The sequence below is a fragment of the Kitasatospora sp. NPDC004240 genome (genome assembly GCF_053603215.1).
In genome coordinates this window covers 1-57671 of sequence record NZ_JBSGFD010000032.1, presented here as the reverse complement: position 1 = coordinate 57671, position 57671 = coordinate 1, and the positions used below count along the sequence as shown (strand labels likewise).

Here is a 57671-nt window from a genome sequence, read left to right as displayed (position 1 = left end):
CGCAAGCTTGTTGAGAAGCGGACCCTGCCCCTACGGTGGTCCGCGCCGTGGTGCTCGGGAAGACCGGTGACGCCCCCTCAGGGGCCGATTCCGGAGCGGCCCTCGCCACTGTGAACGGGAAGTGCCCCTGCCGGGTCCGCGCCAGCGGGCAGTCACGGGTGCCGTACGGCACCGGGAAGGCGAGGCAGGGGCACGCTCGGCGCTGCCCGGACACGGTCGGCGCCGTCCACCCAGAGCCAGGAGACCGGCCACGGCGTGCACGACTCCCCCGACCTCAGCCGGGGGTGCCCCCATCGAGGAGCTGGAGAGGCCAACCCGTCATGACCCTCACCGACGAAAAGCCGTCATCGACCGTGCCACCACGCTGGCAGCGCCAGGACACCATCCGCACCGCCGGGCTGCTCGGCGTCATCGTCGCCATGCACGTCGTCGCCTTCGGCACGCTGTTCCTGCTGGTCGCCCCGAACGACTACACCGTCGGCACCCAGGTGTTCGGCGTCGGCCTCGGCGTCACCGCCTACACCCTGGGCATGCGGCACGCCTTCGACGCCGACCACATCGCCGCCATCGACAACACCACCCGCAAACTGATGGCCGACGGCCAGCGACCCATCTCGGTCGGCTTCTGGTTCGCCCTCGGCCACTCCAGCATCGTGATGGCGATGGCCGCCCTCGTCGCGGCCGGCGCCCAGTTCGCGGGCACCCTGGTCGACGAGGAGTCCAGCGTCCACGGCGTACTCGGCGTGATCGGCACCAGCGTCTCCGGCACCTTCCTCTACCTGATCGCCGCCCTCAACCTCTTCGCCCTGGCCGGCATCTACAAGGTGTACAAGGCCATGCGGGCCGGGCAGTTCGACGAGAAGCAGCTGGAGAAGCACCTCGACGAGCGCGGCTTCATGAACCGCATCCTCGGCCGGCTCACCAAGGCCATCACCCGGCCCGGCCAGATGTACCCGCTCGGGGTGCTGTTCGGCCTCGGCTTCGACACCGCCACCGAGGTCGCCCTCATGGTGATGGCCGGCTCCGGCGCCGCCTCCGGCCTGCCCTGGTACGCGATCCTCTGCCTGCCGCTGCTCTTCGCCTGCGGCATGAGCCTGTTCGACACCCTCGACGGCACCTTCATGAACTTCGCCTACCACTGGGCGTTCTCCAACCCGGTCCGCAAGGTCTACTACAACCTCACCATCACCGGCCTGTCCATCGCCGTCGCCTTCCTCATCGGCACCATCGAGCTGGTCGGCGTGCTCCACGAGAAGCTCGACCTCACCGACCCGGTCAGCACCTGGATCGCCGACATCAGCCTCGACAACGTCGGCTACGTCATCGTCGGCCTGTTCGTCGTCGTCTGGGCCTGCGCCCTCGCCTACTGGCGCCTCAGCAACGTCGAACAGCGCTGGAACGCCCGCGTCGAACCGACGAACTGAGCAGCACTCCGAACGTCATGCCCTCCGGGCCGCCACCACGCGGCGGCTCGGAGGGCATGACGTCTTCGGGGCCGCGAGAGAGAACCGGGCCGGCCGGCAGCCCCCACAGCGGGCTGCCCACCACCGCAACGCGAGCTTTATTGCACAATAGTTGCAGTTACTAGCCACAAGCAATAAGGAGCCCTGCCATGGTGGGATCGCCGGTGGTGCTGGGGATCGAGTCGTCCTGCGACGAGACCGGCGCCGGTCTGGTCCACAACGGGAGGCTGCTCGGCCAGGCCGTGGCGTCCTCCATGGACGAACACGCCCGCTACGGCGGCGTGGTGCCCGAGATCGCCGCCCGCGCGCACGTCCACGCGATGGCCCCCGTCGTCCGTGAGGCCCTCGACCGGGCCGGGCTGACCCTCGCCGACGTCGGCGCCGTCGCCGTCACCGCCGGACCCGGGCTGTCCGGCGCCCTCCAGGTCGGGGTCGCCGCCGCCAAGAGCTATGCCTTCTCGCTCGGCGTCCCCCTCTACGGCGTCCACCACCTCGCCGGCCACGTCGCCGCCGCCACCCTCGACGGCGAACCCCTGCCCAACCCCTGCGTCGTGCTCATCGTCTCCGGCGGCCACACCTCGCTGCTGCTCGTCCGCGACCTCGCCCGCGACCCGATCCTCCACCTCGGCGACACCCTCGACGACGCCGCCGGCGAATGCTTCGACAAGGTCGCCCGCATCCTCCACCTGCCCTACCCCGGCGGCCCCGCCATCGACCGCGCCGCCCGCGACGGCGACCCGAACGCCGTCCGCCTCCCCCGCCCCCTCAGCGGACCCAACGACCCCCCGTACGCCTTCTCCTTCTCCGGCCTCAAGACCGCCGCCGCCCGCTGGGTCGAGGCCCAACGCGCCGCCGGCACCGAGCCGCACGTCCCCGACGCCGCCGCGGCCCTCCAGGAGGCCATCGCCGACACCCTCACCCGCAAGGCCGTCCGCGCCTGCGTCGACCACGGCATCGGCACCCTCGTCGTGGTCGGCGGCGTCGCCGCCAACTCCCGCATCCGCGCCCTCACCGAACAACGCTGCGCCGCCGCCGGCATCACCCTGCGCGTCCCACCCCTGCGCCTGTGCACCGACAACGGCGCCATGATCGCCGCCATCGGCGACCTGCTGGTCCGGTCCGGCGCCGCACCCGCCCCCGCGGACCTCTCGATCGACCCCTCCGCGCCCCTGGAGTACGCGGCCCTCACCCCGCGCGCCACGGCCCGCGTCGCATGACCACCACCGAGGTGCGCCGCGTCGGCCGCACCGAGCTGCTCGGCGTGCGGGCGGAGATCCGCTCCGTGTACGCGCAGGCCTTCGGCCGACCGCCGTGGAACGAACCCGCGCACAAGGCCGACGACTACCTCGCCCGGCTGGACCGGGACAGCGGCCGACCCGGATTCACCGCGGCCGCCGCCTACCGCACCGACGGTCGCCTCGTCGGATTCGCCACCGCCTGGACCACGCCGGACCCCTTCCCCTCCGACCGTTGTTACGCCCTCGCCAGCGGCGGCCTCGGCGGGCGGCTGACACGCGAGCTGCTGTGCGGCGCGCGCGAGATCGACGAACTGGTGGTCCACCCCGAGCACGCCCGCCGGGGAGCGGGGGGCGCGCTGCTGGGGGCGGTGACCACGGACGCGCCCGGCGGCCGGTGCTGGTTGCTCACCGCGGCTGCCGCCGGCGGACCGATGGACTTCTACCTGCGGCACGGATGGAGTCCGGTCACCAGCCCCGCGCCGCATCCCGGCGGGGTGGTCGTCATGCTCGGCCCCCACCACCCCGGAACACCCGTGCCGGCGCAGCGGGGAGCGTCGGCGGGGGCCGCGCGATGACAGATAGGCGCCCACGGCCCCGCCGAGGGCTGCTCGCCCTCGTGAACAGGGCGACCGCCCTCCCGCCGCCGAGTGCCGTGCCCGGCGGCCGCGGACCGGCCGGTACACGCGCCGGGCCCCGGGAGAGCGAGATCTCCGAGGTGGGCCGCCGCTACCCGCGCTGACCGCGAGTCCGTCTCTCCACCATTACGCCGGCCCTCTCCCACGTCCTGGAGCCACCCGTGCAGACCGCCGAGATACACCGCCGCTTCCTCGACCATTTCGCCGCCCGCGGCCACACCGTCGTCCCGTCCGCACCACTGCCGACCCCTGACCCGACCCTGCTCTTCGTCAACGCCGGCATGGTGCCCTTCAAGCCCTATCTGACCGGCGAGGCCGAGGCGCCCTGGCCACGGGCCGCCAGCGTGCAGAAGTGCGTCCGCACCCTCGACATCGACGAGGTCGGCAGGACCACCCGGCACGGCTCGTTCTTCCAGATGAACGGCAACTTCTCCTTCGGCGACTACTTCAAGGAGAAGGCGATAGCCCACGCCTGGGAACTGTCCACCTCCTCGCAGGCCGACGGCGGCTTCGGGCTCGACCCCGACCGCATCTGGGTGACCGTCCACCACACCGACGCCGAGGCCGCGGCGATCTGGCGCAGGGTCAGCGGACTGCCGTCCGAGCGGATCGTCGAGCGCGGCGACGAGGACAACTTCTGGTCGATGGGCGTTCCCGGGCCGTGCGGCCCGTGCTCCGAGCTGTACTACGACCGCGGCCCGGCGCTCGGCCGCGAAGGCGGCCCCGCCGTCGACGAGGACCGGTACATGGAGTTCTGGAACCTCGTCTTCATGCAGTACGAGCGCGGCGAGGGCACCGGCAGGACCGGCTACCCGATCCTCGGTGAACTCCCGCGCCGCAACATCGACACCGGCATGGGTCTGGAACGCATGGCCACCCTGCTCCAGGGGGTCGACAACCTCTACGAGATCGACCAGACCCGGCCCGTCCTGACGCGCGCCGCCGACCTGTCCGGCGTCCGCTACGGCGCCGACCCGACGGCGGACGTGCGGCTGCGGGTGGTCGCCGACCACGTCCGTACGGCCCTCATGCTGCTCGCCGACGGCACCGCCCCCGGCAACGAGGGCCGCGGCTACGTCCTGCGCCGCATCCTGCGCCGCGCGGTGCGGTCGATGCGCCTGCTCGGACACCAGGACCCCGCGCTCACCGAGCTGCTGCCCGTCGCCCGGGACTGCATGGCCGACGCCTACCCGGAGGTCGCCGCGGACTACGCGCGCATCGCCGACCTCGCGTACGGGGAGGAGGACGCCTTCCGCTCCACCCTGCGCCAGGGCACCACCGTGCTGGACACCGCGATCCGACGGGCCAAGGAGGCCGCCGCGCCCGCCCTCGACAGCGCTGACGTCTTCCGTCTCCACGACACCTACGGATTCCCGGTCGACCTGACCCTGGAGATCGCCGCCGAACAGGGTGTGAGCGTCGACCGGGACGGCTTCACCGCACTGATGGACGCCCAGCGCGAGCGCGCCCGCCAGGACACCCGTGCCAACAAGGCCCACCACGCCGACACCACCGCGTACCGCGCGCTGCTCGCCGACCACGGGCCCACCGACTGGCAGGCCTGGGACACCCTCACCACCGAGTCCACCGTCCTCGCCCTCTTCGACGCCCACGGCGGGACCGTGCCCTCCCTGAGCGCGGGCTCGGTGGGTACCGCCGTGCTGGACCGCACCCCGTTCTACGCCGAATCCGGCGGTCAGGCCCCGGACGCGGGACGCCTGACCACCCACGACGGCACCACGCTGGAGGTCATCGACGTCCAGCGGCCCGTGCCCGGCCTCGTCGCCCACCAGGTCCGCGTCCTCGGCGGCGAACTGGTCACCGGCACGCCGGTGCACGCGGAGGTCGACGCCGGCTGGCGGCTCGGCGCCCGCCAGGCCCACTCCGGCACCCACGTCCTGCACGCCGCCCTGCGTCAGGTCCTCGGCCCGACCGCCCTGCAGTCCGGCTCCTACAACCGCCCCGGCTACCTGCGCCTCGACTTCCCCTGGCGCGGCCCGCTCTCCGCCGCCACCCGCGGCGAGGTCGAGGAGGCCGCCAACCGCGCCCTGCGCGACGACCTCCCCGTCAGCGCGGGCTGGATGCCCCTGGACCGGGCCAAGGAGCTCGGCGCGCTCGCCCTGTTCGGCGAGACCTACGGCGAGCAGGTCCGCGTGGTCGAGATCGGCGGTGCCTGGTCCCGTGAGCTCTGCGGTGGCACCCACGTGGCCCACGCCTCCCAGATCGGCGTCCTCGCCCTCACCGCCGAGTCCTCCGTCGGCGCCGGCCTGCGCCGCATCGAGGCCGCCGTCGGCCTGGACGGCTTCGGTTACCTCGCCCGCGAACGCGACCTCGCCGCGCGCATCGCCGAGCAACTCCAGGCCCCCCGTGCCGAACTGCCCGACCGCATCGCCGTCCTGCTGGACCGTCTGAAGACCGCCGACCAGCAGGCCGAACGACTGCGCCGCGACGCCATCACCCAGCGCGCCGCACAGGCCGCACCCGCCGCCCGGGACATCGGCGGCGTGCTCGTGGCCCGGCTCGGGCAGGGCGGGGAACCGGCCGACGCCAGGCTGCTGGCCCGGACCGTACGCGACCTGCTGCCCGGCGAGCGGCCCGGTGTGGTGACGGTCACCGGCACCGGCGCCAAGGGCGGCCAGCTCATCGTGGCGCTCAACCCGGCCGCACGCGAGACGGGCCTGTCGGCCGCCGGCCTGCTGCGCGAGCTGCTGGGCGGCCGCGGCGGTGGCAACGCGGACACCGCCCAGGGCGGCGGCCTGCCGGAGGCCGAGCTGGAACGCGCTCTGGAAGCCCTGCCGAACCTCCTCGCCGGGCGCTAGCCGCGCCCGCGGATGCCCCGGAACCTCCGCCACCCGCCGACGGGTCCGGAGGTCCGGGGCCTCCGCACCCCCGACCCGACTCCTCGAAAGGCCCCTGCCATGACCTCACCCTCCCGCGCGGACAGCCCTGCGGACCGACGGGTCCGCGTGCTCGGCCACCCCGTCGACTCCTACCCGCGGACCGCGCCCGAGGCCGACCGTGGCCGGGTCCTGCGGATCACCGAGGTCGGCGAGGACATCCTGCACCGCCCCTGCCGGCCCGCGACCGAGTTCGGCACCGCCGAGCTCTCCCGGCTGATCGAGGACATGTTCCTCACCATGTACGTGGCCCGGGGCGTCGGACTCGCCGCCAACCAGGTCGACGTCGACCTGCGTCTCTTCGTCTACGACTGCCCCGACGACGACGGCGTCCGGCACGTCGGCCACATCCTCAACCCCGTGCTCGACGAAATCCCGGGCCCCCGCCGCCTGGTCGACACGAGCGAGGGCTGCCTCTCCGTACCGGGCCCGCGACGCGAACTCGGCCGTGCCGACCGCGCCGTCGTGCGCGGCTTCGACCAGGACGGGAACCCGCTGGTGATCGAGGGCACCGGCTACTTCGCCCGCTGCCTCCAGCACGAGACCGACCACCTCGACGGCATGCTCTACATCGACCGCCTGCCCGGCCGGGTCCGCCGGGCCGTGCTCGCCGAGACCGCCGAGCGGCGTGCGGAGGTCCACGCCCAGCGCCGAGCCCGTGCCGAGGCGATGGGTGCTCCGCTCCTCGCACCATGACGAGGGTGTGGGCCGGACCCGCGCGAGCCCGCGCCCGTCACGGGGAGTGAGTGCGGTTCGGGGCCTCGGCCCCGGTCCTGTTCCGGTGCGACGTGGCGCCCGACCGACCGACCGTCAGGTCAGCATCGAGGTGTCCGGCGGGCGCGGCAGGGCAGGGCGGCTCGAATGTCCGCGATGAGTTGGGGCAGGCCGCGTCCCGGGCCCAACTGGCCCCCCCAGCCGTTCGATCTGGTCGGCGGGGACGCTCGCCAGCACGCGTTGGGCCTCGCCCGGCAGCTGCCGGTTCCTGTCAAGGTCGAGCTTCATTCTGGCGACGTGCGCCTGTGCTCCGCCCAGCCGGCGGCGTGCTGATTCCAGTCCGGCGTACTGTTCCGGAGTCAGGATGACGACGTTCACACCGTTCAGCGTCGTCGTCCGGGGCTTCGCGTTCTTGGGCACGATAATTGACCTTTCGTCGGTTCAGGAGCGCGCCTGCCCGGTGGGCTGCGCGGCGGTGTGCGGCCCCACCGTGGTGTCGGGACCGTACGAAGCCTCGAAGCGCACAGCGGGTTCGAAGTTGGCGCGCCGGGCCGCTCGGCGGAAGACGGTCAGGACGGCCGGCCCGACGATGAGGACGGCGGTGAAGGTGGTGACGGCCCGACCGGTGTCCCAGCCCAGCGAGGTGGCCAGGTCGAAGAGCAGGTAGCGGTGCCACTGCTCGGTGAACGGCAGGCCGGGGAGGTAGGCGATCGAGCTGTTCGGGTCGGTCGAGAACGGCCAGAAGGACAGGTTGAGCAGGAAGCCGAACAGGTAGCCGGAAAAGGCCCCGTACACGGCCAGCATCGGCACCTCCAGGCGGGGCCGGGCCTTCGGCAGCAGCCCGGCGAGCATGCCGACGAAGGCGCAGCCGAACATCTGGTAGGGCATCCAGGGGCCGACGCCGCCGGTGAGCAGGGCGGAGGCGAACAGGGAGGTGCAGCCGAGGGTGAAGCCGAAGCCGGGGCCGAAGACGCGGCCGGCCAGGACGAGGGTGAAGAAGACCGTCTCCACTCCGGCCGTCCCGGCGCCGAGAGGTCTGAGCCCGGCGTTGACGGCCGACAGGACGCCGAGCATGGCGAGGGCCTTGGCGTCGATGCCGCCGGCCGAGATCTCGGCGATGACGACGGCGAGCACCAGGACGAGCAGCGCGCCGAAGATGAGCGGCGGGGCGTAGGAGGAGCCGAACTTCCCGGGGGCGACGACGAACGGCCAGGTGAAGGCGACCAGGCCGATGAAGGCGGAGAGAGCGATCACGACGCGGGCCCGGCCGGGGATCCGGACGGCGGTCACCGGGCGGCCTCCGCCGGTTCGAGGGCCTCGGTAACCTGCCGGGTGGTCAGGTAGGCCAGCGGAGCGAGGATCTTGGCGGTCTGGGGCGCGAACGTGGGTGAGGCGACGATGACCTCGGCCGTGGGACCGTCGGCGACGATCTCGCCCTCGGCCATCACCACGACCCGGTCGGCGGTGGAGGCGACGAACTCGACGTCGTGGGTGGAGACCACGACGGTCCGGCCTTCGGCGGCGAGGGCGTCCACGATGCCGGTGAGCGCCTCCTTCGCGTGGTAGTCGAGCCCTCGGGTGGGCTCGTCCAGCAACACCACACGCGGCGCGGTGGCGAGTTGGATCGCCAGGACGAGCGCCAGCTTCTGCCCTTCGGACAGGTCCCGGGGGTGGGTGTCGTCCGGGATCCCCGGGGCCAGGCGGTCGAGGATCTGCCGCGCGGTCGGCCCGTCGTCCCGGGCGGACTCCAGGTCGCTCTGGGCGAGTTCCTGTGCGACCGTCTCCAGGTACAGCAGGTCGGTGGGGGTCTGCGGGACGAGCCCGACCAACTGCCGGGCGCGAGCGACGGGAAGGCGCTTGGGGTCCTTGCCCGGCCCGCCATCCGCGCCGGTGACCTTCACGCTGCCGCCCTGGCGGGGCCCGGAGCCCTGCAACGCCCACAGGAGCGAGGACTTGCCGGAACCGTTGCGCCCCATTAGCGCGGTCACCTCGCCGGCGCGCAACGAGAGGTCGGCCTCCCGGACGGCGGCCACCGGACCGTATCGGACGACGACACCCCTCGCCTCCAGCACCGGCTCCCCCGCCGCGGCTGCCCGGCGCGGCGGGGGAACCGGCACACCTGTGAGCCGCTCACGCAGCGGCGCGGCCGCGCGGCGGGCATCGCGGACGGACAGCGGCAGCGGTCGCCAGCCGGCCAGCCGGCCGAGGCCGACGACGGGCGGCGCGATCGCGGTGTCCCGGAAGACCTCCGCCGGGGGGCCGTGCACGACGGTGCCGTCACCGGGCAGGTAGGCGACCCGGTCGGCGTACTGGACGACGCGCTCCAGGCGGTGTTCGGCCAGCAGGACGGTGACGCCGAGGTCGTGCACCAGCCGGGTGATCGCGGCCAGGACCTCCTCGGCGGCGGTCGGGTCGAGCGCGGAGGTCGGCTCGTCCAGGACCAGGACGCGCGGGTGGGCGGTGAGGACGGAGCCGATGGCGACGCGCTGCTGCTGGCCGCCGGAGAGCTCGTACAGGGCGCGGTGGCGCAGGTCCGCCAGGCCGAGCAGGTCCAGGGTCTCCTCGACGCGCTTGCGCATGACCTCCGGCGGGATCGCCAACTGCTCCATGACGTAGGCCAGTTCCTCCTCCACCGTGTCGGTGGTGAACCCGGCCAGCGGGTCCTGGCCGACCACGCCGACCACGTCGGAGAGCTCGCGCGGCGGGTGGTGGGCGGTGTCGCGGCCGTCCACGCTGACCCTGCCGCGCAGGGTGCCGCCGGTGAAGTGCGGCACGAGGCCGTTGACGGCGCCGAGCAGGGTGGACTTTCCGACGCCGGTGCGGCCGACCACCAGGCAGAGCTCGCCCTCCGGGATGTGCAGGTCGACGTCGCGCAGGACGGGCGTGGTCTCGCCGTCGTACACCACGCTGACCCGGTCGAATCGGATCACGTGCTCACCTCGGAGGTCGTGCGGTCGGTCGTGGCGCCGCCGGTGCGCGCGGTCGGGCGCGGTCTGGGCACGGAGGCGGGTTGGGGCGTGCGGCCCGGGGGCGGGGAGACGATCCCGGCGGCGCCCGCCAGCAGCAGGGCGAGTACCGGGACGAGTGGCAGCGCCGGCCAGGCCAGCGGGTGGAGGGAGGGGTTGAGATCGGTGGCGTCGTAGCCGACGGTGGCGCACAGCAGTACGGCGGCGGTCACGCCGCACCCGGCGACGCCCCACTCGGCGGCCCGCCAGCGGTCCGGCCGGTAGGTGGTACGCCGTACCCGCCGTCCGCCGAGCAGCAGGCCCGCCACGCAGAGGACCGCACCCGTGAGGAAGGCCGGGAGCCCGAGTGCGGCGGGGGCCGTACCGTCGAGCAGGCCGTACACCCCGGCGCACAGGCCGCACATGCCGAGCAGCATCAGCGCGCCGGTGAGCCGGCGGGAGCGGCGCGAGGCGGTGCCGGAGCGGCCGTAGCCGCGCGAGTCCATCGCGGCGGCCAGGTGCAGTGAACGTTCCAGTGCGTCCTCCAGGACCGGCACCACGATGCTCCGCATCGCACGGACGCCCTTGCGCCGCCCTGCGCGCAACCGCCGCGCCCGGGCGACACGTTGGACGCTCTGCACCAGCTGCGGCGCGACACTGAGCGACACCGTGACGGCGACGCCCAGCTCGTACAGCGCCCCCGGCAGCACCCGCAGGGCCCGCTTGGGGTTGGCCAGGGTGTTGGCGGCGCCGATGCAGCAGATCAGGCAGGCCAGTCGCAGTCCGTCGAAGGCCGCCGAGAGCACGGCCTCCAGCGAGACCGGGCCGCCGATCTCGATGCCCGCGTACCAGGCGGGGGTGGGGATGTGCGGCAGCGAGAGGAGCAGGTGGTCGCCGGGGGTGATGCCGGTGGCGAAGACGCACCGGAAGACCACCCTGATCGCCACCACCGTCAGCGCCAGCCACAGGTAGTAGGCGAACCCGCGGGCCCATGGGGCCTCGGTGCGCCGGGCGGTGACCACGTAGCCGAGAACGGCGAGGACGAGCAGGAGCAGCAGCGGGTTGGTGGTGCGGCTGGCCGCCGTCGCCAGGGCCAGCGCCCAGGCCCACCAGGCCAGCGGGTGCAGGTCACGTGGGCTGCGCCGGCCTCCCGGGCCGCGTCCGGGGCGGGCGAGGTGCTTGTCGATCATGATCACCCGATCACTCGGCCTGCCGGCGGCGCCGGCGCCCGGTGACCACGGTGGCCACACCGAGCACCACGACGAGGACGGCTCCGACCACGGCGGGCAGCATCGACCCGGAGTCGTGCGGGGCGTCGGCGGCCGGGGCCGCGTCCACCACCACCGGTCCGGCGGCGTTCGCGGGTGACGGGCTCCCGGTGACGGTCGGCGCCGCAGTGGCGGTGTCGCCGGCGGGCGGGGTGTCGGTCGGCTGGGCAACGGGCGCCTCGACCGGGGTCGCCGGTACTCCGGCATCCGCCGGCTGCGGGGCGGGCGGTGCGCCGGCCTCGGCCGCCGGGCTCGCCGGGGTCGTGCCACCGCCCGTTCCGGCGCCCGAGGGCGGGCGCTTCGTGCCACCGGCCGGTCCGCCGGTGGTGCCGCCTGCCCCGCCGGTGCCACCACCACCGCCACCGTTGGTGGCACCTCCGGCTGCTCCCCCTGCGGCCGGAGGCGGGGGCTGGGGCGGGTCCGGGGTGACGGCCGGTCCTCCCGGGGTGGTGTTGCGTGCCCGAACGCTGTCCGGCGAGACGGTCGGGCGTCCCTCGGTGCCCTCGATGTCGGTGCCACCGAAGACCCACAGGTCGACGCTGCCGGGCTTCGGCCGGTAGCTCATCGCGCCGAGTTGGCTGTAGGACCAGTCGTTCTGGCCCGGGTCCGCGTGCCAGTACGACCAGTAGGCCGTGGCCGGGGGCGTCAGGACGCACTTGTCCTGGTCCGGGGTGGGGAACTGCTTTCCGCCCTGGAAGCCGCTGTAGCCGATCCGGCAGACGAAGGCCGGACCGTCGTGCCCGGTCCCGGTGGTCTTCCAGCCGCCCTGGTTGAGCAGGGCGTACCCGGTGGTCGGGGTGGTCCCGCAGGAGCGCAGCAGCGGGCCTCCCCACCGGCTGAAGTCCACGGCGAGCACCACGCCGGAGGTCGTGGTGCACTGTTCGATCGGCAGTGCCGTCGCGGCGGCCGGGGCCGTCCCCGCCCCGACACCGCCGACGGCGAGGACGAAGGTCAGGGCGGCGGCCGCGAACAGCCGGCCCGGTCGCCGGCTCACCGGTGACGTCCCGGGGCGGAGGCCGTGCGGCGGCGGGCGGCGAGGACGCCCGCGGCGCCGAGCGCGGTCAGCAGCCCCGCGGCCCCCGTCAGTACCGGCGCCTCGGTGCCGGTCCCGGCCAGGCTGCCCGCGCGGTCGGACGCACCACCGGCGGAGGCACCCGCTCCGCGGACCGGGTCGGCGCCCGAGCCCGGGCCGGCCGCCGGGGTGTCGGACGGCCGGACGGCCGAGCCCTCGCCGGGAGAGGGGACCGCGGTGGAGGTGGCTGAACCGCTCGCCGTCGGAGTGCTCGTACTCGTGCTCGTACTCGTGCTCGTACTCGTGGCCGTCGCCGTGACGGTGGCGGACGGCGTCCCGGTCGGGGTCGGCGTGCCCGTGGGCGTCGGTGTGCCGGTCGGGGTCGGTGTCCCCGTGGGGGTCGGTGTCCCCGTGGGTGTACCGGTCGGGGTCGGTGTGCCGGCGAGGTTCCGGTACAGCGTGCCGAAGGAGATGCCGGTGGCACCGCCCAGCACCTGTGTCGATGCCCGGACGTCCGACCCCTGCTGCCCGGCGGACGCCACGTTGAAGCCGCCGTCGCCGTTCTGCTGGCCGGCGAGGAAGTCGAGCGCCTTGGCGATCTGCTCGCCGTGGGCGGCCTTGCGCAGCGTCATGCCCTGGACGGCGAGGGCCGTCGAATTGGTCGAGTGGCCGGCCGCACCGGGGAATCCGCCGTCGGGAAGCTGCTGGGCGGCGAGCCAGCCGAGTCCCTTGTCGACCGCCCGGCCGGCCTCGTCCCCGGGGACGAGCGCAAGGGCCATGACGGCCATCGCCGTGCTGTCCACGTCGGAGTCGCCGGTGGCGGGGATCAGGCTCGGCCAGGAGCCGTCGGCGCGCTGGAGGCTCTTCAGGTGGCCGATCGGGGCGGCGGCGTTGGCCACGTCGCCGGCCCGCAGCTGGGCCATGACGCCGAGCGCCTGGGAGAACACCGAGGTGGCGTAGGTGTAGTTGCCGGGCGCCGCGCAGCCGGTGTCCGGATCGGCCTTGGCGCAGACCATCGCGGCGAGGGCGGCGATCAGGTCGTGGCCGCCGAAGGCGCGCGGGTCGCGTCCGACCACCTCGGCGAGCAGCGCCTCCTTGCCGATCGAGCCGCCGCCGGCGTACTCCGTGCCGATGCCGGTCCAGTCGTTCACCGTACGCTCGTTGGGGTCCTTGCCCTGGTGGTCGAGGAAGTCGACGATCCCGCGCAGTGCGGGGTCGTCGGTGCCGGTGGCGGCGAGCGCGAAGGCGCCGTCGATGGTCAGGCCGAAGTCGGCGAAGGCCGGGAAGGCCTCGTAGTAGTGGCCGTCGACCAGGTGCGCCGGATCCGTCAGGTAGCGGCTGCCCTTGGCCAGGTCCGGGGTGCTCCCCGCGACCGGGTCGGCCAGTGCGGCGCCCGGATGTCCGAGCAGGACCGTGCCGCACGCGGCGACCACGACGGTCCCGGTGACCAGCAGGGACGCTCTGCCCCTGCTCCTTCGGCGTGGACGACTGCTGCTGGCCCTCATCGGCGAACCCCCTGGTCGGTCGACGCGGGGACAAACGACGCAGTCGACGGCCGCCCGGGTGCGGGCGCCGTCCTGACCGCGTCGTAGTCCGCGACGACGCAAGTGCTCCGTGAACAGACCCCCGGCTCAGGCATTCCGGCTCATCCATCCCTGGGGATGGATCCACGGTTGCGGGTCAGCGCCGGATTCGGACCGGCTTCCCCTGAGCGCCGAGGGTGAAAAACCAGCTCATCAGACCACAGGGTCGAAACGACAGTCAACGGACCGTCAGATCGATCACACGGCTCGCCGACCTGAGCACCCGGGCGTCCCGTCCGGCGCCGGTGGGTCCTCGTACGGCATGCCCCCGATGCCCCGGCCTCCCCTCACGGCGGCCGGGGCATCGGGGGGACGTACGGCTGTCGGCGTACGGCGGTCAGGGAGCCGTGATGCCCGGCTGGGTGCCCGCACCGAAGGACCAGCCCTCGACGTCACCGGGCGCCGGGTTGTAGCTGCCCGCACCCAGCGTGCTGTACGACCAGGGGCCGCCGTGCTGGGCGTGCCAGTACGACCAGTAGGCGGTCCCGGTCGGGTTGGTGCAGGTCGTCGGCAGCGCCTTGATCTTGCACACGAAGCCCGGGAAACGCGGGTGGAAGGCGTACGGGAAGCCGGCGCCGCCGAGCGCGGCGAGTCCGCTGGCCGGGTCGCCGGGGGCGCAGCCGGTCTCGATGCCGCCGCCGAGGGCGGTGAAGTCGACCACGACGGTGACGCCGGTGGTGCCGTCGCAGGCGACGGCGCTCGCCTCCGGCGCCCGGACGGTACCGGCGCCGAGCAGCGCGGCCGTGAGGGCGGCGACGGCGGCGAGCGCGCCGAGGGTGCGCCGGGCGGGGGGCCTGGTCATCGGTGTGCTCCTCACGGGGTCAGGCGGCCGGGCAGGCCAGGACGGGGGCGGTGGGGCGGGCGCCGTGCGCGGTCAGCTCGGCCAGACCCTTGCCGGAGAGCCCCAGCACGGCCTGGGCGGTGGCGCGCGGGGCGGTGGCGGCGTTGAACCCGTTCGCGTCGTAGGCCACGGCGCCGCGCACGGCCGGGTCGGCCGAGCAGCCCTGCTGGAACTTCACCAGCCGGCTCCAGCCCTTCAGGCCCGCCCCGTACCGGCCGCCGGACAGCAGTGCCTCGGTCGCGAGGCCGGTGCTGTTGGCGTTGGAGGCCGCGGCGCCGGCCGCCGCGAAGCCGCCGTCGGCCCCCTGGTGGGCGGTGAGCCAGCCGAGTCCGGCCTGGGCCTTGGCCGTGCGGCCGGTCGCGGCCAGCGCCTGGACCGCCAGCGCGGTGGCGTCCGGGTCACTGGTGCAGGCGGCCTGGCCGAACGCCACCGGGTAGCCGCCGTCGGCGCACTGGCTGTTCGCCAGGAAGTCGACGGCCGCCGCCGGTGCGCCGCCGGGCGTGCGCTTCAGGGCGATCAGCGCGAGTGACTGCCCGAACGCGTTGCTGTAGTCGCCCCACTGCGAGCGGTCGGAGAACCGGCCGTCGGCGGCCAGCAGCGAGCGCAGCCGGGCCGGGAGGTCCACACCGCCGAAGGCCGCCGGGTTCTCGCCGCGGACCTCGACCGCCAGCAGCAGCTTGGCGGTGGCGCCCGCGTACGCCTCGGTGGTTCCGTCGCCGAGGTAGCCGGAGAGGATCTCGGGCCTGGCGAGCCAGGCGGTGGCGCGGGCCGCCGCCTGGTCGGCGGTGCCGGAGGCGGCGAAGGCGAGCACGGCGTCGATGGTGAGGCCCTGGTCGGGGTAGGCGGTGCCGTCGAAGACGGACTCGAAGTGGTCGCCGCCGACCAACTGTCCGGCGAGCCAGCCCGCCGCGGCGGCGTCGGGCCGGTAGGTCGTGCCCGTCCCCGCGCCCTGCTCCTGGGCGGCGGCGACGGTCGAGGCGGGCAGGACGGCGCCGAGGACGAGCGCGGGTATCGCGAGGAGGCCGAGGGTCCGGTGGCGGACGGGCATGGGCTGCCTTTCCGGGCCTGGGCGCGCGGGGTCCACCTGGCAACGGGCAGCCGTCGGGAACTCCGGCCCGCAGACCACGACGGGAGGAGGGGTTGGCACACCTCCGCCGACGGGTACTCGGGCTCGCCGCCGACGCGGGGTCGGAGGCCTACCGTTGCGGGTCAGCGCCGGATTCGAACCGGACTTCCCCCGCGGGCGGAGTCACAACATGACGATCCATCATGGCGAGACGGGAAAGACCCGGTCAAGGGATCGTGCGTCACATCACGACGCCCGGATCCACCGTACTTCGCTGACGGGCTCGTTCGAGGCACCGCGGAGTCCACCTCACCTCGGACGACTCCGGAACGGCCTTCGGTATGCCACCTGTCGGCCGGGTACGGGGTGCGAGCGAGAGGCGACGGCCTCCCCCCATGGCCTGCCTACCGGTGTGCCTCACGGAACTTCTCCTTCGCGAGGTCGCCGGCCCTGGGCGGGCGAAGGAGCGGAAGGGCGTCATCGCCCCAGGTCAGTGACCCCCCTCCGGGCTCAGGGAGTTCCGTCCGCAGTGGACACCCGCGGACCGGCCCGAGCCGGAGAGCGTGCCCACACTGTCCGGCGTCAGCCGCGCCCGGCGGTGGAGGCGCGGATCCGCAGCGCCCAGTCGTGCCGACGCACCGCTCCGGGCTGCGCCGTGCCCGACAGCAGGTCGCTCAGCAGGGCCGCGCACGCGCGCCCGTACTCCGCGGCGCGCAGGTCGACCCCCGTCACCTGCGGGTACGAGCCGCGGGCCGCGGCGCCGTCGACGCACCGCCACCTGGCAGCGCGCTGGTCGGCGCCCTCCCTGGTCCCGCACCTCCCCGACCGGGGCTTCGCCGACCTCTCCGACCTCACGGACCGCACCTCGTCCTCAACAACCCCGGGAACATCCGGCTGCTGACCCCCTGAGGAGCCACCACCATGGCGCTGGAACGCCTCGTCCACGACGTCAAGGCCCTGCGGACGGCCTGGGAGAACGAACCCCTCCACACCCGGGGCCTCGACGACTTCGACGACGTCTTCTCCCCCGACCTGGCCGAGCGGCTCATCGTCGACCACGGGCTGCGCATCCCCTACCTGCGGCTGCTGCGCGACGGCGCGTACGTACCGGCCGGCCGCTTCACCCACCGCACCGGCACCGGGGCCGGCCAGGCCGACGGCGTCGCCGACCCCCACACCGTCGCCGAGCACATCGCGGCGCGCTACGCCGAACTGCCCGGACCCGCGCCCCGCGGCCGGCTCGCCGGCGCGCCCCCGCCGCATCCGGGGCACCCTCCGGCGCCGGAAGCCGATCGGCGAGATCGGGCAGTAGAGCGACCAGGGCGCCCACCGAGCGCGGCAGCGCCTGCGCCCGCTGCACCAACCGCGGCCGGCCGCGCGCAGGGCATCGGCCACCGGCCCGAACGGCAGCGGCTCGCGCAGCGGATGACACCTTCGATCCCGGCCTCCCCCTCGACGATCACCACTGCCGGACGGGTGCCGAGCAGGCCCGCCACGTGCGCCAGCTCCGCATCCCTCCCCCACGAACGCGAACCCCGCGCCGCTGCCGGCCCCCGGCGCCCGACCGCCATCCGAGGAACCTCCTGTGCGGAAAGGCAGCACCACCCGCGGCACCGCACTCTCTTCTCACCGTAGGCCCGCCAGGAGGAGCGCGTCAGATGGTCCGCATAAGAAGTGATCTCGTGTGGTGACTCTGGGGAGGCATAGGACGGCTGCGGCGATGCCAGCGAAAGCGGCGAAGTGGTCGGTCCCGCGCTCGTAGCGGCGGTGGAGTCGACGGAAGCCGCCGAGCCAGGCGGAAACACGGCGGCAACCGGGCCCACGCGCACCCCGAGGCAGGCCACCCCACGAGCGGCGCGCCGTTCGACGCGGCGGACGCGTCATTGCCTCAGCACGCGCTCAGCGACGCCCGTGCGAACAGGGCCGAGGTGCCGAAGAGAAGGGCGCCTCCGAGTCTCATCGGTGTTCCTCGTGCCGGTCCCGAGCGGGAGTGATGTGTCGCGTGGGCGTCGCCTCTCTGATTCAATCACGGAGACACAGGATGAATGTAACGCGGACGTCCGGGTGACTGTCCAGGCCCCTGAGGCTCATTTCTTGAAAAATCCAGTTCAGGACGAAAGTTGGGAACGTCGACCGCTCAGCCTTACAAGCAGACATCCCATCAATCGAGGGTCTATGTGAGGTCTGCCCTCCGGACCCCGCCGACCTTCCCGCCCACCCGCCGGGGTCCGGGTGGGATCGGGACCGGACGTCCGGATCGCCGAGCCGCCGCGTGATCCACCGGTCCCGCAAGGTCGTGGAGCGGGCGCCGTCCGGTGTCTTGACAGCCGGATGCGCCCGCCCCAAGACTCTCAGCAGCGCTGAGCGGTTGCGCGACCATGCACGGGGTGACGCCTCGGCAACGTCCGCCGATCGCCGTCGGCGGCCGCATCGGGAGGGGCTGGGCACAGCCGCACTCCATGCGCCCTGCGAGCGACCGCCGGCCCGCACGTCGAGTGCGAGCCGACCTCTCCACCCCTCCCCTCCCCCTGACCCTCCATTCCAGAGGTACGCGACGATGCCACCACCTCCCTCCGGAGCGCTCGCGGTGTTCACCGCACCGCGCGCCCGCCGGCGGCCCCCGCCCCGAGGGCCGAGTACCACTCACGCAGCCCGAACTCCCGCACTCCCGGCCGGATCCCGGGCCGACGGAGCGGCATGGACAGCCTCGACCAGCGGTGAAGGATGATGCCCGCCGGGACGAGCGGCCGCCATCACGCGCCGATCGTCTCCGGCGGGCCGGCTTCTGAGCCGAGCACGACAGCCTACGGCGCCCTCGTGGCGGCGGGCGCTCGTCGGCCCTGCCGCCGCCGTCGACTCACGGGGACGTGCGTTCCCGCAGGTCCGGGGCCGCGGTGGCCCGGTCGACCACCGCGGGGTCGAGGGTGTGCTCGATGACCATGACGGCGGCTCCGATGACGCCGGCGCGGTCGCCGAGTTCACGCCCGCGGATGGCAAGGTGCTGGGTGGCCAGCGGGAGGGAGCGGCTGTAGACGACCTCGCGGACTCCGGCGAGCAGGTGTTCTCCCGCGTCCGAGATGTCGCCGCCGATGACGATCACCCCGGGGTTGAAGAAGTTCACCAGCGCCGCCAGGACCTCGCCCAGGTCCCGTCCGGCCTGGCGGATCAGCTGGATCGCCCTCGGGTTGCCGGCGCGCACCAGCGTGACCACGGCCCGGCTGTCGTCGGCGTCCGCGCCCTCGGCCCGCAGACGGGCGGCCAGGGCCGCGCCGCCGGCGACGGCCTCGAGGCAGCCGATGTTGCCGCAGCGGCAGAGCTGGTCGGCGGCGGAGGCGACCCGGATGTGGCCGATGTCGCCGGCCGCGCCCTGGGCTCCCCGGTGGAGGCGGTGCTCGGTGATGATGCCACTGCCGATCCCGGTGCCGACCTTCACGAAGAGCAGGTGCTCGACCTCGGGGCTGGCGGCCCAGTGCTCGCCGAGCGCCATGATGTTGACGTCGTTGTCGACGAGGACGGGTGCGCCGAGCCGGGGCTCCAGCCATCCGGGGACGTCGAAGCCGTCCCACCCGGGCATGATCGGCGGGTTGACGGGCCGTCCGGTGGTGTGCGCAACCGGTCCGGGCAGTCCGATGCCGACTCCGCAGACGTTGCCGAGGGTGAGCCCGGCCTCGGTCAGCAGATCCAGGAACTCCTCGACCAGCCAGCCCAGGACGTGCTCCGGCCCCAGGGTGATCGGCATGTCCTGGCCCCGCTCGGCCAGGACCCGGGTGGCCAGGTCGGTGATGGCGATCCTCGCGTGGGTGGCCCCGAGGTCGGCGGCGAGCACGATCCTCGCGCCGGCGTTGAAGGCGAATGCCACCGCGGGCCTGCCGCCCGAGGAGATGGCGTCGCCGGTCGGGATGATCCACCGCTGGTCGAGAAGGGCACCGAGTCGCTGGGACACCGTCGACCGGGCGAGGCCGGTGAGCTGCATCAGCTCGGTGCGCGTCCGAGCGTGGCCGTCGCGCAGGATCGCCAGAAGTGCGCCCGCGCCTGCCGCTTCGATGGTCAACTCCGTGTCTCCTCAAGGTCGCTGTCGTCCGTGCCTTAGTGACTTAGTGTCAGCTGACTAATCATAAGTCTCATCGCACTTTTGCTTGACGCTCATCAGAAGCCAACTCTACGATCTGAAACATGCTCGACATAAGACGACAATCGTCGAAAGTCAGGGTGGGGATCGTCGGAACAGGCTTCATCGGCCGGATCCACGCCCGAGCCGTCCGACAAGCCGGCGCCCGGTTAGTGGGAATCGCCGGAGTGACCCTCGACAGCGCCCTCGAAGGCGCCCAGGGGCTGGGCGCCGAGAAGGCCTTCGGATCGGCCGAGGAACTGATCGGGTCCGGCCTCATCGACGTCCTGCACGTGTGCACCCCCAACCACCTGCACGCCCCGATCGCGCTCCGGGCCCTGGACGCCGGACTCGCCGTGATCTGCGAGAAGCCTCTGGCCACCAGCGCACCCACCGCCGCGGCGATGGCCGAACGCGCCCGGGAGACCGGGATGGTGGCCACCGTCCCCTTCGTCTACCGGTTCCACCCGATGGTCCGCGAGGCCAGGGCGCGCCTGGCCGGCCTCGGCCGGATCAGCCTCATCCAGGGCAGCTACCTGCAGGACTGGCTGCTGAAGTCCACCGACGACAACTGGCGGGTCGACCCCGCACAGGGCGGCCCCGGCCGCACGATCGGCGACATCGGCTCCCACTGGTTCGACCTCGCCGAGTTCGTGACGGGGGACCGGATCACCAGGATCTGCGCCCAGACCTCCGTGGTCGTCACCGACCGGGTCACCAACGGACAGGTCCTCACCGAGGACCTCGCCACCGTCCAGTTCGCCACCGCGGGCGGCGCACTCGGCTCACTCGCCGTCAGCCAGGTCGCCCCCGGCCGCAAGAACCGCCTCTTCCTGGAGATCTCCGCCGCCTCCGGCAGCCTCGCCTTCGACCAGGAGAACCCCGAACACCTCTGGCTCGGGGCGCGCGGCACCTCCCACGCCCTGGTCCGCGACCCGATGACGCTCTCCGAGCCCGCCAAGCGGTACTCGCCGCTGCCGGCCGGACACCCCCAGGGCTTCCACGACTGCTTCGACGCCCTCGTCGCCGACACCTACGCCGCCGTCGGCGGCGAGCACCGCGAGGGCCTGCCCACCTTCGAGGACGGCGCGCGCGCCGCCCACCTCACCGACGCCGCCCTGCGCTCGGTACGGGAAGGCGGCTGGGTCACATGCTGAGGATGACCGGCATCGGCAAGAGCTTCCCCGGCGCCCGGGTGCTGTCCGCGGTCGACCTCGACGTCGCCGCCGGTGAGGTGCACGCCCTCATCGGCGAGAACGGCGCCGGCAAGTCCACCCTCATGAAGATCCTCGCCGGCGTGCACACCCCCGACGAGGGCACCATCGAACTCGACGGCCGGACGGTGACGTTCAAGCACCCGTTGGACGCCCGGCGCGCCGGCGTCTCCATCATCTACCAGGAGCTCACCCTCCTGCCCGAACGGACCGTCGCCGAGAACGTCTTCCTCGGCCGGGAGCCCGTCCGCCGCGGCCTGGTCGACCGCGCCGCCATGGAACGGGCCACCGACGCCCTGCTCGACGAACTCGGCGAGACCTCCTTCGGCCCGCGCGACCTGGTGCGCGGCCTCTCGGTGGCCCGGCAGCAGGTCGTCGAGATCGCCAAGGCGCTCTCCGTGGACGCCCGGATCATCGTCATGGACGAACCGACCGCCGCCCTCGCCGAACACGAGGTGGAACTCCTGTACCGGCTGGTCCGCCGTCTCAGCGGACGTGGTATCGCCGTCCTCTACATCTCCCACCGCCTGCGCGAGATCTTCGACCTCGCCGACCGCGTCACCGTCCTCAAGGACGGCGCCAAGGTCACCACCCGCCCGATCGGCGAGCTCACCACCGCCGAGCTCGTCCGCCTGATGGTCGGCCGCGAACTGACGGACTACTACCCGCCACGTGCCACCCGCCCGGCCGGCGACGTCCTGGTCTCGGTGCGCGGCGGTGGCAACACCAGACTGGACGGCATCGACCTGGAACTGCGCGCCGGGGAGATCGTGGGCCTCGCCGGGCTGCAGGGCGCGGGCCGCACCGAACTCGCCAAGGCCCTGTTCGGCGCCGAGCCGTTCAGTCGCGGCGAGATGACCCCCCGGCGCCCCGCCTCCGTCCAGGAGGGCATCGCCGCGGGCATCGGCCTCGTCACCGAGGACCGCAAGGGCGAGGGCATCGTGCAGCACCAGTCCGTACGCGACAACGCCCTCCTGGTCGCCCGCACCCGCAAGGCCTGCACCCTGAAGGGCCGCACCGGCAAGGCCCGCACCGGCAGGACCGTCCTGGACCTGCTGGAACGGGTCCGCCTGGCACCCCCGCGGCCCGACCAGGAGATCCGCCACCTCTCGGGTGGCAACCAGCAGAAGGTCGTCCTCGCCAAGTGGCTGACGGTCGCGCCGAAGGTCCTGCTGTTCGACGAGCCCACCCGGGGCGTCGACGTCGGGGCGAAGGCCGCCATCCACGAGCTCGTCCGGGAACTCGCCGAGGACGGCATGGCCGTCCTGATGATCTCCTCCGAGCTCCCCGAACTCATCGGCATGAGTGACCGCATCGTCGTCCTGCGGGACGGGCGCATCGCCGGCCACCTGCCCGCAGGCTCCTCGGAGGAAGCCGTGATGCACCTGGCGGCCGGCTCATGACCCAGCAGCTCCAGGCCCCGCCGGCGAGGAGAACCGCCTTCCGCGCCCTCACCACCGACAACCCCGCACGGCCGGTCTTCCTCGCCCTGGGCGCCCTGCTCCTGCTCGGCTGGATCCTCTTCACCGTCGACGGCGGCCAGTTCTTCAGCCAGGCCAACATCGTCGGCATCCAGCAGCGCTCCGCCGTCCTCGGCATCGTCGCCGTCGGCCAGACCCTGGCGATCCTCGCCGGCTCCCTGGACCTCTCCGTCGCCTACCTCATCAGCCTCTGCTCCCTCGTCGCCGCCGAGACGATGGCCGAGTACGGAGTCCTCCCGGCGATCGGCGCCACCCTCGGCGTCAGCGCCCTGACCGGCCTGGTCAACGGGCTCGTCATCACCAGGCTGAAGGTGCACGCCTTCATCGCCACCCTCGGCGTCGCCCTCATCATCAAGGGCGTCCTGGAGAACCGCTGGGACGGACCTGCCGGTGAGGCCCCCGAATCCTTCCAGCACCTCGGCTACGACCGCGTCGGCCCGGTCCCCGTCTCCGCCCTGCTGTGGCTCGCCATCGCCGCCACCGCCTGGATCCTGCTGCGCCGCACCACCCTCGGCCACCGGATCCACGCCGTCGGCGGCGGCCCCGAGCTCGCCCGCCTCTCGGGGGTGCGCACCGACCGTGTCATCGTCGCCACCCATGTCCTCTGCTCACTGACCGCCGGCGCCGCCGGCCTGCTGCTCGCCGCCCGGCTCGGCGCAGGCGCGCCCACCGTCGGCACCGACGGCGGCTACGACCTGGAGTCGATCGCCGCCGTCGTCCTCGGCGGGACCGTCCTCGCCGGCGGCAAGGGAGGCGTCACGGGCACCGTCGGGGGAGTCCTGCTGCTGGCCGTCCTCGACAGCGTCTTCAACCAGCTCGAAATCAACTCCTTCGCCAAGGACGTGGTACGAGGCGTCGTCCTCGTCGCGGCCCTGGCGGTCTACGCCCGCCGGAGGCGTGCACGATGAGACGCAACCTGCCCATCTTCGGCGTCCTGGCCGTCCTGCTCGTCCTGATCGCCGTCGCCAACCCCTACTTCCTCGAACCCAACGGCTTCCTGGCCTTCGTCAAGCGGGCGGCCCCGCTGGCGATCCTCGCCGCCGGCCAGTACTTCGTGATCGTCTCCGGCGAGTTCGACCTCTCCGTCGGCTCGCTGGTCACCGCCGAGGTCGTCATCGCCGCCCGGCTGATCGACGGCGAGCCCGGCAACACCTGGCCGGTGATCGCGCTGCTGCTCACATTCGCCGCCCTGGTCGGGGTGGTCAACGGGCTGGTGACCACACTGCTGCGGGTGCCCTCGTTCATCGTCACCCTCGGCATGCTGCTGGTCCTCTCCGGCGCGGTCTTCCTGTGGACGGACGGCGCCCCGCGCGGCGCTCTGACCCAGCAGTTCCGCCAGTTCGGGCGCGGCACCCTCGGGCCGGTGCCGTGGTCGGTGATCGTCCTCGCCGCCGCGGTGGCCGCCGCCGTCGCCCTGATGCGCGCCGACTTCGGACGCACCCTGCTGGCCACCGGCGACAACCCGCTCGCCGCCGCCCTGTCCGGCGTCCGCGTCCACCGTGTCAGGACCACCGCCTTCGTGCTGTCCGCCCTGTCCGCCGCGGTCTGCGCCATCCTGCTCGGCGGGTTCGCCGGTGTCTCGGCGAAGGTCGGCGAGGGCCTGGAGTTCCAGGCGATCACCGCCGTCGTCCTCGGCGGCGTCGCCCTCGGCGGGGGCCGAGGCTCGGTCGTCGCGGCCATCGCCGGCGCCTTCACCCTGCAGGCCCTGTTCACCCTGCTCAACCTGTACGGCATCTCCGGGGCACTGGAGTTCACCGTCCAGGGCGTGATCCTCATCGCCGCGGTCGCCCTGGGATCGCTCCGGATCCCCCGGCCCGCCCTCCTCCGCCGCACCACCACCTCCACCACCTGAGAGACCATCATGCTGCCCTCCCACAGACGCGTCCTCGCCGCCACCGCACTGGCCACCCTGCTCCCGCTGACCGCCGCCTGCTCCTCCGACACCCCGACGGGCCCGGCCAAGGCCGGTTCCTCCACCGGCGCCAAGAAGACCGGCGACCAGTCCAAGTTCTTCGTCCAGGCCGACTACGAGGCCCAGTTGGCCATGCGCACCAAGCAGCCGACCGGCCCCGCCGACAAGCCGTGGGAGCAGGCCATCGACCCCCAGCCGGTCGACACCGCCCAGTACCGGAAGGCCGGCCGGTACCACCTCTGCTTCTCCAACGCGGCGACCAACAACCCCTGGCGGCAGGTCGGGTGGAAGACCATGCAGGCCGAGGCCGCGCTGCACCCCGAGATCAAGACCTTCACCGTCCTGGACGCCGAGGGCAAGGACGAGAAGCAGATCTCCGACATCGCCGAGCTCCAGGCCAAGGGCTGCGACGCGCTCATCGTCTCGCCCAACACCACCGCCACGCTCACCCCCGCCGTCAAGGGCGCCTGCGCCAAGATCCCGGTCATCGTCTTCGACCGAGGCGTGCAGACCGACTGCCCGGTCACCTTCATCAAGCCGATCGGCGGGTACGCCTTCGGCGCGGACGCCGCCGAGTTCCTCACCCAGAAGGTCAAGCCCGGAGGCAAGATCCTGGCGCTGCGGATCCTGCCCGGCGTGGACGTCCTGGAGACGCGCTGGTCCGCCGCCAAGGCCGCCTTCGACGCCAGCAAGCTCGACGTCGTGGGCGTGGAGTTCACCGACGGCGACGCCGCCAAGACCAAGAGCATCGTCACCAACTACATCCAGCGCCACGGCAAGCTCGACGGCGTCTGGCTGGACGCCGGCGCCACGTCCGTCGCGGCCGTCGAGGCCTTCGAGGACGCGGGCCTGCCCGTCCCGCCGATCAACGGCGAGGACCAGCAGGACTTCCTGCAGAAGTGGAAGGACGCCAGGCTCACGGCGATCGCCCCGACCTACCCGACCTACCAGTGGCGCACCCCCGTCATCGCCGCCCTGAAGGTGCTGGGCGGCGAGAGCGTGCCGAAGAACTGGAACCTCCCGCAGCCGACCATCACCGAGGCCAACCTCTCCACCTACCTCAGGCCCGGCATGCCTCCGCTGCACTACGCCCTGTGCGGATGCGAGACCATGCCCGGCTTCCCGCAGACCTGGGGCGGCAGGTAGATGCGCGCGATCGGCGTCAACACCTGGGTGTGGGACTCGCCGTCGACCGACGACTCGCTGGCCCTGCTCGTCCCGCGGATCGCCGACTGGGGCTTCGACACCATCGAGCTCCCGGTCGAGCAGCGGGGTGACTGGTCCGCGGACCGCACCGCCGGACTCCTGCATCACCACGACCTCGCCGCCTCGGTCGTGCTGGTCATGCCACCCGGCCGGGAACTCGTCGCCGCCCCGCCCGAGACCGTCCGCGATACCCAGGACTACCTGCGGCACTGTGTCGACGTCGCGGTCACCGTCGGCTCCCCGACCGTCAGCGGCCCCGCCTACGCCTCCGTGGGACGCACCTGGAAGCTCGACGCGCGGGAGCGGCGCTCCGTCCTCGCCGAACTCCGGGAGAACCTGCGCCCCGTCATCGCGTACGCGGCAGAGCACGGCGTACGCCTCGCCGTCGAACCCCTCAACCGGTACGAGACAAGCCTGATCAACACCGTGGAACAGGCCCTCGACGCCCTCCCCGAGGAGTGCGGCCTCGCACTCGACACCTACCACCTCAACATCGAGGAAAGGAGCCCCGCCCAGGCGATCCGGGACGCCGGATCGCGGATCGCCCTCATCCAGGTGTGCGGCACGGACCGCGGCGCCCCCGGCCCCGATCACTTCGACTGGCCCGGCTTCGCCGAGGCGGTCGAGGACGCCGGCTACGGCGGTCCGTGGGTCATCGAGTCCTTCACCCCGGACAACACCACCATCGCGACCGCGGCCTCGATCTGGCGGCCCTTGGCAGCCGGTCAGGACGTCCTCGCGACCGACGGGCTCGCGTTCCTGCGCACCCTGTGACCCCTCTCCGTCACTTTCATCCCCCACAAGGAGAAACCGTCATGTCACGACCATGGGTGAAGCGCGCCCTCGCCGCGCTCACCGCACCCCTGCTCGGCCTGACCGCGCTGCAGGGTGCACCCGCCCACGCGGACACGGCCCCCGCCGCCACCGGCGTCAAGGTCCTCCTCTTCACCAAGACGGCGGCCGGCGCCTATCGGCACGCCTCGATAACCGCAGCCGTCCAGGCCCTCACCGAACTCGGGGCCGAGAACGGCATCCAGGTGGAGCAGAGCGCCGACGCGAACGTCTTCAACACCACCACCCTGAACCAGTACGCCGCCGTGGTGATGGTGCAGACCTCGGGCATGGTCTGGGACACCGACGCCCAGCGTGCCGCCGCCCAGGCGTACGTGCGCAGCGGCCACGGGATCATGGCACTGCACAACGCCACGGACATGAACATCGACACGGCGTTCCCCTGGTGGGACCAGGTCCTCATGGGCGGCGCCCACATGACGGCGCACTCCAGCAACGTGAAAGGCACGGCCAAGGTCGCGGACCACGTTCACCCCTCGACCAAGGGGCTGCCCGACCGCTGGGTGCGGACCGAGGAGTGGTACAACTTCGACAAGAACGCGCGCGGGAACGTGCACGTCCTGGTCACGGCCGACGAGACCACCTACAACGCCGGGTCCGCGAAGATGGGCGCCGACCACCCGATCTCCTGGTGCCGCAACGCGGAGGGCGGCAAGGTCTGGGCCACCGCCATGGGTCACGCCGTCGAGGCCTACGCCGAGCCGCTGTTCCGGCAGCACCTGCTCGGCGGCCTCAAGTGGGCCGCCGGCACCGCGCCGGGCGACTGCGGCGGCACGGTCGCCGAACGCTTCCAGAAGGTCACCCTCGACGGCGCGCCCGACCAGCCCATGCAGCTCGACGTGGCGGCCGACGGCAAGGTCTACTACATCTCGCGCTCCGGCGTGGTCAACGTCATCCACACCCATGACGACGTGCCCGAGACCCATGTCGCGGCCCGGCTCGACGTGTACGACGGGGGCGAGGACGGCGGGATCGGCCTGGCCCTCGACCCGGGCTTCGCCACCAACCGGTGGATCTACATCAACCACTCGCCGGCCGGCAGCGCCGAGATCAACCGGGTCACCCGGTTCACGGTCAAGAGCGACGACACGCTCGACATGGCCAGCGCCAAGACCGTGATCGAGGTGCCGGCCTACCGGGAGACGGCCGAGCCCGGCCACACCGGCGGCGGCCTCTCCTTCGGCCCCGGCGGCAACCTCTACATCGGTGTCGGCGACGACACCAACCCGTTCAACTCCAGCGGCTTCGCGCCGATCGACGAGCAGCCGGGTCGCCAGAAGTACGACGCCCAGCGCACCTCCGCCAACACCAACGACCTTCGGGGCAAGATCCTTCGCGTGCACCCCGAGTCCTCGGGCGGCTACACCATCCCCGCGGGCAACATGTTCGCGCCCGGCACCGCCAAGACCCGGCCCGAGATCTACGCCATGGGCTTCCGCAACCCCTTCCGGTTCTCCGTCGACCCGGAGACCGGCTGGATCTCCGCCGCCGACTACGGGCCCGACGCGCACGAGCCGAAGGCGGACCGCGGTCCCGAGGGGATCGTCGAGTGGAACCTGATCAAGGAGCCCGGCTTCTACGGCTGGCCGTACTGCATGGGTAACAACAGCCCCTTCAACGACTACAACTTCGCCACCAAGACCTCCGGCGCGAAGTTCAACTGCTCGGCGCTCGTGAACGACTCGCCGAACAACACCGGCCTCACCAATCTACCGGCCGCCAAGCCCGCCACGGTCTGGTACAACTACCACCCCTCCGCGGAGTTCCCCGAGTTGGACGGCGAGGGCGGCGGCGGTCCGATGGGTGGCCCCTTCTACCACTACAACGCGGCCAGCACCTCCGAGCGCAAGTTCCCCGAGTACTACGACAAGACGCCCTTCCTCTACGAGTGGGCTCGCAACTACGTGAAGGAGTTCCGCCTCGACTCCAAGGGCGAGCTCCTGAAGATCAGCCCCTTCGTCGCCGAGCTCGGCCTGCGGTCCCCGATCGACATGAAGTTCGGCCCGGACGGCGCGATGTACATCGCCGAATGGGGCGAGGGCTACGGGCACGCCAACACCGACGACGGCATCTACCGGATCGACTACGTCGCCGGCAACCGCTCCCCGCTGGCCAAGGCGGGCGCCGACGTCGACTCAGGACAGGCCCCGCTGAAGGTCACCTTCTCCTCCGCCGGCTCCTCCGATCCCGACGGCGACACGATCACCTACCAGTGGGACTTCGGCGACGGCACGACGGGCACCGGCCCGAGCCCCGTGCACACCTACACCGCCAACGGCACCTACACGTCCCGGCTGACGGTCTCCGACCCCGGCGGCAAGACGGGTTCGGCGAACGTGCCGATCACGGTCGGCAACACCCGGCCCAAGGTCACCTTCACCGCCCCGGCCGACGGCCGCGTCCTCGACTTCGGTGACACCCTCACCTACCAGATCACCGTGACCGACCCCGAGGACGGCACCGTCGACTGCTCCAAGGTCGTGGTGACGGCCGCGCTCGGCCACGACCGCCACAGCCACGACACCGGTCAGTACACCGGCTGCACCGGAACCATCGTCACCAGTGCCTCGGGACACGACGCCACCGCCAACACCTACATCGTGCTGTCGGCCGACTACACCGACAGCGGCGGCCTGAAGGGCAGCACGAACGTCACCCTCCAGCCCCGTCACAAGCAGGCCGAGTACTTCACCGCCCAGTCCGGTGTGCGGGTGATCGAACAGAGCGGCGCCGAGAACGGCAAGCGCATCGGAGGCATCTCGGACAACGACTGGATCTCCTTCAAGCCCCTGAACCTGTCCGGGGTCGAATCGGTCAGCTTCCGGGCCTCCGCCCCCACCGCCACGGGCGGGTCCATCGAACTGCGGGCCGACTCGCCGACCGGCGCGCTGATCGCCACCAGCCCAGTACCGGCCACGGGAGCCTGGGACACCTACGTCGACCTCGCCCCCGTCCCGGTCACCGACCCCGGCGGCACCCACACGGTGTACGCGGTCTTCAAGGCACCGACGCAGAACTCCTTCGACGTGGACGCGTTCACCTTCAACTCCGCCCCGCGGAGCGACCGCACCTACACCGTGACGAGCGCGCACAGCGGCAAGCGGATGGACGTGCGGGCCCGGTCGACCGCCGACGCGGCGCCCGTCATCCAGTACAAGGCCACCGGCAACGACAACCAGTTCTGGAAGCTCACCGACGCCGGTGGTGGAGCCTTCTCCCTCACCGTGCAGCACAGCGGCAAGTGCCTGGGCCTGCCGTCCCAGAGCGCGACCAACGTCGAGCAGCGGACCTGTGCGGGCGGTGCGGCAGACCAGAAGTGGCGGCTCGAACGAGCCGCGGCCGGCACCTACCGGGTCGTCTCCGTCGCCACCGGGAAGTGCCTGGACATTCCCGGGGCGTCGACCGCGGACGACGTCCGACTGAGCCAGGCGACCTGCAGCGGCACCGCGATCAGCCAGCGATGGAGGTTCGGCCAGGTCGGCTGAGCCCCTCCCGACACCCGGTGCCCGTCCGGACCTGACCCGGGCGGGCACCGGGCCCCACCGCCGGGACACCCGCATCCCCTGCGCACCTCCCTTCCCACCCGCTCCACGTCCGAGGTTCTGCGTCATGACACGTCCGATCACCCTCTTCACCGGGCAGTGGGCCGACCTGCCGTTCGAGGAGGTCTGCCGACTGGCCGCCCGATGGGGCTACGACGGCCTGGAGATCGCCTGCTGGGGCGACCACTTCGAGGTCGACCGCGCCCTGGCGGACCCCTCCTACGTCCGGCGGAGGCGAGAAGTCCTCGACCGACACGGACTGTCCGTGTGGGCGATCTCCAACCACCTCGTCGGCCAAGCCATCTGCGACCACCCCATCGACGAGCGGCACCGAGCCATCCTCCCGGCGCGCCTGTGGTCCGACGACCCGGAGACCGTGCGTCGCAACGCCGCCCGCGAGATGACGGACACCGCCAGGGCCGCGGCACTGCTCGGCGTCGACACCGTCGTCGGGTTCACCGGCTCCGCGATCTGGCACACCGTCGCGATGTTCCCGCCCGCCACCGCCGGGATGATCGAGGCCGGCTACCGCGACTTCGCCGACCGCTGGAACCCGATCCTCGACGTCTTCGAGGACCAGGGCATCCGCTTCGCGCTGGAGGTCCACCCGAGCGAGATCGCCTACGACTACTGGACCACCCGCCGCACCCTCGAAGCCATCGGCCACCGCGCCTCGTTCGGCCTGAACTGGGACCCCTCCCACATGGTCTGGCAGGACCTCGACCCCGCGGACTTCATCCTCGAATTCGCCGACCGGATCTACCACGTGGACTGCAAGGACACCCGCGTCCGGGTCCGCGACGGCCGCCGCGGCCGGCTCTCCTCCCACCTGCCCTGGGGCGACCCCCGGCGCGGCTGGGACTTCGTCTCCACCGGCCGCGGGGACGTGCCCTGGGAGGACTGCTTCCGGGCGCTGAACACCATCGGGTACGAGGGCCCGGTCTCCATCGAGTGGGAGGACGCCGGGATGGACCGGCTGGACGGCGCCGCCGAAGCGGTCGGGTTCATCCGCCGCCTCGCCGCGACCAGGCCCCCCGCCGCGTCCTTCGACGCCGCGTTCGCCGCCCCCGCCACGGAGGAAGGGACCCGTCATGAGTGACCCCCGCGCATCCGGACCCGGGCGGACCGGCGTCTGGTTCGTCGGCGCCCGGGGCTCGGTGGCCACCACCGCCGTCGTCGGCGCCGCGGCGGTCGCGGCGGGACTGGTGCCGCCCACCGGCATGGTGGCCGAACTGGAACCCTTCGCGGACGCCGGACTGCCCGCGGTCGACCGGCTGGTCTTCGGCGGCCACGACGTGACCGGGACCCCGCTGCCCGAGCGGGCCGGGCAACTCGCCGCCGGAGGCGTGTTCCCGGCAACGCTCCTGCCAGCCGTGGAAGCGGCGCTACGGGCTGCCGACCGTGAGATCCGGCCCGGCGCCCGGACGGCTCCGGACCGGTCCCAGCGGGAGACGGCCACGGCCCTCACCGAGGACATCGCCGTGTTCCGCGACCGCCACGGTCTCGACCAGGTTGTGGTGGTCAACCTCTCCTCCACCGAGCCCCCGGTGGCTCCCCACCCCGCCCACGGCAGCCTCGCCGGCCTGGAGGAGGCCCTGACGCACACCTCCCCGGTCCTGCCCGCCAGCTCGCTGTACGCCTACGCGGCCCTGCGGGCGGACTGCGCCTTCGCGGAGTTCACGCCGTCCCCGGGCATCCGCCTGCCCGCGCTGCGCGAACTCGCCGAGCGGCGGGGACTTCCGTACGCGGGCAGCGACGGCAAGACCGGCGAGACCCTGGTCCGCACGGCACTGGGACCGATGTTCGCCCACCGCGGGCTGCGGGTGAGGTCCTGGTCGGGCACGAACCTGCTCGGCGGGGGCGACGGCGCGACCCTCGCCGACCCCGAGGCGGCCCGCAGCAAGAACACCTCCAAGCGCAGCGGTGTGACCGCCCTCCTCGGCGACCGGGTGGAGGGCCTCACCCACATCGACTACGTGCCGAGCATGGGCGAACTGAAGACGGCGTGGGACCACATCGCGTTCGAAGGGTTCCTCGGCGCCCCCATGACCCTCCAGTTCACCTGGCAGGGCGTCGACTCGGCGCTCGCCGCCCCTCTCGTCCTGGACCTGGCCCGCTTCCTCGCCCGGGCACGCGAGCACGGCGCCGCCGGACCGCAGGAACAGCTCGGCTTCTTCTTCAAGGACCCGCTCCTGGCGGACGGCTCACACGGCGAGCACCGCCTGGTCGCCCAGTTCGAGGCGCTGCGGGCCTGGTACACCGGAGACGCACGGTGACCGGCACGGACACCGCGGCCGCGGCCCGCACCGACGGGCGCGGCCCGGGCGCCGCAGCCAAGGCCCGAGCCGTCCTGGAACTGGTACGGGCCCCGGCCGCGCTCACCGTCCTCGGCGACACCCTCGCCGGCGCCGCCGCGAGCGGACAGCCGGTCACCGCGCGGCGGACGGCACGCCTCGCGGCCGCCTCCGCCTGCCTGTACTGGGCCGGAATGGCACTCAACGACTATGCGGACCGGCACCTCGACGCCGAGGAACGCCCCGCCCGCCCCCTGCCCTCCGGCCGGATCGGCCCCCGCACCGCCCTCGCCACCGCCACCGCACTCACCGCCGCGGGCCTGACCGCGGCGGCCACCGCAGGCCGGGACACCCTGGCGGTCGCCGTACCGCTCGCGGCCACCGTCTGGGCCTACGACCTGGCCCTGAAGGACACGCCGTACGGGCCCGCCGCGATGGCCGCCGCCCGGGGCCTGGACGTCCTCATGGGCGCGGGAGCCCTGCGCACCCGGGAGGCCCTGGCACCGGCGGCCCTCGTCGCGGGCCACACCTACGCGGTCACCGCGGTGAGCCGCAGGGAGACCCTGGGCGCCGGTGCCGCACTGCCGGCCGGCGCGCTCGCGGCCACCGGCGCGGTCGGCCTGATCGCCGCCGCCCTGACCCCGCCGACCGCGACCCGCGCCCACCGGGCCGCCACGACCGTCCTGCTCGGCGGGTACGTCTGCGCGGCGGGCTCCGCCCAACTGGCCGCGACCGTCCGCCCCGACGCCACCCACCTGAGGCGCGCGGTGGTCGCCGGCATCCACGCCATGATCCCGCTCCAGGCGGCGCTGACCGCGCGCGGCGGCTCCCCGCGCGCCGCGCTCCCACTGCTGGCCGCCTACCCCCTGGCCAGGAGCCTGTCCCGGAAGGTGTCCCCGACATGACCGCGCTGCGCTTCGGCTACGGCACCAACGGGCTCGGCGACCACCGCCTCGACGAAGCGCTGGAGGTGATCGCCGGCCTGGGGTACAGCGGAGTCGCGCTCACCCTGGACCGCGGCCACCTGGACCCGTACGCACCTGGTCTGGGCCGCCGGATCGCCAGGACCCGCCGCAGGCTCACCACCCTCGGCCTCGCCGTGGTGGTGGAGACCGGCGCCCGCTACCTCCTCGACCCCTGGCGCAAGCACGCCCCCACCCTGATCGACCGTGAGCCGGAGGGCCGCGCACGCAGGCTCGGCCTCCTGCGGCGGGCCGTCGGGATCGCCGCCGACCTGGAGGCCGAGGCGGTCTCCTTCTGGAGCGGCGCCCCCGAGCCCGGCATGGACCACGACCAGGCCTTCCGGCTCCTCCAGGAAGGCTGCGCCACGCTCATGAGGACCGCCGAACAGGCGGGCGTCCGGCTCGGATTCGAACCGGAGCCGGGGATGCTGGTGGCGGACCTGGACGGCTACGAGCGCCTGCGCGGGGCGCTCGGCGACTCCGACGTCCTCGGGCTGACCCTCGACATCGGGCACTGCCGGTGCCTGGAACCCCTCCCGCCGGCCGAGTGCGTGCGGCGGGCGGCGCCCTGGCTGGTGAACGTCCAGATCGAGGACATGCGCCGGGGCGTTCACGAGCACCTGGAGTTCGGCCGGGGCGAGATCGACTTCCCGCCTGTCCTGGCCGCGCTGACCGAGGTCGGATACCGCGGCCTGGTCTCCGTCGAGCTGCCGCGCCACGGCCACAGCGGCCCGGCGACCGCCGCCCGCTCGCTCGACGCCCTGCGCACCGCCTCGGCGCACCCCTGGACGGCCGACGCGGTCGAGCGCGTGCGCGCCGATCCACGCCGCCTCACGACGCTGTTCCCCCTCGCGGCCCGCCACACGAGTGCCGACGCCGGGCCGGCCGTACGTGCCCAGCTCCTGGGGGCGGTGCCCAGCGGGCCGGAGCGGAACGCGGCCCTGGAGCGGCTCTACCGGCAGGGCGACACCGCCGAACGGCTCGCGGTGCTGCGCGCCCTCGCGCTCCTCGACCAGGACGGCGGCGTCGGCCCCGCCGCGCTGCCGCTGATCGCCGACGCCCTGCGCACCCACGACGCCCGCCTGGTGACCGCCGCCGTCGGCCCGTACGCGGCCCGGTACCTCGACCAGTCCGCGTGGCGCCAGGCCGTCCTGAAATGCGTCTTCACGGGCATCCCGCTGGACACGGTCGCGGGTCTGGCCCGCCGCACCGACCCCGAACTCGTCCGGATGTTCCGGGCCTTCGCCGCCGAACGCACCGCCGCCGGCCGGCCCGTCCCCGACGACCTGCTGACCCGGCTCGACCTCCACGACCAGGGAGAGCGCCACGACCAGGAAGAGCGCCATGCGCATCTTTGACCCCCACATCCACATGACCTCGCGCACCACGGACGACTACCGGGCCATGCACGCCGCCGGCGTCCGCGCCCTCGTCGAGCCCGCCTTCTGGCTCGGCCAGCCGCGCACCTCCCCCGCCAGCTTCCGCGACTACTTCGACGCCCTGCTGGGCTGGGAGCCGTACCGCGCCGCCCAGTACGGCATCCGGCACTTCTGCGCGATCGCGCTCAACCCGAAGGAGGCCAACGACCCCCGCTGTCTGCCGGTCCTCGACGACCTGCCCGGCTACCTGGTGAAGGACAACGTCGTCGCCGTCGGCGAGATCGGCTTCGACTCGATGACCGACGCCGAGGAGCACGCCTTCACCGTGCAACTCGCGCTCGCCCGCGAACACGGGCTGCCCGCCCTGGTCCACACCCCGCACCGCGACAAGGCCGCCGGCACCGTCCGCACCCTGGAGATCGTCCGCGCCGACGGCATCGACCCCGGCCTGGTCGCGATCGACCACCTCAACGAGGTCACCGCCCCCATCGTCGCCGCGTCCGGTTGCTGGATGGGGTTCTCCGTCTACCCCGACACCAAGATGGACCCGGACAGGACGGTGGCCGTCCTCAAGGAGCACGGCACGCACCGCGTCCTGGTCAACTCGGCGGCCGACTGGGGACACAGCGACCCGCTGCGCACCCACGCGACGGCCCTCGCCCTGCTCGCCGCCGGGTTCACCGAGGACGAGGTGGACCGGGTGATGTGGCGCAACCCGGTCGAGTTCTACGGGCAGAGCGGCAGACTCGTCCTCGACGACGCCGACCGCACTCCGGACGAGCCCCTGTTCGCCGGGAACTCCGTGCGCAGAGGCGGCAGCTGATGCGTCTGCGCCACCCCGGCGGCGATACCGTCCACCTCGGCTACTGCACCAACGTGCACCCGGCCGAGGACCTGGACGGCATCCTCGGCCAGCTCGACACCTACGCGCTGCCCGTACGGGAGCGCCTGGCGGAGCCCGTCCTGGGAATCGGGCTGTGGCTCGCCCACCGGGTGGCCACCGCCCTGGCCGCGGACACCGGCCTGACCCGGCGGCTGCGGGCCGAACTCACCGCGCGGGGCCTGGAGGTCGTCACCCTCAACGGCTTCCCGTACGGCGGCTTCCACCGCCCCGTCGTCAAACACGCCGTGTACCGGCCCGACTGGACCTCGCCCGACCGGCGCCACCACACCGCAAACCTGGCCCGGGTGCTCGCCGGGCTCCTGCCCGACGACGTGACGGAGGGAAGCATCTCCACCCTCCCCTTCGGCTGGCGCGCCGGCTGGCGCCCCTACCATTCCGAGCGGGCGCACCAACAGATCCGGCTCCTCGGCGGCGAACTCGACGACGTCCGGCGGCGCACCGGGCGTACGGTCCGGGTCGCGTTCGAGCCGGAACCGGGATGCGTGGTGGAGACCACCACGGACGCGGTGCGGCACCTGGCGGACCTCGACCCCCTGCACTTCGGCCTCTGCCTGGACGTCTGCCACCTCGCCGTGGCCTTCGAGACGCCACGCGAGGCCCTGGACCGGCTCGCCGGAGCGGGCATCCCCGTGGTCAAGGCGCAGATCTCCTGCGCCCTGCACGCGCAGGACCCTTCGGACGCCGACACCCGCGCCGCGCTCGAAGCCTTCGCCGAACCCCGTTTCCTGCACCAGACGCGTCGGGCCGGGCGGCCCGCCACCGGCACGGACGATCTGCCGCAGGCCCTGACGGGACCGGCGGCCCTCGGCGGCGGCCGCCCCTGGCGGACCCACTTCCACATCCCCGTACACGCCGATCCGGCGCCCCCGTTGACGTCGACCCGGCCCCTGCTGCGCGAGGCGCTCGCCGCGCTGCTCGGCCGGGGCGGCGCCGTCACCCGGCACCTGGAGACGGAGACCTACACCTGGTCGGTGCTGCCGGAGCCGCCGTGCGACGGCGCCGGTCTCGCCGACGGGATCGCGGCCGAACTCGACTGGGCGCGTCGCGAGCTGCTCGGACTCGGACTCATCGGCGCAGCCCCCGGACCGATCAGGAGTGCCCGATGAGTGTCGTCGTCCTGGATGTCGTGGGGCTCACCCCGCGCACGCTCGCCCACATGCCCCGCCTGCGGTCCGTCGCCGATCCCGGGTTCACCGCCCGGCTGGACCCGGTCCTGCCCGCGGTCACCTGCTCGGTGCAGTCCACCTTCCTGACCGGGCGGACGCCCGCCGAGCACGGCATCGTCGGGAACGGCTGGTACGACCGCGAGACGGGCGAAGTCGCGTTCTGGCGGCAGCACAACGCGCTCGTCCGGGGCGAGAAGCTCTGGCAGACCGCCCGGCGGACCCGCCCCGGTCTGAAGGTCGCCAACATCTGCTGGTGGTACGCCATGGGGGCGGACGTCGACATCACCCTCACACCGCGCCCCGTCTACCACTACGACGGCCGCAAGTCCCCCGACTGCTACACCGTCCCGGCCGGACTGCGCGACACCCTCACGGCCGAGCTCGGGCCGTTCCCGCTGTTCGACTACTGGGGTCCCCGGGCCGGCATCGCCTCCTCCCGCTGGATCGTCGAGGCCACCCGGCGCGTCCTCGCGGACCACGATCCGGACCTCACCCTCGTGTACGTCCCCCACCTGGACTACGACCTCCAGCGCCACGGCCCGCACTCACCCCGGGCGCGGACCGCGGCACGCGAGCTGGACACCGTCCTCACACCGCTCCTGGACACCCTGTCGGCACGGGGGAGCACGGTCGTGGTGCTGAGCGAGTACGGCATCACCGAGGTGCGGCGCCCCGTGGACATCAACCGGGCCCTGCGTCGCGAGGGCCTGCTGAACGTGTACGCCCAGCAGGGGATGGAGTACCTCGATCCCTGGACCTCCCGCGCCTTCGCGACGCCCGACCACCAGGTGGCCCACGTGTACGTGGCCGACCCCGCGGACCTGACCCGCGTACGGGAGATCCTGCTGAGGACGGAGGGGGTCGAGCGGGTCCTGGACCGGACGGACCAGGAGAAGGCCGGATTGCGCCACGAACGGGCCGGGGAACTCGTCGCCGTCGCCTCCGCCGACAGCTGGTTCACCTACTACTACTGGCTGGACGACGACCGGGCCCCGGACTTCGCACGCGGCGTGGAGATCCACCGCAAGCCGGGCTACGACCCGGCCGAGCTGTTCTTCGACCCGGCCGACCCGCTGGTCATGGCCAGGGCCGCCATGACCGTGGCCAAGTTCAAGCTCGGTGTCCGCAGCGCCATGTCCGTCGTACCCACCGATCCGTCGTGCGTCCGTGGCAGCCACGGCCGGCTGCCGGACGACCCCGACGACGGCCCCGTCCTGCTGTGCTCCAGCCCCGCCCACGCCCGGGACCGGCTGCACGCCACCGAGGTCAAGGACTTCCTGCTCTCCTGCCTCGACGACGCGGCGACGGACTGACGGACTGACGGACTGACGGCGGGAGCAGCGCGCACGCCGTGATCCGCTTGCCGCACTCCACCGAATGATGGGATCTATGCACGGGTGGGCGTCAGGGCCTGTATCCACTCGCGTGTCACAAGGCAAGGAAAGTTACCTTCTGGGACCATCCCGCCGCACCCACCCTCCACCAGACATCCCATTAATCGGTGGGGAAACCTTTGTGCAACCTCTGGCGCCCCGGGAGGCATCCGGCGTAGCCTCCTGCCCGTCGGCAGGTTCTCCCACGGCCGGGGCGCGGATCCGCGCGTCGACGCCTCACCGTCCTGTCCACGATCCCGCCGTTCCTCGTACGCGCCGGCACGACCAGGGCGCCCGGCGGTCCACCGCAACCACCGGCGCCGCGGCAGCCGGTCTGCGGCCACCGGCCCGCCCCGGGCCCGGCAGTCGTCGCTCCCACCGCGTCGACGCGGACCGGGCAGGCCTGGCCGTACGCACCCCCCATCCCCCGGCCCCTCCCGGGACCGCCCGACAGAATCGCCGGTCAGACATGCTCCGCAACGGATTCGAACCATGGCACCTGCTCATCGTCATCGCGGTGCTCCTCCTGCTCTTCGGCTCCAGCAAGCTGCCGGACGCCGCCCGCGCGCTCGGAAGGTCCATGCGCATTCTCAAGGCCGAAACCCACGCCCTGCGCGAGGACGGCCGCCCCCAGGACGGCCCCCCGATCACCACATCCCCCTACCCCGACGCCGACCGCGACCACGACCGCGTCCCGCGCAGCCTCGAACCGGAGAAGCCCCCGGCGCCGTAGGCCGTGGCCGTGGAGTCATGGGCCGGGGGCCGACGGCCGCCGGCCCCAGCCACTGAGGTACGACCGGCACACGCACCGACGCCGCCCGACAGGGGCCGATACCGGTCCTCCGGCGGCCGACCGTGACGTGTCACCACCGCCGTGGACACCTCGAACGACACTCCCCTCCATCCCGGCGCGGCCGTGCGACCCACTCCGACGGCCGCGCACCGGCGCGGCTTCGGCGCCGGCCAGGGGTGCGGGACCCCCACCGAACAAGACGGGTCTGACAGTGCATAGACGAACCGCCCGCATCATCTGCATGGCCGGCGCGCCCGCTCTCGTCGCCGGGTCTCTCACGGCCTGCGAGAGCACCTCCGCGTCCGGCCCCCCACCGGCACAGATCGGCATCGACCTGCCCCGCGCCGACTCCGACTTCTGGAAGGCGTACGCCAGGTACCTCCAGGAGGAGATCGCCGGCCAGCGGCTGAGCACGCTCCCCGTGACCGAGTCGGGCGCCGACGAGAAGGTCTTCCTGGCGAACATCCAGTCGTTGGCGGGCAAACACCCGAAAGCGATCGTCATGGCGCCGCAGAACACCGTGAACACCGAGGTCATGCTCCACGACCTCTGGGCCAGGAACGTCAACGTCGTCAGCGTCGACACCGCGCCCGAGCACGGTGAGGCGTACATGGTGGTCAGGACCGACAATCGCTCCTACGGCACCAAGGCCTGTGAGTACCTGGGCAAGCAGCTGCGGGGAAAGGGCAGGGTCGCCGAGATCCAGGGCTCGCTCGACTCCATCAACGGCTATGAGCGCTCCGACGCCTTCGAGGTCTGCATGAAGCGGAACTTCCCGGGGATGGAGGTGATCCCCCTGCGCGCCGATTGGAAGGGCGACGTCGCCGCGGCGCAGCTGCGGTCCACCCTGACGTCCCACCCCGATCTGAACGGCATCTACATGCAGGCCGGCGGCGCCTACCTCCGCTCCACGCTCGATGTCCTCCGCGAGAGGGGACTGCTCAAGCCCGCCGGGCAGGCCGGTCATATCACCATCGTGTCCAACGACGGCATCCCGTCCGAGCTCGAGGCCATCCGAAAGGGGTACATCGACGCGACCGTCAACCAGCCGGCCGACCTCTACGCGAAGTACGCCCTGTACTACGCGCGTGCGGCCGCCGAGGGCAGGACCTTCCAGCCGGGTCCCACCGACCACGACTCGGTCATCAAATCCCTGCCGAGTGGTCTCGGAGATCAGCTTCCCTCTCCGTTGATCACCAGGGACAACGTCGACGACCCGGCGTTCTGGGCCAACCACTTCACCGGGTGACAGGAGGCCCCCGGCACCGGGGCGGTGCGCAGCGGGGGTGGGGGGCGGGCCCGGACGGGCCCGCCCCCCACCGCTCGCCGCCGTCCTCGGCCGGACAGGGCCTAACCGGCCGCCACCGGGTAGTGGTCGGAGAGGTCGCGATAGGTATAGCTCTTGCCCCAGCTGGTGACCGTCCAGGGCGAGCTGTGGAAGCGCACGACCGTGTTGGTGTAGCCGGCCGGCCGGGCGTGGTCGGCGCGGTAGAGGACGTAGTCGAGGTCCTCCTTCGGCTCGTCCGGGTAGCGGTAGGCGGCGATGTCGTTGTCGGCCGTGTCGAACGAGTGCGGCCAGCCCTTGCGGGCGGCGGGCGCGACGCCGGCATTGGCCAGCAGCGCCGTGTACTCCGGGCCGCGTGAGTCGATGTTGAAGTCACCGGCGATCAGTACGGGCTCGGCGGTGGGGATCCTCTTGGCGTCGATGAACGCCTTCATCGTCTTCAGCTGCGTGGCGCGGATGGCCGCGGGCTGACCGTTCGAGCAGCCGCCGTCCGTGGACTGCAGGTGGGTGCCGACCACGTGGGTGCGCACTCCGTTGACGTTCAGGACCGCGTAGACGAAGCCCTTGTTGGACCACCAGTCCGACCCGCAGGCGTCCTTGAAGACGTACTGCTCCTTGCGCAGGATCGGCCACTTGCTGAGCAGCGTCACCCCGCCGTCCTCCGGCGTGGTGGAGCTGTAGCTGCCGCCGGTGGCGTCCCAGCCGGCGGTCGAGCGGCCGACCACGGGGGTGTGGTACGGGTACGCGGCGGAGGCCTGGGCGGTGAGCAGGTCGGAGGCGGAATTGTCGAACGCCTCCTGGAGGATGACCACGTCGTGGCCCTGGAAGAAGCCGGCCCCGGCGATGGTCTTCGCCCGGTGGTCCTGGCCCCAGTTGGGGTAGAGGAGCTTGCTCATGAGGAAGACGTTGTAGGTCAGCACCTTGAGCGGCGGCACGGCGGCCGTCGCTCCGGCCGGAGCCGCCGTGGCGGCCGGGGCGGTGGCGAGCGGGACGACCAGTGCGCCGACGACGGCACAGGCGGCGGTGAGGCGGCGCAGGCCGCGACGACCCTGAGGGAGGGGTTGGGTTGACATGGCTCCAGTCCACGCGACGCGGGCCACGTCCGGCCGGACGGCGGGCGATGGCCGCATGAACTGATTGCAAGGCAAAGATGTCTGGCCAACTTGTCGGCATTCGAAGGAAGTTGCCTGGACAACCTCCGTACCAGCGGCCGGCACCGGCGCCCACCTCGACGTTCGCCCCGGGGACGGCGCCGGATCGCGCGCCGCGGCCGGGGTACGTAACCCCCAGCGCCAGTCACCCCATCAATACGTACCACCACCTAGCACCACCGCAACCCTTTACCTACCGCCCGAACACCGCTGCGCCCATAACGATCCAGCTGAAGGGCACCCTGCTCAAGATTTCTTCGGTCCGGGCTCTAGACAGAGCAAGATGCCATCCTCGTTAATTCATCCCATGTCCCCGCCGTCAAGGTGGGGACTACGGGATGGAACACGAGGGGCCGTGCAGACGGACGGCCCCGACACGTCGATCCCGGGCTCTGCCGGCCGGCACGGTCCAGGGATGACCCTGACCGAACGGCCGCCCCTCACAGCGCGGACCATGCGTCCCGCACCGCCACCGGGCCGCCCCACCACACCGGCCCGGTGACCCCACCCCGGTGCCCACTCGCACCCATCGTTCGACATCGGAGTCGACCCATGCCACTGCCCGACCTTCCCCTCAACCGTCGGCGCTTCCTCACCGCCGCCGTGCTGGCCGCCGGCGCCACGGCCCTGCCCCCCGTCCTCTTCGCCTCCCGCGCCGCCGCGGCCGTGCCGCCGCAAGTCACCCTGCCCGCCCGCGGCGTCTGGGACGACACCGCCGCCTCGGCCTGGACCGACGGCTTCCTCACCGGCAACGGCGAGTACGGCGCCGTCTACTACGGGGCCCCGACCCTGGAGAAGATGGTCGTCAACTACCACCGGCTGCTGCTCCCCAACGGCAGCCGGGACGTCACCCCGCCAGTGATCTCCGGCAATCTGGAGGCGGCCCGGGACAAGGCCCTGGCCGGCGACTACGCGGGAGCGGCGTCGACCTTCGCGAACGGCTGGACCCTGCGGTGGACCCAGACGTTCCACCCCGGCTACGAGATCCGGCTGACCACCCCGGGCATGACCACGGTCAACGACTACGCCCGCATCACCGACTTCCGGACCGGCGAGGTCACCCACACCTGGACCGACGGCTACGGCACCTGGAAGCGCCGCGTCTTCGTCTCCCGCGCCGACCAGGTCATCGTCCACGAGCTGCTGCCGGCCCCCGGCCGCACCGTCGACACCACCGTCAGCGTCTACACCGCCCTGGAGGGGGCGCCGACCAGCGTCTCCTTCGCCACCACCGCCACCGTCACGAACGGCGACGGCTACCTGAACATGCGCGGCACCTACCCGTCGGGCGGCGCGTACGGCTACGAGGGCGTGACCAGGGTCGTCGTCTCCGGCACCGGCGCCGCGGTCGCCGCCAACGGACAGACCCTGGCGGTCTCCCGGGCCACCAAGGTGGTGCTGCTGACCAAGCTCGCCCGGTACGAGACGTCCACCGGCTGGAACTCCCAGCCGCTCCAGGCGGCTCTCGGGGCCGTGACCGCGGACTACGCCACCCTGCTGGGCCGCCACGCCCCGAAGCACCAGGTCATGTACGACCGCTCCAGCATCGACCTGAACGTCTCGACCGCCGACCGCCAGCTGCCGGTCAGCGACCTGATCGCCCGGCAGAACAGCAACCCCTCCGCCGTCGACATCGCCCTGCTGGAGCGGATGTACGACTCCGGCCGCTACCTGTTCGTCAGCTCCAGCGGCGTCCTGCCGCCGCGCCTGACCGGAATCTGGAGCGGCGCGTGGAACGGCTCCTGGGCCGACGACATCACCACCGACGCCAACATCAACCTCCAGGTGGCCGGGGGCAACATCCTCGACCTGGGCGACGCCATGCAGGGCTACTTCGACCTCATCCTCGGCCAGCTCGCCGACTGGCGCGTGAACGCCACCAACATCTACGGCGCCCGTGGCTTCCTCGCCCCGTCCCGCACCGACGGCGAGCACGGGCGCCAACTGCACTTCAACGGCAGCGGCTTCCCCGGCCAGGCCTGGACCGGCGGCGCCGACTGGCTGCTCTACCCGCTGCTGGAGTACTACGAGGTCACCGGCGACGTCACCTTCCTCCAGAACAAGCTCGGCCCCGCGCTGATGGAGCTGGCGCTGTTCTACGAGGACTTCCTCAGCCGCACGGACGCGAACGGCAAGGCCGTCTTCATCCCCTCCTTCTCCATGGAGACCAGCCCGACCAGCACGGGCAAGAACCTCGCCATCAACGCCACCGCCGACATCATGGCCGGCCGGCACGCGCTGAAGGCCGCCATCGACGCGGCCAACACGCTCGGTCTCGAACAGGGCGCTGGCAACGGCGTCGCCCGCTGGACCGCGCTGCTGGCCAAGCTGCCCGACTACACGATCAACAGCGACGGCGCGCTCGCCGAGTGGTCCTGGCCGGGACTGACCGACCGCTACGACCACCGGCACATCTCGCACCTGCACGGCGCCTGGCCCCTGCACGAGATCAACCCCGAGGACAGGCCCGACCTGGTCAAGTACGCCCGCAAGGCCCTGGACAAGCGAGGCGACTCGAACTACTCGGCCCATGGGAGCCTGCACCGCGCGCTGGCCCGCGCCCGCCTCAAGGACGCCCCCGGGGTCTACGACAACCTGCTGAAGATCTACGGCAGGAACATGGTCTTCCGGTCGCTGATGACCGCCCACAACCCCAACCTCAGCACCTACAACTGCGACGCCGCCAACGCCATCCCCGGCATCCTCGGCGAGGCGCTGGTGTACTCCCGCCCCGGCGTCCTGGAGATCCTCCCCGCGCTCCCCGACCAGCTGGCGAAGGGCACCATCAGGGGTGTCCGCGGCCGCAACCGGATCACCGTCCAGTCGCTGTCCTGGGACACCGCCGCCCGCACCGCCACCGTCCAGCTCACCTCCGCCGTCAACCAGGACATCACGTTCATCTGCCGGCGCGGCATCACCTCCATCAGCACCGGCGCGACGGTCGCCGCGTCGCCCGTCGGCAACCACGCCCGGGTCGTGACGCTCACCGCCGGCACCAGCACCACGATCACCGTCGGCCTGCTCACCGGCGACTTCAAGCTGGTGAACCGGAACAGCGGCAAGGTGATGGACGTCTACGGGGCCTCCACCACCGACGGCGCGTCGGTCATCCAGTACACCTGGACCGGCGGCGCCAACCAGAAGTGGAACCTGCTGCCGGACTACGACGGCTCCTTCCGGCTCTCCAACGTCAAGAGCGACAAGGTGCTCGACGACCCGGGCGCCTCCGGCACCGTCGGCAAGGCGCTCGACCAGTGGTCGGACACCAACGCCAGCAACCAGTGGTGGAAGCTCGTCCCGACGTCCGGCGGCCACTACCGCCTGGTCAACGCCAAGAGCGGACTGTGCGTGGACGTGCAGGGCGGATCCACCTCCGACGCCGCCAAGGTGATCCAGTCGTCGACCGGCGGCGGCACCAGCCAGGAATGGAAGCCCACGGGCGTGTGACGGCCCCTGACGCGTGACGCGGTGGCGACCCCCGGGGTCGCCACCGCCCTGCTCCGCCCCGCCCCCTGACGGCCCCACCGGGCCGTCAGGCCCCCCTCCCGGCCTGCCCGGCCCGCCGGGCGGGGGGCCGGGTACGGAGGGCCGACACCGGGGCCGAGCCGGGGCCGACGCATCACGGATTTGCATCATTGATGGGATGACTCAGCCGGCCCTCCGGGCCGAGGGTCGTCGCAGATTCGCGCAAATCGCCCATACTCCAGCACCTTTCCTCCCCAGTCTTGACAGCATCTCCGACCGAGACCTATAAACATCCCATGTCTGCGGCGGTGACGCTTCCGCCGAGACCCCCCTCCTGACCACCCTGAGGAACCCCCGATGAGACTCAGAACCGCTCTCTCCTCCACCGTCTCCACGCTCTCCGCACTGGCCCTGCTCACCGCGTGCGGCTCCGGGACCACCACCGCGTCGTCGGGCGAGCCGCTGATCGGCGTCGACTACCCGCGCTCCGACACCGACTTCTGGAACTCGTACATCAAGTACACGCCCGAGTCCGCGGGCCAGCTGGGCCTGACCCTCAAGACCACCAACTCCCAGAGCGACGTCGCCAAGCTCACCGCCAACGCCCAGACCTTCATCAGCCAGGGCGTCAAGGGCATCGCGATGGCCCCGCAGGACACCGCCGCCATCGCCCCGACCCTGGACCAGCTGGCCGCGAAGAAGATCCCGGTCGTGACCGTGGACACCCGCCCCGACAGCGGCAAGGTCTTCATGGTGGTCCGGGCCGACAACCGGGCGTACGGCGAGAAGGCGTGCCAGTACCTCGGCACGAAGCTGGGCGGCAAGGGCAAGGTCGTGATGCTCCAGGGCGACCTGTCCTCCATCAACGGCCGTGACCGCACCGAGGCGTTCAACGACTGCATGAAGAAGAACTTCCCCGGCATCAAGGTGTTCGGCGAGGCCACCAACTGGGACGGTGCCGTCGCCGCGCAGAAGCTCCAGACGGACCTCGTCGCCAACCCGGACATCCGGGGCGTCTACATGCAGTCCAGCTTCGCCCTCGCCGGCACGCTCCAGGTCCTGAAGCAGGCGGGGCTGCTGGTGGACCCGAAGGACGAGAAGCACGTCTTCGTCGTCTCCAACGACGGCATCCCCGAGGAGCTCAAGAACATCGCCGCCGGGAAGATCGACGCCACCGTCTCCCAGCCGGCCGACCTCTACGCCAAGTACTCCCTGTACTACCTGAAGGCCGCGATCGACGGGAAGACGTTCCAGCCCGGCAAGACCGACCACGACAGCACGATCATCCAGGTCCGCGAGGGGCTGCTGGAGGACCAGCTCTCGGCCCCGCTCGTCACCGCCGACGGCGCCACCTACGGCGGCGTGGCCAGCGTGAAGAGCGACGACAAGTCGCTGTGGGGCAACAACGTCGGCTGACCTCCCCGGTCGGTAACCCAATGGCATTCGAGCAGAAGGCGGTTGAGATGAGCGACGGGGAGCGAGTAGTCGGCCCCGCGCCCGCCCCGGCAGCCGACGGGCGGATCCTCGCGGACCCGCCCGTCGTCGAGGCGACGGGCATAGTCAAACGATTCGGTCCGACGGTGGCCCTCAACGGCGCCCGGATCACCATCAGGCCCGGCGAGACCCACGCGCTGGTGGGCCGCAACGGGGCCGGAAAGTCCACCCTGGTGTCCGTCCTCACCGGCCTTCAGGGCCCCGACGAGGGAACGGTCACCTTCGGCGGCGGCCCGGCGCCGCGGCTGGCGGACCGGGACGCCTGGCGCCAGCGCGTGGCCTGCGTCTACCAGAAGTCGACGATCATCCCCACACTGACCGTCGCCGAGAACCTCTTCCTGAACCGGCACGCCCCCGGCCGCGGCCGCCTGATCAGCTGGGGCGGTGTGCGCCGCCGCGCGGAGGATCTGCTGTCGACCTGGTCGGTGGACGTCGATCCGCAGACCCCGGCCGGCGATCTCAGCGTGGAGCAGCGGCAGTTCGTGGAGATCGCCCGGGCGCTGTCCTTCGGGGCCCGATTCATCATCCTGGACGAGCCGACCGCCCAGCTCGACGGGGCGGCCATCAACCGGCTCTTCGACAGGATCCGCGACCTGCAGCACCAGGGCGTGACCTTCCTGTTCATCAGTCACCACCTCCAGGAGGTCTACGAGATCTGCGACATGGTGACGGTGTTCCGGGATGCCCGGCACATCGTGACCGCGCCGGTCACGGAGTTCCCCCGCAGCGAGCTGGTCGCCGCGATGACCGGCGAGGCCGCCGCCGCCCGGCGGGAGGAACGGGTGAGTACCGCCGACCCCGGCGTCACGGCCGCCCTGAGCGTCCGCGGCATGTGCGGCGAGGCCTACGACGACGTCACCTTCCAGGTCGCCGCCGGGGAGATCGTCGGGCTCGCGGGGGCCGCGGGCAGCGGCCGCACCGAGGTCGCCGAGACCGTCGTGGGGCTGCGGGCCGCCGACAGCGGAGAGGTGGAGATCGCCGGCAGCCGGCCCCGGCCGGGCAGCGTACCGGCCGCGCTGGCCGCGGGTGCCGGATTCGTCCCACAGGACCGGCACCACCAGGGCTTCGTGCCCGACATGTCGATCGCGGACAACGCCACCCTGTCCGTACCGGGCCGGATCGGCAGCAACGGCTTCCTGAGCCACGCCCGCCGGGACCGGCTCGCCGAGAGCATGATCGAGAAACTGGCCATCAAGACCCCCGGGGCCGACCTGCCCGTCTCCGCCCTGTCCGGCGGTAACCAGCAGAAGGTCGTCATGGCGCGCGCCCTCGCCGACGACCCCCGGCTGCTGGTCCTGATCAACCCGACCGCGGGCGTGGACGTGCGGTCCAAGGAATTCCTCCTCGGCAAGGTCGAGGAGACCGCGCAGACCGGCACCGGAGTGCTCATCGCCTCCGACGAACTCGACGACCTGCGCATGTGCGACCGGGTCCTCGTGATGTTCCAGGGCCGTGTGACCTCAGAGATCGCCCGCGGCTGGCACGATCACGACCTCGTGGCCGCGATGGAAGGAGTGGACCTCAATGCCTGACACCGTTTTCGTGGACACCACCGCCCCCAAGGCCACGGAGCCGCAGGCGAAGCGGACCGCGCTGTTCGGCGGCCGGGTACCGCTGGCCCGGCTCCGCGACCTGGCCCTCGTCCCCGCGATCGTGGTCATCGCGATCGTCGGCCAGATCGTCAACCCCGTGTTCCTGCAGGCCGACAACCTCGTCAACGTCCTGCAGACCATGTCCGAGATCGCTCTGCTGGTCCTCGCCCAGACGATGATCCTGATCGTCAAGAAGATGGACCTCTCCCTGGAGTCCACCATGGGACTCGCCCCCGGCGTCGCCGCCCTGCTGGTGGTGCCGGCCGGTGCCGGACACGGGCTCGGGCTGCTCCCCGGTGCCTGGGCCATCCCGGTGACCCTCGCCGTGGGCGCGCTCGTCGGCGTGATCAACGCCCTGCTGATCATCCGCTTCGGGCTCAACGGGTTCATCGTCACCCTCGGCATGCTGATCGTCCTGCGCGGCATCCTCACCGGCATCTCCGGCGGCCAGACCTTCTTCCAGCTCCCGCCCTCCATGCTCTACCTGGGCACCACCGAGTGGTTCGGGATGCCGGCGTCCATCTGGATCTGCCTGGCGCTGTTCGCCGTGGCCATCGTCGTCCTCGGCTGGACCGGCTTCGGCCGCTCCCTGTACGCGATCGGCGGCAACGTCGACGCGGCGAAGGCGGCCGGCATCCGCACCGACCGGGTGTTGTGGATCGTCATCGTCAGCGGCAGCGTGCTCGCCGCCCTCGCCGGACTGCTGCTCTCCGGGCGCCTGGCCTCGGTCGCCTCCGCACAGGGCAACGGTTACATCTTCACCGTCTTCGCCGCCGCCGTCATCGGCGGGATCAGCCTCAACGGCGGCAAGGGCACCATGTTCGGGGCCTTCAGCGGCATCCTGCTCCTCTTCATGATCCAGAACGTCCTCACCCTCGCGGGCGTCCCCGCCCAGTGGATCGGAGCCCTGAACGGCCTGATCATCCTGGTGGCGCTGACCATCTCCCGCATCACGGGCGGCAAGGTCCAGGAGTGAGCCGGGCGGCCCCCCGGGCCGCCCCCGTCCCCCCTCCTGCCGCCGTTCCCCCCATCCCGTCGCAGAGGGCCGTGTTCCCCCTGCTCCCACAGGAGTTGCCGCCATGTCATCCGCCCTGCCCACCTCCCCGGTATCCGCCCGCATCACCGCCCTCGACGTCCTGGACGTACGCTTCCCGACCTCCGAGCACCTCGACGGCTCGGACGCGATGAACCCCGAGCCGGACTACTCGGCCGCGTACGTCGTCCTGCGCACCGATGCCGACGACGACCTGGAGGGCCACGCCCTGGCCTTCACCACCGGCCGCGGCAACGACGTGCAGGCCGCCGCCATCGCGGCCCTCGCACCCCATGTGGTCGGCCTGTCCGTCGACGAGGTCTGCTCCGACCTCGGATCCTTCTCCCGCTCCCTCGTCCACGACCCCCAGCTGCGCTGGCTGGGACCGGAGAAGGGCGCCATCCACATGGCCGTCGGCGCGGTCGTCAACGCCGCCTGGGACCTCGCCGCCAAGCGCGTCGACAAGCCCGTCTGGCAGTTCCTGGGCGAGATGTCGCCGGAGGAGCTGGTCGCGCAGATCGACTTCCGCTGGCTCAGCGACGCGCTCACCCCCGAGGAGGCCCTGGAGATCCTGCGACGCGCCGAACCCGGTCGCGAACAGCGCATCGGCCGGCTTCTCGACCAGGGCTATCCCGCCTACACCACCACTCCGGGCTGGCTCGGATACTCCGACGAGAAGCTGGCCCGCCTGGCCCGCGAGGCCGTGGCCGACGGGTTCACCCAGATCAAGCTCAAGGTCGGCGCCTCCCTGGAGGACGACGTACGGCGCATGCGCACCGCCCGTGAGACGGTCGGCGACGGCATCCGCATCGCGGTGGACGCCAACCAGCGATGGGACGTCCAGGCCGCGATCGACTGGATGAGCGCCCTGGCCCCCTACCGGCCGTACTGGATCGAGGAGCCCACCTCCCCCGACGACGTCCTCGGGCACGCCGCCGTCCGCAGGGCCGTCGGTCCCATCAAGGTCGCCACCGGCGAGCACATCGCCAACCGGGTCGTCTTCAAGCAGCTCCTCCAGGCCGGCGCGGTGGACATCGTGCAGATCGACTCCGCACGGGTCGGCGGGGTCAACGAGAACATCGCGATCCTGCTGCTCGCCGCCAAGTTCGGAGTACCGGTCTGCCCGCACGCCGGCGGCGTCGGCCTGTGCGAGATGGTGCAGCACCTGTCGATGTTCGACTACGTCGCCGTCTCCGGCACGGTCGAGGACCGGGTCATCGAGTACGTCGACCACCTGCACGAGCACTTCGTCGACCCGGTCCGCATCGCCGACGGCCACTACCTCGCACCCACGCTTCCCGGGCTGAGCGCACAGATGCACCCCGAGTCCCTCAAGGAGTACACCTACCCCGACGGCCCGGTCTGGTCCTCCCGTGTCTGAGACCCCGCCCCTGGTCGACTCCCACCACCACGTGTGGGACCTGGACCGCCGGCCGCAGCCCTGGCTCGACGAGGTCGGTCACGAGCCGATCCGCCGCGCGTACGGGATCGAGGACCTGAGACGGTCCGCGGCCCGGACGATCGCGGGACGGCGCCTGGCGAGCACCGTGCTCGTCCAGTGCGTGACCTCCGTCCCCGAGACGCAGGAGCTGCTGGCCCTCGCCGAGCAGGACCCGTTGATCGGCGCCGTCGTCGGCTGGGCGGACCTCACCTCGCCCGCGATCGGCGACGTACTCGACGCCCTGCGCTCCGGGCCCGGAGGCGGCTACCTGCGGGCCCTGCGGCACATCGTGCAGGGCGAGTCCGACCCCGACTGGCTGCAACAGCCCACCGTCGAGCGGGGGTTGCGAGCCGTTCGGGACCGAGGTCTCGGCTACGACGTCCTCATCCGCAGCGACCAGTTCCCCCAGGCGATCCGACTCGCCCAGCGCCTGCCGGACCTGCCCCTGGTCCTGGACCACGCCGGCAAGCCGCCCGTCGGCCACCGGGCGCTGTCCGACTGGGAGCGGAGGGTGCGGGTGCTGGCCGGAGCCCCCCACGTGCGGTGCAAGGTCTCCGGGCTGATCACGGAGGCGGACCTCCGGACATGGACGATCGACGACATCCGGCCGGTGTGGGACGTCCTGGTGGACGCCTTCGGTCCCGGCCGGCTGATGTTCGGCTCCGACTGGCCGGTCTGCGTCCTCGCCGGCGGCTGGAACCGCTGGGCCGACACCGTCGAGGAGCTGCTCGACGACTGCTCCGAGGGCGAGAAGCAGGCGGTGCTCTCCGGTACGGCGACCTCCTTCTACCGGCTGTCCGAGAAGAAGGAGGGCTCACGCCCGTGCTCCTGAGCGACCTGCTGCACCCCGGGATCCTCGAATCCCTCGCCGGCGCCGGCCACGGCGCCCGCGTCCTGCTCGCCGACGGCCACTACCCCTCCAGCACCGCCACCGGCGAGCGCGCCAGAACCGTCCACCTCAACCTGGCTCCGGGCCTGCTCGACGTCACCACCGTGCTGGACGTCCTGCTGCGCGCGCTGCCCGTCGAGTCGGCCCACGTGATGGTGCCGCCCGCGGGCGACCCGGAGCCGCCGGCCATCGCCGGGTACCGCTCCGTGCTGGCGCCCAGACCGGTCGAGGAACTCGACCGCGTCGCCTTCTACGAGGCCGCCCGCTCGCCCGACCTGGCCCTCGCCGTCGTCACCGCCGACACCCGCACCTACGCCAACCTGCTGCTCACCATCGGCGTCCGCGCTGAAGGGACCCTGAGACCACGATGACACTCGCCGTCCGCTACCTGTCCGCACGAACCCTCGACACGGCACCCGCCGAAACCCCCGAGCCCGGTCCCGGCGAGGTGCTGCTGGCCCCCGCCTACGTCGGCATCTGCGGCACCGACCTGCACATCTTCCACGGCGACATGGACGCCCGCGTTCCCGCGCCCGCCGTCCTCGGACACGAGATGTCCGGCCGCGTCGTACGCGTCGGCCCGGACGTGGAGGGCTGGCGACCGGGTGACGCGGTCACCGTGATGCCGCTGCGCTGGGACGACACCTGCCCGGCCTGCCGGGCCGGCCACCAGCACATCTGCCAGCACCTCGACTTCATCGGCATCGACTCCCCGGGGGCGCTGCAGCAGCGCTGGACCGTGCCCGCCTCCACCCTGATCCGGCTGCCGGACTCCCTCCCCCTGGACCGGGCCGCACTCGTCGAACCGACCGCGGTGGCCGTGCACGACGTCGCACGGGCCGGCGTCCGGGCCGGCGAGAAGGCCGTCGTGGTCGGCGGCGGACCCGTCGGCATCCTCATCGCCCTGGTCGCGCGGGCCGCTGGCGCCGACGTCCGGGTCGTCGAGCTGAGCACCCACCGCCGCCTGCTCGCCGAGGAGTTGGGCCTGACCGCCTGGAGCCCCGCCGACGACGACGTGCCGGAGCTGGTCCGGCAGTGGACCGGGGACGCGGGCGCGGGCGTCGCCTTCGAGGTGTCCGGAGCGGCAGGCGGCGTCGACACGGCGGTCGACGTGCTGGGCGCGCGCGGACGACTGTGCCTCGTGGCCATCCACCCCCGGCCCCGCGAGGTGAACCTGCACCGCTTCTTCTGGCGCGAACTCACCCTGGTGGGAGCCCGGTTGTACGACCGCTCCGACTTCGAGACGGCGGTCGCCCTGGTCGCCGAGGGCACGATCCCGGCCGAGCGGCTGATCAGCAAGGTCGTACCGCTCACCCGGGCACCCGCCGCGTTCGAGGCCCTGGAGGGCGGCGGCGACGTGATGAAGATCCTGGTGGACTGCACCGTGGACGGCACCGACGACGCCCAGGGGGCCGCCGTATGATCTCCTTCGACCTCACCGGGAAGCTCGCCGTCGTCACCGGAGCCCGGCGCGGCATCGGCCGGGCCATGGCCCGTGCGCTCGCCGAAGCGGGCGCGGACGTCATCGGCGTCAGCGCCTCGCTGGAGGAGTCCGGCAGCGAGGTGGAGAAGGACGTCATCGCCGCGGGCCGTACCTTCGAGGCGATCCGCACCGACTTCGCCGACCCCGAAGCCGTCCGCGCCCTGGGCACGACCCTCGCCGGTCGCGAACGACCGGTGGACATCCTGGTCAACAACGCGGGAACGATCCGCCGCGCCCCCGCCGCCGAACACACCGACGCCGACTGGGACCTGGTACTCCAGGTCAACCTGAGCGCGCAGTTCGCGCTGACCCGGGCAGTGGGCGCGACGATGGCGGCACGCGGCCAAGGGAAGATCATCTTCACGGCGTCGCTGCTCAGCTTCCAGGGCGGCATCACCGTCCCCGGCTACACCGCCGCCAAGCACGGCATCGCCGGCCTGACCAAAGCGCTGGCCAACGAGTGGGCTTCGCACGGCGTCAACGTCAACGCCATCGCGCCCGGTTACATCGCCACCGACAACACCCGGGCACTCCAGGACGACCCGGCGCGCAGCAAGGCCATCCTGGACCGCATCCCCGCCGGCCGCTGGGGCGGCGCCGACGACCTCGCGGGGGCCACCGTGTTCCTGGCCTCGGACGCCGCCGCCTACATCCACGGCACCGTTCTGCCCGTCGACGGCGGATGGCTCGGCCGATGAGCAGCGCCGGGTTGGATTCCGTACTGGCCGGGGCCCGCGTCGTGCCGGTGCTGACCGTGCCGTCCGCCGCGACCGCCGGCCCGCTGGCCGACGCGCTCGCGGCGGGCGGCGCCCGGTGCGCCGAAGTCACCCTCCGCACCCCGGGCGCCGAGAGCGTGCTCAGGACGATGGCCGCCCACGGTGGCCTCGCCGTCGGCGCCGGCACGGTGGTCACCCCCGAGCAGGCCGAGCGCGCGGTGGAGGCCGGGGCCCGCTTCGTGGTCTCGCCCGGCTTCGACGAGGAGGTCGTCGCCAGGTGCCGCGAGCTGGGGGTGCCCGTGGTGCCGGGCATCGCGACCGCGACCGAGCTGATGAGCGCGCTGAAGGCGGGCCTCGACACGGTCAAACTGTTCCCCGCCGAACCGCTCGGCGGCACCGGGATGCTCCGGGCCCTGGCGGCCCCCTTCCCCCGGGCACGCTTCATGCCGACCGGCGGCATCGGGCTCGCCCGGCTGTCCGACTACCTCGCGCACCCGGCGGTCCGCGCCGTCGGCGGCAGCTGGATGGCCACCGCCGCCCACCTGGAGCACGGGGACTACGACGAGATCCGGCGGCTGACCGCCGAAGCCGTGGAGAGGAGTACGAGATGAACGGCCCCGAGGTCATCGCCCTCGGCGAGGTGATGCTGCGCTTCGACCCGGGCGAGGGACGGATCCGCACCGCCCGCTCGTTCCAGGTCTGGGAGGGCGGCGGCGAGTACAATGTCATACGCAGTCTGCGCCGCTGCTTCGGCCTGCGCACGGCCGTGGTCACCGCGCTCGTGGACAACGCGGTGGGCCGCCTCGTCGAGGACCTGATCCTCCAGGGCGGTGTCGACACCTCGATGATCCGGTGGATACCCGACGACGGCGTGGGCCGCGCGGCACGCAACGGCCTGAACTTCGTCGAGCGCGGCTACGGAATCCGCGGCGCGCTCGGAGTCAGCGACCGCGCGCACACGGCCGTCTCGCACCTGCGGAAGGGCGACGTCGACTGGGACGCGGTCTTCTCGACCGGCGTGCGCTGGTTCCACACCGGCGGCATCTTCGCCGGCCTGTCGGACACCACCGTCGACGTCGCCGACGAGGCCATGGCCGCGGCCCGCCGGCACGGAGTCACCATCTCCTACGACCCCAACTACCGCGCCAGCCTCTGGGCCGGCCGGGGCGGCGCCGACCGGGCCCGCGAGGTCGACCTGCGACTCGCCCGGCACGCCGATGTCGTGGTCGGCGCCCTGGGCCTGGCCGGAGCACACCCGGGGCAGACCCGCATCAGGGCCGACGAGGTCGCCGACGCCCTCGCCGAGGTCGCCGGCCTCCTTCCCGGGGCGAAAGTGCTGGCGACGACCCTGCGCGACGTGCCCTCGGCCGGGGTCAACGACTGGTCCTCGGCCGCCTGGTCGGCGGAGACCGGGTTCGTCGCCGGGCGCCGCATGCCCGGACTGCACGTCCTCGATCGCATCGGCTCCGGCGACGGCTTCGCCGCCGGCCTGATCCACGGACTGCTCGGCGGCACAGACCTGGAACGCGCCCTGGCCTACGGCACCGCCCACGGCGCACTCACCATGACCACACCCGGAGACGTCTCCATGGCCACGCTCGCCGAGGTCGAGGCACTCATCGCGGGCGGATCGGCCCACGTCAGCCGCTGACCGGCGCCCCCTCACCCGTACCCCAGGAGCACGACTTGCAGCAGCGGAAGATCCAGAACACATCCGTCCCACTCACCGAGCTCGGCTTCGGTGCCTCCGTCATCGGCAACCTCTACCGCTCCACCCCGGCCGGCACCGCGACGGCCGCCGTCGACGCGGCGTGGGACGCCGGCATCCGGTACTTCGACACCGCGCCGCACTACGGCCTCGGCCTCTCCGAGCGCCGCCTCGGCGCCGCCCTGCGGGACCGGCCCCGCGACGAGTACGTCGTCTCCTCCAAGGTGGGCCGGCTGCTCGTGCCCAACGAGGAGCCGCACGGCACCGACACCGAGGGCTTCGCCGTGCCGGACGACCTGCGCCGGCAGTGGGACTTCAGCCGCGAGGGAGTGCTGCGCTCCATCGAGGACACGCTGGAGCGAACCGGCCTGGACCGCCTGGACGTCGTGTACCTGCACGACCCGGACGACCACTGGCGGCAGGCGGCCGAGGAGGCCATGCCCGCGCTCGCGGAACTGCGCGACCAGGGCGTGATCGGCGCGATCGGGGCGGGCATGAACCAGTCGGCCATGCTCGCCCGCTTCCTGCGCGAGACCGCCGCCGACGTCGTGATGCTCGCCGGACGCTACAGCCTGCTCGACCAGTCCGCCCTCGACGACGTCCTGCCCGCCGCCCGGGAGCTCGGCAAGAGCGTCGTGGCGGTGGGCGTGTTCAACTCGGGGCTGCTCTCCCGGGACCGGCCCGCCGAGGGCATGAGGTACGACTACCAGGACGCCCCGCAGGACCTCGTCGCCCGGGCCCGCGCGATCGCGGAGGTCTGCGAGGCGCACGGCACCACGCTGCCCGCCGCAGCGATCGCCTTCCCGCTCACCCATGCCAGTATCATCAATGTCACCCTCGGTATGCGGAACCCGGAACAGGTCGAACGAAACGTGGAACTCCACGGTAAGAACATCCCCGAAGCCCTCTGGAACGATCTCCAGGCCCGGGGTCTCATCAGGTCCGACGTGCCCGTGGAGCACGGTCGAGGGAGGGGTACGCGGTGTCTCTGACGGACAAGGCCATAGAACAGATCCGTGAGCTGATCAGAACCGGCGCCCTGCCTCCCGGGTCGAAACTCCCCCCGGAGCAGGCCCTGGCCGCCCAGCTGGGTCTGTCCCGCAACCTCGCACGGGAAGCCGTCAAGGCACTCGCCGTCGCGCGCGTGCTGGAGGTCCGGCGGGGCGACGGCACGTACGTGACCAGCCTGCAGCCGAGCGTGCTCCTGGAGGGGCTCGGCGGTGCGGTGGAGCTGCTGCAGAGCGACTCGGCGGCGCTGAAGGACCTGATCGAGGTACGGCGGCTCCTCGAACCGCTCGCCACGGCGCTGGCGGCCACCCGGATCTCGGACGAGCAGCTGGCCGAGGTGAAGCGGCACCTGGACGCCATGCGCGATGCCCGCGACGACGTCGAACGGCTCAACGCCCACGACGCCGCCTTCCACCGGGCCGTCGTGTCGGCCACGGGCAATGAAACCCTCCTCACCCTCCTGGAAGGCATCTCCGGCCGCACCCTGCGTGCCCGCATCTGGCGCGGTCTGGCCGACGCCCAGGCCGCGGGCCGGACCCTCGCCGAGCACGAGGCGATCTTCAACGCCCTGTCCGCCCGCGACGCCTCCCTCAGCCAGGCCGCCGCGCTGCTGCACGTCAGCAGCACCGAACAATGGCTCCGGGCGCACCTGAGGGCCGGCGAGCCCCTCCCCGACAACACCCCCGACGAAACGACATCCTGAGCCGCGGCGGCACATCGTAGGTAGCACCTGGCGAAACCAGGTGCTACGGGCCAGCTGTGGCCGGTTGTCGCACGGGTCAGGCTCAGGCTTCCTGCGGCACCCCATGATCCTCATGGTTGTCGCAGACGATTGCGCCGCGCACGTCCGCAGGGTGCAGCGAGCGCAGGTGGCGGCAGAACTCCAGGAACCTGGAGCGGTTCTTGGCCTTCTTGATGTGGCCGTAGAGCTGGTCCTTGGCGAGGTCGCGGGCGGCGAACAGGTGCCGGACCCGTGTGGGCGGGTGTAGGTCGCCCGCCTGCGCGGGCGGGGCCCGCGCTCGGGGTCCTTGTGCCGGCCGCCACGCTCGGCCCACTGCCGGCCCGGATGCGGCTGGAGGTTGGGGGCCCGAACTCGTCCAGGCAGAAGACGACTTCGGGCCCGCCCTCCTCGGGCACGACCTCGCCGTCGGCGATCGCGTAGAGGTGCTCGACACGCGCCTTCTTCGTGGCGTAGTCGGGATCGCGGGAGGTCTTCCAGGTCTTCCGAGCGCCCGGGAGACCGGCAGGTGCGGTCCGGCGGTGCCCGATGCGCACGGGCGGTTCGTGTCGTGGAGGTCTACGGTGGAGCCGTCGGCGCCGCTTCGGGCGGTGCCGTCCTCCACGGGAGGTGCCACGGATGCGGGTCGGTCGGGTGCCGCAGGACGGGAGTGGCGCGGGTTCCGTGTTCGTGGGGCGCGACGCCGAGCTCCGGCAGGCGGTGGGCCTACTCGCGGCGCCTCCGTCGGTGGTGATCGTGGAGGGCGAGGCGGGGATCGGGAAGTCCCGGCTGGTGGTGGAGGCGTCCGCGCGGCTGCGCGCCGATGGCGTGACCGTGCTG

Annotated in this window: 46 protein-coding genes, 3 pseudogenes and 2 riboswitches; of the genes and pseudogenes, 37 read left to right on the top strand and 12 right to left on the bottom strand. The window is 72.4% G+C overall.

The window, feature by feature from the left end; translation table 11 throughout:
- Positions 1–31: 31 nt before the first annotated feature.
- A riboswitch (cobalamin riboswitch) is annotated at positions 32–267 on the top strand.
- Positions 268–320: 53 nt separating this feature from the next.
- The 5 genes from ACWEQL_RS11625 to def all read left to right on the top strand — a co-directional run bounded on the left by ACWEQL_RS11625 (position 321) and on the right by def (position 6929).
- Positions 321–1424 carry a HoxN/HupN/NixA family nickel/cobalt transporter gene (locus ACWEQL_RS11625; RefSeq protein WP_452150015.1) on the top strand — a complete coding sequence of 368 codons (1104 nt, stop codon included), beginning with the start codon at positions 321–323 and terminating at the stop codon, positions 1422–1424.
- 191 nt (positions 1425–1615) lie between these two features.
- Complete coding sequence (tsaD, locus tag ACWEQL_RS11620; RefSeq protein WP_452150019.1) at positions 1616–2680, top strand: tRNA (adenosine(37)-N6)-threonylcarbamoyltransferase complex transferase subunit TsaD; 1065 nt, start codon at positions 1616–1618, stop codon at positions 2678–2680.
- Positions 2677–3276 carry a GNAT family N-acetyltransferase gene (locus ACWEQL_RS11615; RefSeq protein WP_452150014.1) on the top strand — a complete coding sequence of 200 codons (600 nt, stop codon included), beginning with the start codon at positions 2677–2679 and terminating at the stop codon, positions 3274–3276. Before tsaD ends, ACWEQL_RS11615 begins: the two co-directional genes overlap by 4 nt.
- A 221-nt stretch (positions 3277–3497) precedes the next feature.
- Positions 3498–6155, top strand: a complete 2658-nt coding sequence (alaS, locus tag ACWEQL_RS11610; protein ID WP_452150013.1) for an alanine--tRNA ligase — start codon at positions 3498–3500, stop codon at positions 6153–6155.
- 99 nt (positions 6156–6254) lie between these two features.
- Positions 6255–6929, top strand: coding sequence for a peptide deformylase (gene def, locus ACWEQL_RS11605; protein WP_452150012.1), 675 nt, complete (start codon positions 6255–6257; stop codon positions 6927–6929).
- Between the two features lie 114 nt (positions 6930–7043).
- On the opposite strand, the gene ACWEQL_RS11600 is transcribed toward def, so the two are convergent.
- From ACWEQL_RS11600 to ACWEQL_RS11560, 9 genes and pseudogenes are all read right to left on the bottom strand, one after another.
- A complete protein-coding gene (locus ACWEQL_RS11600) occupies positions 7044–7367 on the bottom strand; it encodes a hypothetical protein (RefSeq protein WP_452150011.1) in 324 nt (107 codons plus the stop codon).
- 21 nt (positions 7368–7388) lie between these two features.
- Entirely contained in the window at positions 7389–8237 is an 849-nt protein-coding gene (locus ACWEQL_RS11595) for an ECF transporter S component (protein ID WP_452150010.1), read from the bottom strand.
- Entirely contained in the window at positions 8234–9877 is a 1644-nt protein-coding gene (locus ACWEQL_RS11590; protein WP_452150009.1) for an ABC transporter ATP-binding protein, read from the bottom strand. The genes ACWEQL_RS11595 and ACWEQL_RS11590 overlap by 4 nt, the downstream gene beginning before the upstream one ends.
- Positions 9874–11082 carry a CbiQ family ECF transporter T component gene (locus ACWEQL_RS11585; protein ID WP_452150008.1) on the bottom strand — a complete coding sequence of 403 codons (1209 nt, stop codon included), beginning with the start codon at positions 11080–11082 and terminating at the stop codon, positions 9874–9876. Before ACWEQL_RS11585 ends, ACWEQL_RS11590 begins: the two co-directional genes overlap by 4 nt.
- Positions 11083–11092: 10 nt before the next feature.
- A complete protein-coding gene (locus ACWEQL_RS11580) occupies positions 11093–12154 on the bottom strand; it encodes a hypothetical protein (RefSeq protein WP_452150007.1) in 1062 nt (353 codons plus the stop codon).
- A 395-nt stretch (positions 12155–12549) separates the two neighbouring features.
- Positions 12550–13548: pseudogene (locus ACWEQL_RS11575) on the bottom strand (prenyltransferase/squalene oxidase repeat-containing protein); the annotation flags it as partial.
- A 544-nt stretch (positions 13549–14092) separates the two neighbouring features.
- Positions 14093–14557 carry a flagellar hook-length control protein FliK gene (locus tag ACWEQL_RS11570; protein WP_452150006.1) on the bottom strand — a complete coding sequence of 155 codons (465 nt, stop codon included), beginning with the start codon at positions 14555–14557 and terminating at the stop codon, positions 14093–14095.
- 19 nt (positions 14558–14576) lie between these two features.
- On the bottom strand, positions 14577–15644 hold the full coding sequence (locus tag ACWEQL_RS11565) for a peptidase (protein ID WP_452150005.1): 1068 nt from the start codon (positions 15642–15644) through the stop codon (positions 14577–14579).
- A gap of 91 nt (positions 15645–15735) precedes the next feature.
- Positions 15736–15879, bottom strand: a riboswitch (cobalamin riboswitch).
- 365 nt (positions 15880–16244) lie between these two features.
- Positions 16245–16517 carry a hypothetical protein gene (locus ACWEQL_RS11560; RefSeq protein WP_452150004.1) on the bottom strand — a complete coding sequence of 91 codons (273 nt, stop codon included), beginning with the start codon at positions 16515–16517 and terminating at the stop codon, positions 16245–16247.
- A 66-nt stretch (positions 16518–16583) separates the two neighbouring features.
- Between ACWEQL_RS11560 and ACWEQL_RS11555 the strand changes: the two genes are divergently transcribed.
- On the top strand, positions 16584–17297 hold the full coding sequence (locus tag ACWEQL_RS11555; RefSeq protein ID WP_452150003.1) for a hypothetical protein: 714 nt from the start codon (positions 16584–16586) through the stop codon (positions 17295–17297).
- Between the two features lie 1222 nt (positions 17298–18519).
- Here the strand turns inward: ACWEQL_RS11555 and ACWEQL_RS11550 are convergent.
- The gene (locus tag ACWEQL_RS11550; RefSeq protein WP_452150002.1) at positions 18520–19713 is read right to left on the bottom strand and encodes an ROK family protein; all 1194 of its coding nucleotides are present in this window, start codon (positions 19711–19713) and stop codon (positions 18520–18522) included.
- A 122-nt stretch (positions 19714–19835) separates the two neighbouring features.
- Between ACWEQL_RS11550 and ACWEQL_RS11545 the strand changes: the two genes are divergently transcribed.
- The 17 genes and pseudogenes from ACWEQL_RS11545 to ACWEQL_RS11465 all read left to right on the top strand — a co-directional run bounded on the left by ACWEQL_RS11545 (position 19836) and on the right by ACWEQL_RS11465 (position 40097).
- Complete coding sequence (locus tag ACWEQL_RS11545) at positions 19836–20927, top strand: Gfo/Idh/MocA family protein (RefSeq protein WP_452150001.1); 1092 nt, start codon at positions 19836–19838, stop codon at positions 20925–20927.
- On the top strand, positions 20921–22387 hold the full coding sequence (locus tag ACWEQL_RS11540; RefSeq protein WP_452150000.1) for a sugar ABC transporter ATP-binding protein: 1467 nt from the start codon (positions 20921–20923) through the stop codon (positions 22385–22387). The genes ACWEQL_RS11545 and ACWEQL_RS11540 overlap by 7 nt, the downstream gene beginning before the upstream one ends.
- Positions 22384–23373 (top strand): ABC transporter permease, encoded by a 990-nt coding sequence (locus ACWEQL_RS11535; protein WP_452149999.1) that lies wholly within the window; start codon positions 22384–22386, stop codon positions 23371–23373. Before ACWEQL_RS11540 ends, ACWEQL_RS11535 begins: the two co-directional genes overlap by 4 nt.
- Positions 23370–24317: an ABC transporter permease gene (locus tag ACWEQL_RS11530; protein WP_452149998.1), complete on the top strand. Its 948-nt coding sequence runs from the start codon at positions 23370–23372 to the stop codon at positions 24315–24317. Before ACWEQL_RS11535 ends, ACWEQL_RS11530 begins: the two co-directional genes overlap by 4 nt.
- A gap of 9 nt (positions 24318–24326) precedes the next feature.
- On the top strand, positions 24327–25523 hold the full coding sequence (locus ACWEQL_RS11525; RefSeq protein WP_452149997.1) for a substrate-binding domain-containing protein: 1197 nt from the start codon (positions 24327–24329) through the stop codon (positions 25521–25523).
- Positions 25524–26357: a sugar phosphate isomerase/epimerase family protein gene (locus ACWEQL_RS11520; protein ID WP_452149996.1), complete on the top strand. Its 834-nt coding sequence runs from the start codon at positions 25524–25526 to the stop codon at positions 26355–26357.
- Positions 26358–26398: 41 nt separating this feature from the next.
- Positions 26399–29920, top strand: a complete 3522-nt coding sequence (locus ACWEQL_RS11515) for a ThuA domain-containing protein (protein WP_452149995.1) — start codon at positions 26399–26401, stop codon at positions 29918–29920.
- Between the two features lie 124 nt (positions 29921–30044).
- The gene (locus tag ACWEQL_RS11510) at positions 30045–31076 is read left to right on the top strand and encodes a sugar phosphate isomerase/epimerase family protein (protein WP_452149994.1); all 1032 of its coding nucleotides are present in this window, start codon (positions 30045–30047) and stop codon (positions 31074–31076) included.
- Positions 31069–32253 (top strand): inositol-3-phosphate synthase, encoded by a 1185-nt coding sequence (locus tag ACWEQL_RS11505; RefSeq protein WP_452149993.1) that lies wholly within the window; start codon positions 31069–31071, stop codon positions 32251–32253. The genes ACWEQL_RS11510 and ACWEQL_RS11505 overlap by 8 nt, the downstream gene beginning before the upstream one ends.
- Positions 32250–33176, top strand: a complete 927-nt coding sequence (locus ACWEQL_RS11500) for an SCO3242 family prenyltransferase (RefSeq protein WP_452149992.1) — start codon at positions 32250–32252, stop codon at positions 33174–33176. The genes ACWEQL_RS11505 and ACWEQL_RS11500 overlap by 4 nt, the downstream gene beginning before the upstream one ends.
- A pseudogene (locus ACWEQL_RS11495) lies at positions 33173–34018 on the top strand (sugar phosphate isomerase/epimerase family protein); the annotation flags it as partial. The gene ACWEQL_RS11500 and the pseudogene ACWEQL_RS11495, both read left to right, overlap by 4 nt.
- 24 nt (positions 34019–34042) lie before the next feature.
- Entirely contained in the window at positions 34043–34591 is a 549-nt protein-coding gene (locus ACWEQL_RS11490; protein WP_452150018.1) for an EboA domain-containing protein, read from the top strand.
- Positions 34578–35435: a TatD family hydrolase gene (locus ACWEQL_RS11485; RefSeq protein WP_452149991.1), complete on the top strand. Its 858-nt coding sequence runs from the start codon at positions 34578–34580 to the stop codon at positions 35433–35435. The genes ACWEQL_RS11490 and ACWEQL_RS11485 overlap by 14 nt, the downstream gene beginning before the upstream one ends.
- Entirely contained in the window at positions 35435–36622 is a 1188-nt protein-coding gene (gene eboE, locus ACWEQL_RS11480) for a metabolite traffic protein EboE (RefSeq protein ID WP_452149990.1), read from the top strand. Before ACWEQL_RS11485 ends, eboE begins: the two co-directional genes overlap by 1 nt.
- Positions 36619–37995 (top strand): alkaline phosphatase family protein, encoded by a 1377-nt coding sequence (locus tag ACWEQL_RS11475; protein WP_452149989.1) that lies wholly within the window; start codon positions 36619–36621, stop codon positions 37993–37995. The genes eboE and ACWEQL_RS11475 overlap by 4 nt, the downstream gene beginning before the upstream one ends.
- 529 nt (positions 37996–38524) lie before the next feature.
- Positions 38525–38788 carry a Sec-independent protein translocase subunit TatA gene (gene tatA / locus ACWEQL_RS11470; protein ID WP_452149988.1) on the top strand — a complete coding sequence of 88 codons (264 nt, stop codon included), beginning with the start codon at positions 38525–38527 and terminating at the stop codon, positions 38786–38788.
- 301 nt (positions 38789–39089) lie between these two features.
- Complete coding sequence (locus ACWEQL_RS11465; protein WP_452150017.1) at positions 39090–40097, top strand: sugar ABC transporter substrate-binding protein; 1008 nt, start codon at positions 39090–39092, stop codon at positions 40095–40097.
- Positions 40098–40198: 101 nt separating this feature from the next.
- Here ACWEQL_RS11465 and sph read toward each other — a convergent pair whose 3' ends face one another.
- Entirely contained in the window at positions 40199–41206 is a 1008-nt protein-coding gene (gene sph, locus ACWEQL_RS11460) for a sphingomyelin phosphodiesterase (protein WP_452149987.1), read from the bottom strand.
- A gap of 630 nt (positions 41207–41836) precedes the next feature.
- On the opposite strand from sph, the gene ACWEQL_RS11455 reads away from it, so the two are divergent.
- The 13 genes from ACWEQL_RS11455 to ACWEQL_RS11395 all read left to right on the top strand — a co-directional run bounded on the left by ACWEQL_RS11455 (position 41837) and on the right by ACWEQL_RS11395 (position 56816).
- A complete protein-coding gene (locus ACWEQL_RS11455; RefSeq protein WP_452149986.1) occupies positions 41837–44731 on the top strand; it encodes a glycosyl hydrolase family 95 catalytic domain-containing protein in 2895 nt (964 codons plus the stop codon).
- 375 nt (positions 44732–45106) lie between these two features.
- Positions 45107–46165, top strand: a complete 1059-nt coding sequence (locus ACWEQL_RS11450; RefSeq protein ID WP_452149985.1) for a sugar ABC transporter substrate-binding protein — start codon at positions 45107–45109, stop codon at positions 46163–46165.
- Between the two features lie 47 nt (positions 46166–46212).
- Entirely contained in the window at positions 46213–47775 is a 1563-nt protein-coding gene (locus tag ACWEQL_RS11445; protein WP_452149984.1) for a sugar ABC transporter ATP-binding protein, read from the top strand.
- Entirely contained in the window at positions 47768–48811 is a 1044-nt protein-coding gene (locus ACWEQL_RS11440) for an ABC transporter permease (RefSeq protein WP_452149983.1), read from the top strand. The genes ACWEQL_RS11445 and ACWEQL_RS11440 overlap by 8 nt, the downstream gene beginning before the upstream one ends.
- Before the next feature lie 103 nt (positions 48812–48914).
- Complete coding sequence (locus tag ACWEQL_RS11435) at positions 48915–50249, top strand: enolase C-terminal domain-like protein (RefSeq protein ID WP_452149982.1); 1335 nt, start codon at positions 48915–48917, stop codon at positions 50247–50249.
- A complete protein-coding gene (locus ACWEQL_RS11430) occupies positions 50242–51141 on the top strand; it encodes an amidohydrolase family protein (protein WP_452149981.1) in 900 nt (299 codons plus the stop codon). The genes ACWEQL_RS11435 and ACWEQL_RS11430 overlap by 8 nt, the downstream gene beginning before the upstream one ends.
- A complete protein-coding gene (locus tag ACWEQL_RS11425; RefSeq protein WP_452149980.1) occupies positions 51132–51569 on the top strand; it encodes an RbsD/FucU domain-containing protein in 438 nt (145 codons plus the stop codon). The genes ACWEQL_RS11430 and ACWEQL_RS11425 overlap by 10 nt, the downstream gene beginning before the upstream one ends.
- Entirely contained in the window at positions 51566–52621 is a 1056-nt protein-coding gene (locus tag ACWEQL_RS11420) for a zinc-dependent alcohol dehydrogenase (protein WP_452149979.1), read from the top strand. Before ACWEQL_RS11425 ends, ACWEQL_RS11420 begins: the two co-directional genes overlap by 4 nt.
- Positions 52618–53379: an SDR family oxidoreductase gene (locus tag ACWEQL_RS11415; protein WP_452149978.1), complete on the top strand. Its 762-nt coding sequence runs from the start codon at positions 52618–52620 to the stop codon at positions 53377–53379. The genes ACWEQL_RS11420 and ACWEQL_RS11415 overlap by 4 nt, the downstream gene beginning before the upstream one ends.
- Positions 53376–54008, top strand: a complete 633-nt coding sequence (gene eda / locus ACWEQL_RS11410) for a bifunctional 4-hydroxy-2-oxoglutarate aldolase/2-dehydro-3-deoxy-phosphogluconate aldolase (RefSeq protein ID WP_452149977.1) — start codon at positions 53376–53378, stop codon at positions 54006–54008. The genes ACWEQL_RS11415 and eda overlap by 4 nt, the downstream gene beginning before the upstream one ends.
- A complete protein-coding gene (locus ACWEQL_RS11405) occupies positions 54005–55048 on the top strand; it encodes a PfkB family carbohydrate kinase (RefSeq protein WP_452149976.1) in 1044 nt (347 codons plus the stop codon). The genes eda and ACWEQL_RS11405 overlap by 4 nt, the downstream gene beginning before the upstream one ends.
- A 35-nt stretch (positions 55049–55083) precedes the next feature.
- Positions 55084–56097 (top strand): aldo/keto reductase, encoded by a 1014-nt coding sequence (locus ACWEQL_RS11400; RefSeq protein ID WP_452149975.1) that lies wholly within the window; start codon positions 55084–55086, stop codon positions 56095–56097.
- A complete protein-coding gene (locus ACWEQL_RS11395) occupies positions 56088–56816 on the top strand; it encodes a FadR/GntR family transcriptional regulator (protein WP_452149974.1) in 729 nt (242 codons plus the stop codon). Before ACWEQL_RS11400 ends, ACWEQL_RS11395 begins: the two co-directional genes overlap by 10 nt.
- A 103-nt stretch (positions 56817–56919) precedes the next feature.
- Here the strand turns inward: ACWEQL_RS11395 and ACWEQL_RS11390 are convergent.
- Positions 56920–57337 (bottom strand): annotated as a pseudogene (locus ACWEQL_RS11390) (IS630 family transposase); the annotation flags it as partial.
- 133 nt (positions 57338–57470) lie between these two features.
- Between ACWEQL_RS11390 and ACWEQL_RS11385 the strand changes: the two are divergent.
- Positions 57471–57671: ATP-binding protein (locus ACWEQL_RS11385; protein ID WP_452149973.1), on the top strand; the 201-nt coding region annotated here is incomplete at its 3' end.

Excerpts from the sequence above, each read along its gene's own strand:
- ACWEQL_RS11625 (WP_452150015.1), top strand. The coding sequence starts at position 321 with ATGACCCTCACCGACGAAAAGCCGTCATCGACCGTGCCACCACGCTGG.
- ACWEQL_RS11615 (WP_452150014.1), top strand. The coding sequence starts at position 2,677 with ATGACCACCACCGAGGTGCGCCGCGTCGGCCGCACCGAGCTGCTCGGC.
- def (WP_452150012.1), top strand. The coding sequence starts at position 6,255 with ATGACCTCACCCTCCCGCGCGGACAGCCCTGCGGACCGACGGGTCCGC.
- ACWEQL_RS11585 (WP_452150008.1), bottom strand. The coding sequence starts at position 11,082 with ATGATCGACAAGCACCTCGCCCGCCCCGGACGCGGCCCGGGAGGCCGG.
- ACWEQL_RS11570 (WP_452150006.1), bottom strand. The coding sequence starts at position 14,557 with ATGACCAGGCCCCCCGCCCGGCGCACCCTCGGCGCGCTCGCCGCCGTC.
- ACWEQL_RS11565 (WP_452150005.1), bottom strand. The coding sequence starts at position 15,644 with ATGCCCGTCCGCCACCGGACCCTCGGCCTCCTCGCGATACCCGCGCTC.
- ACWEQL_RS11555 (WP_452150003.1), top strand. The coding sequence starts at position 16,584 with ATGGCGCTGGAACGCCTCGTCCACGACGTCAAGGCCCTGCGGACGGCC.
- ACWEQL_RS11545 (WP_452150001.1), top strand. The coding sequence starts at position 19,836 with ATGCTCGACATAAGACGACAATCGTCGAAAGTCAGGGTGGGGATCGTC.
- ACWEQL_RS11540 (WP_452150000.1), top strand. The coding sequence starts at position 20,921 with ATGCTGAGGATGACCGGCATCGGCAAGAGCTTCCCCGGCGCCCGGGTG.
- ACWEQL_RS11535 (WP_452149999.1), top strand. The coding sequence starts at position 22,384 with ATGACCCAGCAGCTCCAGGCCCCGCCGGCGAGGAGAACCGCCTTCCGC.
- ACWEQL_RS11530 (WP_452149998.1), top strand. The coding sequence starts at position 23,370 with ATGAGACGCAACCTGCCCATCTTCGGCGTCCTGGCCGTCCTGCTCGTC.
- ACWEQL_RS11525 (WP_452149997.1), top strand. The coding sequence starts at position 24,327 with ATGCTGCCCTCCCACAGACGCGTCCTCGCCGCCACCGCACTGGCCACC.
- ACWEQL_RS11520 (WP_452149996.1), top strand. The coding sequence starts at position 25,524 with ATGCGCGCGATCGGCGTCAACACCTGGGTGTGGGACTCGCCGTCGACC.
- ACWEQL_RS11515 (WP_452149995.1), top strand. The coding sequence starts at position 26,399 with ATGTCACGACCATGGGTGAAGCGCGCCCTCGCCGCGCTCACCGCACCC.
- ACWEQL_RS11510 (WP_452149994.1), top strand. The coding sequence starts at position 30,045 with ATGACACGTCCGATCACCCTCTTCACCGGGCAGTGGGCCGACCTGCCG.
- ACWEQL_RS11505 (WP_452149993.1), top strand. The coding sequence starts at position 31,069 with ATGAGTGACCCCCGCGCATCCGGACCCGGGCGGACCGGCGTCTGGTTC.
- ACWEQL_RS11485 (WP_452149991.1), top strand. The coding sequence starts at position 34,578 with ATGCGCATCTTTGACCCCCACATCCACATGACCTCGCGCACCACGGAC.
- eboE (WP_452149990.1), top strand. The coding sequence starts at position 35,435 with ATGCGTCTGCGCCACCCCGGCGGCGATACCGTCCACCTCGGCTACTGC.
- ACWEQL_RS11475 (WP_452149989.1), top strand. The coding sequence starts at position 36,619 with ATGAGTGTCGTCGTCCTGGATGTCGTGGGGCTCACCCCGCGCACGCTC.
- tatA (WP_452149988.1), top strand. The coding sequence starts at position 38,525 with ATGCTCCGCAACGGATTCGAACCATGGCACCTGCTCATCGTCATCGCG.
- ACWEQL_RS11465 (WP_452150017.1), top strand. The coding sequence starts at position 39,090 with ATGGCCGGCGCGCCCGCTCTCGTCGCCGGGTCTCTCACGGCCTGCGAG.
- sph (WP_452149987.1), bottom strand. The coding sequence starts at position 41,206 with ATGTCAACCCAACCCCTCCCTCAGGGTCGTCGCGGCCTGCGCCGCCTC.
- ACWEQL_RS11455 (WP_452149986.1), top strand. The coding sequence starts at position 41,837 with ATGCCACTGCCCGACCTTCCCCTCAACCGTCGGCGCTTCCTCACCGCC.
- ACWEQL_RS11450 (WP_452149985.1), top strand. The coding sequence starts at position 45,107 with ATGAGACTCAGAACCGCTCTCTCCTCCACCGTCTCCACGCTCTCCGCA.
- ACWEQL_RS11445 (WP_452149984.1), top strand. The coding sequence starts at position 46,213 with ATGAGCGACGGGGAGCGAGTAGTCGGCCCCGCGCCCGCCCCGGCAGCC.
- ACWEQL_RS11440 (WP_452149983.1), top strand. The coding sequence starts at position 47,768 with ATGCCTGACACCGTTTTCGTGGACACCACCGCCCCCAAGGCCACGGAG.
- ACWEQL_RS11435 (WP_452149982.1), top strand. The coding sequence starts at position 48,915 with ATGTCATCCGCCCTGCCCACCTCCCCGGTATCCGCCCGCATCACCGCC.
- ACWEQL_RS11420 (WP_452149979.1), top strand. The coding sequence starts at position 51,566 with ATGACACTCGCCGTCCGCTACCTGTCCGCACGAACCCTCGACACGGCA.
- ACWEQL_RS11415 (WP_452149978.1), top strand. The coding sequence starts at position 52,618 with ATGATCTCCTTCGACCTCACCGGGAAGCTCGCCGTCGTCACCGGAGCC.
- eda (WP_452149977.1), top strand. The coding sequence starts at position 53,376 with ATGAGCAGCGCCGGGTTGGATTCCGTACTGGCCGGGGCCCGCGTCGTG.
- ACWEQL_RS11405 (WP_452149976.1), top strand. The coding sequence starts at position 54,005 with ATGAACGGCCCCGAGGTCATCGCCCTCGGCGAGGTGATGCTGCGCTTC.